This is a genomic window from Candidatus Eisenbacteria bacterium, from assembly GCA_026388185.1.
Classification (GTDB): domain Bacteria; phylum Eisenbacteria; class RBG-16-71-46; order JAFGJU01; family JAFGJU01; genus JAPLKG01.
On record JAPLKG010000010.1, the window covers coordinates 1 to 55,735 of the forward strand.

At 56.4% G+C, this 55,735-nt stretch carries 66 protein-coding genes, 1 pseudogene and 1 riboswitch (1 of these 68 cut by a window edge); of the genes and pseudogenes, 55 read left to right on the plus strand and 12 right to left on the minus strand.

The window, feature by feature from the left end:
• From tuf to NTX17_05280, 38 genes are all read left to right on the plus strand, one after another.
• On the plus strand, positions 1–141 hold a 141-nt coding region (gene tuf, locus NTX17_05095; protein ID MCX5800746.1), incomplete at its 5' end, for an elongation factor Tu.
• Between the two features lie 62 nt (positions 142–203).
• The gene (rpsJ, locus tag NTX17_05100; GenBank protein MCX5800747.1) at positions 204–512 is read left to right on the plus strand and encodes a 30S ribosomal protein S10; all 309 of its coding nucleotides are present in this window, start codon (positions 204–206) and stop codon (positions 510–512) included.
• A gap of 19 nt (positions 513–531) precedes the next feature.
• The gene (gene rplC, locus NTX17_05105; protein ID MCX5800748.1) at positions 532–1,152 is read left to right on the plus strand and encodes a 50S ribosomal protein L3; all 621 of its coding nucleotides are present in this window, start codon (positions 532–534) and stop codon (positions 1,150–1,152) included.
• A gap of 10 nt (positions 1,153–1,162) precedes the next feature.
• Complete coding sequence (rplD, locus tag NTX17_05110) at positions 1,163–1,792, plus strand: 50S ribosomal protein L4 (protein ID MCX5800749.1); 630 nt, start codon at positions 1,163–1,165, stop codon at positions 1,790–1,792.
• Positions 1,789–2,079: a 50S ribosomal protein L23 gene (rplW, locus tag NTX17_05115; GenBank protein ID MCX5800750.1), complete on the plus strand. Its 291-nt coding sequence runs from the start codon at positions 1,789–1,791 to the stop codon at positions 2,077–2,079. Before rplD ends, rplW begins: the two co-directional genes overlap by 4 nt.
• A gap of 92 nt (positions 2,080–2,171) precedes the next feature.
• On the plus strand, positions 2,172–2,993 hold the full coding sequence (gene rplB / locus NTX17_05120) for a 50S ribosomal protein L2 (protein ID MCX5800751.1): 822 nt from the start codon (positions 2,172–2,174) through the stop codon (positions 2,991–2,993).
• A gap of 15 nt (positions 2,994–3,008) precedes the next feature.
• Complete coding sequence (gene rpsS, locus NTX17_05125; GenBank protein ID MCX5800752.1) at positions 3,009–3,296, plus strand: 30S ribosomal protein S19; 288 nt, start codon at positions 3,009–3,011, stop codon at positions 3,294–3,296.
• Positions 3,297–3,334: 38 nt separating this feature from the next.
• A complete protein-coding gene (rplV, locus tag NTX17_05130) occupies positions 3,335–3,691 on the plus strand; it encodes a 50S ribosomal protein L22 (protein MCX5800753.1) in 357 nt (118 codons plus the stop codon).
• 28 nt (positions 3,692–3,719) lie between these two features.
• Positions 3,720–4,379, plus strand: coding sequence for a 30S ribosomal protein S3 (gene rpsC / locus NTX17_05135; GenBank protein MCX5800754.1), 660 nt, complete (start codon positions 3,720–3,722; stop codon positions 4,377–4,379).
• Positions 4,380–4,389: 10 nt separating this feature from the next.
• The gene (gene rplP / locus NTX17_05140; protein MCX5800755.1) at positions 4,390–4,803 is read left to right on the plus strand and encodes a 50S ribosomal protein L16; all 414 of its coding nucleotides are present in this window, start codon (positions 4,390–4,392) and stop codon (positions 4,801–4,803) included.
• Positions 4,804–4,823: 20 nt separating this feature from the next.
• Positions 4,824–5,051, plus strand: coding sequence for a 50S ribosomal protein L29 (gene rpmC, locus NTX17_05145; GenBank protein MCX5800756.1), 228 nt, complete (start codon positions 4,824–4,826; stop codon positions 5,049–5,051).
• An 88-nt stretch (positions 5,052–5,139) separates the two neighbouring features.
• Complete coding sequence (rpsQ, locus tag NTX17_05150) at positions 5,140–5,397, plus strand: 30S ribosomal protein S17 (GenBank protein MCX5800757.1); 258 nt, start codon at positions 5,140–5,142, stop codon at positions 5,395–5,397.
• A gap of 50 nt (positions 5,398–5,447) precedes the next feature.
• On the plus strand, positions 5,448–5,816 hold the full coding sequence (gene rplN, locus NTX17_05155; protein MCX5800758.1) for a 50S ribosomal protein L14: 369 nt from the start codon (positions 5,448–5,450) through the stop codon (positions 5,814–5,816).
• Between the two features lie 13 nt (positions 5,817–5,829).
• The gene (gene rplX / locus NTX17_05160) at positions 5,830–6,156 is read left to right on the plus strand and encodes a 50S ribosomal protein L24 (protein ID MCX5800759.1); all 327 of its coding nucleotides are present in this window, start codon (positions 5,830–5,832) and stop codon (positions 6,154–6,156) included.
• Between the two features lie 20 nt (positions 6,157–6,176).
• Positions 6,177–6,722, plus strand: coding sequence for a 50S ribosomal protein L5 (gene rplE / locus NTX17_05165; protein ID MCX5800760.1), 546 nt, complete (start codon positions 6,177–6,179; stop codon positions 6,720–6,722).
• Between the two features lie 29 nt (positions 6,723–6,751).
• Entirely contained in the window at positions 6,752–6,937 is a 186-nt protein-coding gene (locus tag NTX17_05170; protein MCX5800761.1) for a type Z 30S ribosomal protein S14, read from the plus strand.
• 31 nt (positions 6,938–6,968) lie between these two features.
• On the plus strand, positions 6,969–7,367 hold the full coding sequence (gene rpsH / locus NTX17_05175) for a 30S ribosomal protein S8 (GenBank protein ID MCX5800762.1): 399 nt from the start codon (positions 6,969–6,971) through the stop codon (positions 7,365–7,367).
• Positions 7,368–7,466: 99 nt separating this feature from the next.
• Complete coding sequence (gene rplF, locus NTX17_05180) at positions 7,467–8,024, plus strand: 50S ribosomal protein L6 (GenBank protein ID MCX5800763.1); 558 nt, start codon at positions 7,467–7,469, stop codon at positions 8,022–8,024.
• Between the two features lie 47 nt (positions 8,025–8,071).
• Positions 8,072–8,440 (plus strand): 50S ribosomal protein L18, encoded by a 369-nt coding sequence (gene rplR / locus NTX17_05185; protein MCX5800764.1) that lies wholly within the window; start codon positions 8,072–8,074, stop codon positions 8,438–8,440.
• A gap of 39 nt (positions 8,441–8,479) precedes the next feature.
• Positions 8,480–9,028 carry a 30S ribosomal protein S5 gene (gene rpsE, locus NTX17_05190; protein MCX5800765.1) on the plus strand — a complete coding sequence of 183 codons (549 nt, stop codon included), beginning with the start codon at positions 8,480–8,482 and terminating at the stop codon, positions 9,026–9,028.
• A 73-nt stretch (positions 9,029–9,101) separates the two neighbouring features.
• Positions 9,102–9,290, plus strand: a complete 189-nt coding sequence (gene rpmD, locus NTX17_05195) for a 50S ribosomal protein L30 (GenBank protein MCX5800766.1) — start codon at positions 9,102–9,104, stop codon at positions 9,288–9,290.
• The gene (rplO, locus tag NTX17_05200) at positions 9,287–9,733 is read left to right on the plus strand and encodes a 50S ribosomal protein L15 (GenBank protein MCX5800767.1); all 447 of its coding nucleotides are present in this window, start codon (positions 9,287–9,289) and stop codon (positions 9,731–9,733) included. Before rpmD ends, rplO begins: the two co-directional genes overlap by 4 nt.
• Positions 9,733–11,046 (plus strand): preprotein translocase subunit SecY, encoded by a 1,314-nt coding sequence (gene secY, locus NTX17_05205; GenBank protein ID MCX5800768.1) that lies wholly within the window; start codon positions 9,733–9,735, stop codon positions 11,044–11,046. Before rplO ends, secY begins: the two co-directional genes overlap by 1 nt.
• Positions 11,047–11,050: 4 nt before the next feature.
• A complete protein-coding gene (locus NTX17_05210; protein MCX5800769.1) occupies positions 11,051–11,794 on the plus strand; it encodes an adenylate kinase in 744 nt (247 codons plus the stop codon).
• Positions 11,721–12,491 carry a type I methionyl aminopeptidase gene (gene map, locus NTX17_05215; protein MCX5800770.1) on the plus strand — a complete coding sequence of 257 codons (771 nt, stop codon included), beginning with the start codon at positions 11,721–11,723 and terminating at the stop codon, positions 12,489–12,491. Before NTX17_05210 ends, map begins: the two co-directional genes overlap by 74 nt.
• Positions 12,492–12,497: 6 nt before the next feature.
• A complete protein-coding gene (infA, locus tag NTX17_05220; GenBank protein ID MCX5800771.1) occupies positions 12,498–12,716 on the plus strand; it encodes a translation initiation factor IF-1 in 219 nt (72 codons plus the stop codon).
• Between the two features lie 88 nt (positions 12,717–12,804).
• A complete protein-coding gene (gene rpmJ, locus NTX17_05225; protein MCX5800772.1) occupies positions 12,805–12,918 on the plus strand; it encodes a 50S ribosomal protein L36 in 114 nt (37 codons plus the stop codon).
• 29 nt (positions 12,919–12,947) lie between these two features.
• Complete coding sequence (gene rpsM / locus NTX17_05230; GenBank protein ID MCX5800773.1) at positions 12,948–13,367, plus strand: 30S ribosomal protein S13; 420 nt, start codon at positions 12,948–12,950, stop codon at positions 13,365–13,367.
• 3 nt (positions 13,368–13,370) lie between these two features.
• Complete coding sequence (gene rpsK / locus NTX17_05235) at positions 13,371–13,760, plus strand: 30S ribosomal protein S11 (GenBank protein ID MCX5800774.1); 390 nt, start codon at positions 13,371–13,373, stop codon at positions 13,758–13,760.
• Positions 13,761–13,879: 119 nt separating this feature from the next.
• Positions 13,880–14,509, plus strand: coding sequence for a 30S ribosomal protein S4 (gene rpsD, locus NTX17_05240; GenBank protein ID MCX5800775.1), 630 nt, complete (start codon positions 13,880–13,882; stop codon positions 14,507–14,509).
• Positions 14,510–14,538: 29 nt separating this feature from the next.
• Positions 14,539–15,537, plus strand: a complete 999-nt coding sequence (locus tag NTX17_05245; GenBank protein MCX5800776.1) for a DNA-directed RNA polymerase subunit alpha — start codon at positions 14,539–14,541, stop codon at positions 15,535–15,537.
• A 13-nt stretch (positions 15,538–15,550) separates the two neighbouring features.
• A complete protein-coding gene (gene rplQ / locus NTX17_05250; GenBank protein ID MCX5800777.1) occupies positions 15,551–16,102 on the plus strand; it encodes a 50S ribosomal protein L17 in 552 nt (183 codons plus the stop codon).
• Entirely contained in the window at positions 16,083–17,405 is a 1,323-nt protein-coding gene (locus NTX17_05255) for a family 10 glycosylhydrolase (GenBank protein ID MCX5800778.1), read from the plus strand. The genes rplQ and NTX17_05255 overlap by 20 nt, the downstream gene beginning before the upstream one ends.
• Before the next feature lie 125 nt (positions 17,406–17,530).
• Positions 17,531–18,913, plus strand: a complete 1,383-nt coding sequence (locus NTX17_05260) for an FAD-binding protein (protein MCX5800779.1) — start codon at positions 17,531–17,533, stop codon at positions 18,911–18,913.
• A 29-nt stretch (positions 18,914–18,942) separates the two neighbouring features.
• Positions 18,943–20,358 carry a (Fe-S)-binding protein gene (locus NTX17_05265; GenBank protein ID MCX5800780.1) on the plus strand — a complete coding sequence of 472 codons (1,416 nt, stop codon included), beginning with the start codon at positions 18,943–18,945 and terminating at the stop codon, positions 20,356–20,358.
• Positions 20,352–21,857 (plus strand): FtsX-like permease family protein, encoded by a 1,506-nt coding sequence (locus NTX17_05270; GenBank protein MCX5800781.1) that lies wholly within the window; start codon positions 20,352–20,354, stop codon positions 21,855–21,857. The genes NTX17_05265 and NTX17_05270 overlap by 7 nt, the downstream gene beginning before the upstream one ends.
• 199 nt (positions 21,858–22,056) lie before the next feature.
• On the plus strand, positions 22,057–23,817 hold the full coding sequence (locus tag NTX17_05275; GenBank protein ID MCX5800782.1) for a metallophosphoesterase: 1,761 nt from the start codon (positions 22,057–22,059) through the stop codon (positions 23,815–23,817).
• 270 nt (positions 23,818–24,087) lie between these two features.
• A complete protein-coding gene (locus NTX17_05280) occupies positions 24,088–25,287 on the plus strand; it encodes an isocitrate/isopropylmalate family dehydrogenase (GenBank protein ID MCX5800783.1) in 1,200 nt (399 codons plus the stop codon).
• A 196-nt stretch (positions 25,288–25,483) separates the two neighbouring features.
• Here NTX17_05280 and NTX17_05285 read toward each other — a convergent pair whose 3' ends face one another.
• From NTX17_05285 to NTX17_05300, 4 genes are all read right to left on the minus strand, one after another.
• Positions 25,484–25,675, minus strand: coding sequence for a hypothetical protein (locus NTX17_05285; protein MCX5800784.1), 192 nt, complete (start codon positions 25,673–25,675; stop codon positions 25,484–25,486).
• 16 nt (positions 25,676–25,691) lie between these two features.
• Complete coding sequence (locus tag NTX17_05290; GenBank protein ID MCX5800785.1) at positions 25,692–26,258, minus strand: hypothetical protein; 567 nt, start codon at positions 26,256–26,258, stop codon at positions 25,692–25,694.
• 13 nt (positions 26,259–26,271) lie between these two features.
• Positions 26,272–26,865, minus strand: coding sequence for a hypothetical protein (locus NTX17_05295; GenBank protein MCX5800786.1), 594 nt, complete (start codon positions 26,863–26,865; stop codon positions 26,272–26,274).
• Between the two features lie 372 nt (positions 26,866–27,237).
• Complete coding sequence (locus tag NTX17_05300) at positions 27,238–27,561, minus strand: hypothetical protein (GenBank protein MCX5800787.1); 324 nt, start codon at positions 27,559–27,561, stop codon at positions 27,238–27,240.
• Positions 27,562–28,272: 711 nt separating this feature from the next.
• Between NTX17_05300 and NTX17_05305 the strand changes: the two genes are divergently transcribed.
• The 9 genes from NTX17_05305 (at position 28,273) to NTX17_05345 (ending at position 36,505) form a co-directional block, all read left to right on the plus strand.
• A complete protein-coding gene (locus NTX17_05305) occupies positions 28,273–28,932 on the plus strand; it encodes a helix-turn-helix transcriptional regulator (protein ID MCX5800788.1) in 660 nt (219 codons plus the stop codon).
• 156 nt (positions 28,933–29,088) lie between these two features.
• Positions 29,089–30,459 carry an efflux RND transporter periplasmic adaptor subunit gene (locus tag NTX17_05310; protein ID MCX5800789.1) on the plus strand — a complete coding sequence of 457 codons (1,371 nt, stop codon included), beginning with the start codon at positions 29,089–29,091 and terminating at the stop codon, positions 30,457–30,459.
• Between the two features lie 28 nt (positions 30,460–30,487).
• Positions 30,488–31,708, plus strand: a complete 1,221-nt coding sequence (locus NTX17_05315; GenBank protein MCX5800790.1) for an ABC transporter permease — start codon at positions 30,488–30,490, stop codon at positions 31,706–31,708.
• Between the two features lie 59 nt (positions 31,709–31,767).
• Entirely contained in the window at positions 31,768–31,923 is a 156-nt protein-coding gene (locus NTX17_05320; protein MCX5800791.1) for a hypothetical protein, read from the plus strand.
• A 48-nt stretch (positions 31,924–31,971) separates the two neighbouring features.
• Entirely contained in the window at positions 31,972–32,355 is a 384-nt protein-coding gene (locus NTX17_05325) for a hypothetical protein (GenBank protein MCX5800792.1), read from the plus strand.
• A 127-nt stretch (positions 32,356–32,482) separates the two neighbouring features.
• Positions 32,483–33,196: an SIMPL domain-containing protein gene (locus NTX17_05330; protein MCX5800793.1), complete on the plus strand. Its 714-nt coding sequence runs from the start codon at positions 32,483–32,485 to the stop codon at positions 33,194–33,196.
• A gap of 110 nt (positions 33,197–33,306) precedes the next feature.
• Positions 33,307–34,449, plus strand: coding sequence for an amidohydrolase family protein (locus NTX17_05335; GenBank protein ID MCX5800794.1), 1,143 nt, complete (start codon positions 33,307–33,309; stop codon positions 34,447–34,449).
• Positions 34,446–35,531 carry a bifunctional methionine sulfoxide reductase B/A protein gene (locus NTX17_05340; protein MCX5800795.1) on the plus strand — a complete coding sequence of 362 codons (1,086 nt, stop codon included), beginning with the start codon at positions 34,446–34,448 and terminating at the stop codon, positions 35,529–35,531. Before NTX17_05335 ends, NTX17_05340 begins: the two co-directional genes overlap by 4 nt.
• Before the next feature lie 203 nt (positions 35,532–35,734).
• Complete coding sequence (locus tag NTX17_05345; protein ID MCX5800796.1) at positions 35,735–36,505, plus strand: AMP nucleosidase; 771 nt, start codon at positions 35,735–35,737, stop codon at positions 36,503–36,505.
• A 224-nt stretch (positions 36,506–36,729) separates the two neighbouring features.
• A riboswitch (cyclic di-GMP riboswitch) is annotated at positions 36,730–36,804 on the minus strand.
• A 351-nt stretch (positions 36,805–37,155) separates the two neighbouring features.
• Here NTX17_05345 and NTX17_05350 read toward each other — a convergent pair.
• The 6 genes and pseudogenes from NTX17_05350 to NTX17_05375 form a co-directional block, all read right to left on the minus strand.
• Positions 37,156–37,317: a rubredoxin gene (locus tag NTX17_05350; GenBank protein MCX5800797.1), complete on the minus strand. Its 162-nt coding sequence runs from the start codon at positions 37,315–37,317 to the stop codon at positions 37,156–37,158.
• 108 nt (positions 37,318–37,425) lie between these two features.
• Positions 37,426–37,821: pseudogene (locus NTX17_05355) on the minus strand (flavin reductase family protein).
• Between the two features lie 114 nt (positions 37,822–37,935).
• The gene (locus NTX17_05360; protein MCX5800798.1) at positions 37,936–38,394 is read right to left on the minus strand and encodes a cupin domain-containing protein; all 459 of its coding nucleotides are present in this window, start codon (positions 38,392–38,394) and stop codon (positions 37,936–37,938) included.
• Between the two features lie 35 nt (positions 38,395–38,429).
• The gene (locus NTX17_05365; protein MCX5800799.1) at positions 38,430–38,804 is read right to left on the minus strand and encodes a desulfoferrodoxin; all 375 of its coding nucleotides are present in this window, start codon (positions 38,802–38,804) and stop codon (positions 38,430–38,432) included.
• 269 nt (positions 38,805–39,073) lie between these two features.
• Entirely contained in the window at positions 39,074–39,646 is a 573-nt protein-coding gene (locus NTX17_05370) for a rubrerythrin family protein (GenBank protein MCX5800800.1), read from the minus strand.
• 85 nt (positions 39,647–39,731) lie between these two features.
• On the minus strand, positions 39,732–40,208 hold the full coding sequence (locus NTX17_05375; GenBank protein MCX5800801.1) for a transcriptional repressor: 477 nt from the start codon (positions 40,206–40,208) through the stop codon (positions 39,732–39,734).
• Positions 40,209–40,498: 290 nt separating this feature from the next.
• On the opposite strand from NTX17_05375, the gene NTX17_05380 reads away from it, so the two are divergent.
• The 4 genes from NTX17_05380 to NTX17_05395 all read left to right on the plus strand — a co-directional run bounded on the left by NTX17_05380 (position 40,499) and on the right by NTX17_05395 (position 48,102).
• Positions 40,499–42,172, plus strand: coding sequence for a 2-oxoacid:acceptor oxidoreductase subunit alpha (locus NTX17_05380; GenBank protein ID MCX5800802.1), 1,674 nt, complete (start codon positions 40,499–40,501; stop codon positions 42,170–42,172).
• Complete coding sequence (locus tag NTX17_05385) at positions 42,159–43,019, plus strand: thiamine pyrophosphate-dependent enzyme (GenBank protein MCX5800803.1); 861 nt, start codon at positions 42,159–42,161, stop codon at positions 43,017–43,019. The genes NTX17_05380 and NTX17_05385 overlap by 14 nt, the downstream gene beginning before the upstream one ends.
• Before the next feature lie 149 nt (positions 43,020–43,168).
• Positions 43,169–44,299 carry an aspartate--ammonia ligase gene (gene asnA / locus NTX17_05390; protein ID MCX5800804.1) on the plus strand — a complete coding sequence of 377 codons (1,131 nt, stop codon included), beginning with the start codon at positions 43,169–43,171 and terminating at the stop codon, positions 44,297–44,299.
• 368 nt (positions 44,300–44,667) lie between these two features.
• Positions 44,668–48,102 (plus strand): PDZ domain-containing protein, encoded by a 3,435-nt coding sequence (locus NTX17_05395; protein MCX5800805.1) that lies wholly within the window; start codon positions 44,668–44,670, stop codon positions 48,100–48,102.
• Between the two features lie 153 nt (positions 48,103–48,255).
• Here the strand turns inward: NTX17_05395 and NTX17_05400 are convergent, their stop codons facing one another.
• Complete coding sequence (locus NTX17_05400) at positions 48,256–48,603, minus strand: cupin domain-containing protein (protein ID MCX5800806.1); 348 nt, start codon at positions 48,601–48,603, stop codon at positions 48,256–48,258.
• Positions 48,604–48,835: 232 nt separating this feature from the next.
• Between NTX17_05400 and NTX17_05405 the strand changes: the two genes are divergently transcribed.
• From NTX17_05405 to NTX17_05420, 4 genes are all read left to right on the plus strand, one after another.
• Positions 48,836–50,584 carry an amidohydrolase gene (locus NTX17_05405; protein ID MCX5800807.1) on the plus strand — a complete coding sequence of 583 codons (1,749 nt, stop codon included), beginning with the start codon at positions 48,836–48,838 and terminating at the stop codon, positions 50,582–50,584.
• A gap of 65 nt (positions 50,585–50,649) precedes the next feature.
• On the plus strand, positions 50,650–51,471 hold the full coding sequence (locus tag NTX17_05410) for a kinase/pyrophosphorylase (GenBank protein MCX5800808.1): 822 nt from the start codon (positions 50,650–50,652) through the stop codon (positions 51,469–51,471).
• Positions 51,472–51,596: 125 nt separating this feature from the next.
• The gene (locus NTX17_05415; GenBank protein ID MCX5800809.1) at positions 51,597–52,715 is read left to right on the plus strand and encodes a hypothetical protein; all 1,119 of its coding nucleotides are present in this window, start codon (positions 51,597–51,599) and stop codon (positions 52,713–52,715) included.
• 56 nt (positions 52,716–52,771) lie between these two features.
• Positions 52,772–53,647, plus strand: a complete 876-nt coding sequence (locus tag NTX17_05420) for a DMT family transporter (GenBank protein MCX5800810.1) — start codon at positions 52,772–52,774, stop codon at positions 53,645–53,647.
• Between the two features lie 73 nt (positions 53,648–53,720).
• On the opposite strand, the gene NTX17_05425 is transcribed toward NTX17_05420, so the two are convergent.
• On the minus strand, positions 53,721–55,735 hold the 3' portion of the coding sequence (locus NTX17_05425) for a hypothetical protein (protein MCX5800811.1). Its footprint extends 1,213 nt past the window's final position; 2,015 of the gene's 3,228 nt are visible here — the last part of the coding sequence; its start codon lies beyond the right edge, outside the window — the gene reads right to left on this strand; it ends in the stop codon at positions 53,721–53,723.

The window sequence follows — 55,735 nt, forward strand, 5'->3', positions numbered from 1 at the left end:
GAGATGGTGATGCCTGGTGACAACGTGACGGTGGAGATAGAGTTGTTAACGCCGATCGCGTTGGAGAAGGAGTTGCGGTTTGCGATAAGGGAGGGCGGGCGCACTGTAGGAGCGGGCGTCGTCGCAGAAATACTAGACTGATGTCCATCACGACGCTTGCCAAGTGACGCCTCAAGAAATCGCGACATAGTTGAGGAGGAGAAGTGGCGACTCAAAGAATTCGGATAAAGCTGCGTTCCTACGATCATGCGATGCTGGATCAGTCCGCCGGCCAGATAGTGCAGACCGCGAAGAGAACTGGCGCGACGATCTCCGGCCCGGTGCCGCTTCCTACAAGGAGGACGGTCTACACGGTCCTGAGGTCTCCGCATGTGGACAAGAAATCCAGAGAGCAGTTTGAGATCAGGGTCCACAAGAGGCTGATCGACATAGTTCGCTCGACACCTCAGACCATCGATGCCTTGATGAAGCTGGACTTGCCGGTCGGCGTGGACATTGAGATAAAGCTGTAGGAAAAGCGGAGGAGTGACAATGCCAGGACTTATCGGAAAGAAACTGGGGATGACGCAGGTCTTTGATGAGACCGGTAAGGTTATGCCGGTGAGCGTCATTCAGGCTGGCCCATGTCCCGTGATTCAGAGGAAGACCTCCGGCAGGGAAGGATATGACGCGGTCCAGTTAGGCTTCATCGATGCGCGGGAGAAGCGCACTACAAAACCGCTGCAGGGCCATTTCAAGAAGATCGGTGTTTCTCCAAAGAAGATCTTGAGGGAGTTCAGGGTTCCCGACGAGAAGGGCCACGAAGCAGGAAGCACGATCAACGTAGAGATGTTTGAGGCCGGCACGAAGGTGAGCATAACTGGAACTTCAAAAGGTAAGGGTTTTCAAGGCGTGATAAAGCGCTGCGGATATTCCGGAGGCGACGCCACTCACGGCTGCACCACTCACAGGATGCCTGGTTCGATCGGAGCCAGCGCGTGGCCGTCGCGAGTGAGAAAGAACGTCGGTCTTCCTGGAAGAATGGGCGGCGAAAGGGTCACAGTCAAGAACCTGATCGTCGTCGGAGTCGACAAGGAACGCAATCTCCTCTGGGTCAAGGGTTGTGTGCCCGGAGGTCCGAACGGCTACGTGGAAATAAGGAAGAGTTCTTAGGAGAAGGTAGATGATTTCGGCAAAGGTGTTTTCGACTGAGGGTGAAGAAAGAGGCGCGGCCGAGCTTCCCGAGTATCTCTTTGGCGCGGCGGTGAACGAGCACGTGCTCTACGAAGCCGTCAGGAGCTATCTTGCGTGCCAGAGACAGGGCACGGCGTCGACTAAGTCCAAGGGCGAAGTCAGCGGAAGCGGGCGCAAACCGTGGCGACAGAAGGGTACCGGTCGGGCAAGGGCGGGTGACAACACTTCCCCGCTCTGGGTCAGAGGCGGCTGTGTGTTTGGCCCCAAGCCGCGCGACTACGGCTACGAGTTGCCGAAGAAACTCAAGAGACTGGCTTTGAAGTCCGCCCTCACGATGAAGGCCAAAGAGGAAGCCGTCATGGTCGTCGAGCCGCCCTCGACGGGCGAACCCAAGACGCGGGAAATGGCAAAGTATTTCGCGAAGCTTGGCGTGGCCGGCAAGAAATGCCTTCTCGTTACAGCCTCGCCTGACGAGAATTTGCTGAGGTCCACACGAAACATTCCGTACGTGAGTACGATTCTCTCCAGTCAACTCAACGCGTACGCTCTTCTGCATTGTGATAGGCTACTTCTCACGCCTGACGCTCTCCAGAAAATGAAGGAGGTTTTCTCGAAATGATTGAGCCCAGACAGATTGTCAGGAGAGCGCTCGTCACCGAGAAGGGCACACAGATTCGTGAGGCGGCAAATCAGTACCTGTTTGAGGTGGATCCGAGGGCCAACAAACTTCAGATAAAGAAGGCGATAGAGACGATCTTCTCGGTGAAGGTTGAGAACGTAAGAACCGTGAGAATGAAGGGAAAGACAAAACGACTTGGCGCGCACGTTGGGAGACGGCCGCATTGGAAGAAGGCCATCGTTACGCTGAAGAAAGGTCAGACCATAGAGCTCTTCGAACAAGTATAGGTACAAGCACGGGTTGACCGAGCTCGCGGGCTCGGTCCTGAGGAGCTGGGCATTATCACTGGCGCATCGGTAGAAGAGATAGGTGAAAGGTAATGGGAATCAGGAAATTTAGGCCTATTACGCCGGCGTCGAGATACAAGACGCTTCCCGACTTCAAGGAAATCACGAAAACAGAGCCAGAGAAGAGTCTTGTGGAGTCTCTGCGCAGCAGAGGCGGACGAGACAACAAGGGTCATATCTCTTGCCGGCACCAGGGCGGCGGCCACAGAAGACGCTACCGAATCATCGATTTCAAGAGAAACAAGGACGACGTTCCGGCCAAGGTAGCCGCGATCGAATACGATCCAAATCGCTCGGCGAGGATTGCGCTCCTTCATTACGCTGACGGCGAGAAGCGTTACATCGTGGCGCCCTGCAGCTTGGCCGTCGGAGACACCATTGTTTCCGGTCGAAGCGCGGATATCAAGGCGGGTAATGCTCTTCCGTTGCGGAACGTTCCTCTCGGAACTCAAGTTCACAACGTCGAGCTTATTCCCGGCAGGGGCGCGCAGCTTGCGCGCGGTGCAGGTAGCTTCTGCCAGGTCCTGGCGAAGGAAGGCGACTACGTACAGTTGAGGCTTCCCTCCGGAGAAGTTCGCATGGTTCATCTCAACGCGCGCTGCACAATCGGCCAGGTGGGCAACATCGAGCACGAGAATATTGTCGTGGGCAAGGCCGGTAAGAGTCGCTGGCTTGGTATCAGACCTTCCGTGCGCGGCGTTGCAATGAATCCCGTCGACCATCCGATGGGTGGAGGAGAAGGAAAGAGTTCGGGCGGCAGGCATCCGTGTTCGCCTTGGGGTAAGCCCACCAAGGGATTTAAGACGAGAAAGAAGAAGCTTTCGGACAAACTCATCTTGAAGAGAAAGAAATAGGTTGGAGGAACCGCGATGGCACGCTCGATAAAGAAGGGTCCATACATAGACGAGAAACTTCTCAAGAAGATTCAGCTACTGAACGCCGCTGATGAAAGAAGGGTCATACGAACATGGGCCAGGCGTTCGACAATAGTGCCTGAATTCGTGGGGCATACTCTGGCCGTTCACAACGGCAACAAGTTCATTCCAATCTACATCTCGGAGAACATGGTTGGGCACAAGCTGGGGGAATTCGCCCCCTCAAGGATCTTCAGGGGCCACGGTGTTCACGTGGAGAAACCCGTACCTCCTTTGAAATAGGGGGAGCAGCGAGAAAAAGGTAGCGACGGAGGTTTGCTTTGGACGCAAAAGCAACGGCACGGTTTGTGAGAGTCACGCCGCGGAAAGTAAACCAAGTGTGCCACCTCATCAGGGGAAGACACGTTGATGAGGCCCTGCACGTACTGCAATTCACCCACAAGATTGGTGCGCGGGTTGTAGAGAAGGTGCTCAAGTCCGCGGTCTCTAATGCGGTCAACATCGAGGGAAAGATTGACGTCGATACGTTGATGATAAAGGAGATACGTGTTGGTCCAGGCCCCACCATGAAGCGCTTCATACCTAGAGCGCAGGGCAGGGCCACCCCGATACTGAAAAGAACGAGCCACGTGACGGTGATTGTCACAACAGGCGAATCAAAGCCTGGAGCAAAGTAGTCGCGGCTCTTGACAAAGGAGAGACGAATTGGGACAGAAGACTAACCCTATCGGGTTGAGACTCGGGATAATAAAAACGTGGGATTCGCGTTGGTTCGCTCAAAAAGGTTTTGCCGAGCTTCTTCAGGAAGACATCATGCTCCGGCGATACCTGAAGACACGTCTCTATCAAGCTGGTATCTCCAAGATCATTATTCAAAGAGCTGCCGGGAAGGCAACCGTTACAATCCGGACTGCGAGACCCGGTCTCGTTATTGGAAGAAGGGGCGCACAGGTTGATCTTGTCAAGGATGAACTGCAGCATCTCACGAAGAAAGAGGTTCTGCTGAACATAGAAGAGGTGAAGAAGCCTGACGTGGACGCACAGCTCGTGGCGGAACACATCGCCAGGCAGCTCGAGCAGCGGGTTTCCTTCCGGCGGGCCATGAAGAGAGCCATAACGTCGGCCATGCGGCAGGGAGCCGAGGGTGTAAAGATACTCTGTTCGGGAAGACTGGGCGGGGCTGAAATGGCGCGCCACGAGGGTTACAAAGAGGGAAGAGTGCCGCTGCATACTCTGCGAGCCGACATAGACTACGCAACGGCCACGGCTCATACAACGTACGGTTGTGTCGGCGTCAAAGTCTGGATTTTCCACGGCGAGGTTCTGGACAAGGCGGCCGCCAAGCGCGAGCAAGCAAGCGAATGAGGTTCGTGTTATGTTAATGCCCAAGAGAGTCAAGTATCGCAAGCAGCAGAGAGGAAGAATGAGGGGTAAGGCATACAGCGGGGCAGACGTGCACTTTGGTGAGTTCGGTCTGAAGGCGCTTGAACCCGCGTGGGTTTCCAACAAGCAAATCGAGGCCGCCAGGGTGGCCATAACCAGGAAGATAAAGAGAGGCGGGAAGATATGGATTCGCATTTTCCCGGACAAGCCCGTGACCGTAAAGCCGGCCGAGACCAGAATGGGTAAGGGCAAGGGCAATCCGGAATTCTGGGTCGCCGTCATCAAGCCCGGGAGAGTACTCTTTGAGCTGCAGGGCATCCCCGAACAGTTGGCGAGAGATGCGTTCAAGCTTGGAGCCTCGAAGCTTCCCGTGCGGACAAGATTCGTTCTGAGAAAGGAGTTCTGACATAGACGATGGCGAAGCAACTGAAGCCGCGGCAAATACGTGAAATGACCCTGTCGGAGATCAATGCCAAGCTCGTCGAGCTGGAAGAGGAACTTTTCAGTCTCCGCTTCCGGAACGCAATGAAGCAACTCGACGATCCCCTCAGGATTCGCATAATCAAGCGCGAGGTCGCCAGGCTCAAGACTGTTCTGAGGGAACAGAAGCTCGGTATCAGAAAAATAGGTTCCGAGTCGAGCCAGGCGGGGTAGAAGACTCCGCGTGTGGGAGCGCAGACCAGCGCCGTCGATACGAGAGCGACCGGTATTGTTTTACGCAGCAGTTAGCAAAAGGTGAGAAATGGAAGAGAGAGCCAAAAGAAAAGCTAGGATGGGGAGAGTAGTAAGTCGCAGCGGCGACAAGTCGATCGTCATCGAGATGCAGCGACTCATGAAACATCCGGTCTACGGAAAGTACATTCGTAGAAGGAAGAAGCTTCATGTTCACGACGAGAAGAACGAATGCCAGGTGGGAGATACAGTGCGCGTCGCGGAGACTCGCCCCTTGAGCAAGCTGAAGAGATGGAGATTCATAGAGATCGTTGAGAAGGCCCGGTAGCGAAGGATGACACAGAAACTGCATAAGGACTGCGTAAGGAATTCTGAAAAATGATTCAGCCACGATCAATACTCACAATTTCTGACAACACCGGCGCTAGAATCGCACGGTGTATCAAAATCCTCGGCGGCACGAGGAGAAGATACGGACGTATAGGCGACGTGATCGTAGTGTCGATCAGAGATGCCATGCCGGGCGGTACGGTCAAGAAGGGTGATGTAGCAAGGGCCGTCATCATTCGTACGGTCAAGGAAGTGAGGAGAAAGGACGGCTCCTACATCAGGTTTGACCAGAATGCGGCAGTACTGATAGATGACCAGAAGGAGCCAAGGGGGACAAGGATCTTCGGGCCCGTTGCAAGAGAATTGAGAGACAAAGAGTTCATGAAGATAGTGTCTCTCGCACCCGAGGTCATCTAGCACGGAGTGAAACATGAAGATTGCCAAGAATGACGTTGTCGTAGTGATTGCGGGTGACGACAAGGGTAAGACTGGAAAGGTGTTGAAGGTTTTCCCGAGCAAATCCCGCATCATAGTCGAGAAAGTGAATTTCGTGAAGAGACACACTCGGCCTACACGTTCGCGAGTCCAGGGCGGGATTCTTGAGAAAGAAGCTCCCATGAACGTCTCGGACGTGATGCTTCTGTGTCCCAAGTGCGACGTGGGCGTGAGAGTCGGTCACAAGGAGTTGAGTGACGGTTCCAGGGTCCGTGTATGTAGAAAATGCGGTGAGATGATTCCGCGACCTGAAGCGCGTTGAAAGGTTCAATGGAGTAAGAGATGGTTCCCAGGCTAAAAACGAAATATGAGAAAGAGGTCGTTCCTCTTCTCATGAAGAAATTCGGCTACAAGAACAAGATGCAGGTCCCGAAGCTTGTGAAGATAGTCATCAACATGGGGGTCGGCGACAGCCTTGTCAACATTAAGCTCTTGGACGCTGCAGTCGCAGATCTGACGACCATCACGGGGCAGAAGCCGACCGTCAGACGCGCCAAGAAGTCAATCGCAAACTTCAAGTTGCGCGCCGGAGTTCCGATCGGATGCGCCGTGACCCTGAGGGGCGCACGGATGTACGAGCTCTATGACAGGTTCGTGAACGTTGCCGTGCCTCGAATCCGCGATTTTCGGGGTCTTTCGCCCAAGTCTTTCGACGGCAGGGGGAACTACACGATCGGATTGACGGAGCAGATCATTTTTCCCGAGATAAATTATGACAAGGTTGAGAAGATAAGAGGTATGGATGTGACAATAGTCACTTCCGCCCGGACGAACGAAGAAGCGTTCGAACTTCTCAAGTTAATGAATATGCCTTTCAGGCAGAAGTAGGCCATGGTTGGGCTCGTCAAGGAGGTTCAGTGGCTAAGAAGTCTCTAGTGGAGAAATGGAAAAGGGAACCCAAGTTCAAGGTCAGAAAATATAATCGTTGCCATCGTTGTGGAAGACCGCGCGCGTACTTGCGGCAGTTCGGTCTCTGCCGCATATGCTTCCGGGAGCTTGCCCTTCAGGGACAGATCCCCGGTGTAGTCAAATCGAGCTGGTAACAGTAGTTGGTGTTGAGCGGAGGCAAATTACATGTCTGTGTCCGATCCCATTGCCGACATGCTAACGTGTATCAGGAACGCATGCAAGGCCAAGCACAAGAAAGTGGATGTGCCTTCTTCGAGCTTGAAGATTGAATTGGCGAAGGTGCTTCTCAGGGAGAAGTTCGTAAACAACTTCAAGACGATTGACGACAGAAGGCAGGGCGTACTGCGCATATACCTCAAGTATGACCCGCAGAACAGAAGCGTCATCACCGGTATAAGGCGAGTGAGTACGTCGGGTCGCAGGATTTACGTTGACAAGGAGCACGTACCACGCGTGCTTGGAGGGATGGGAACCGCAGTGCTCTCGACCTCCAGTGGAATTCTCACAGACAAGGAGGCTCGCGCTCGGGGCGTGGGGGGAGAAGTTCTCTGCCACCTATGGTAGAGAACGCCCTCGTTGTGAAGTCCAGCGCACTTGGCGCACGCGCGGCTGCGGGACTTGATATAGTTGTTCGGGAGCTTTGCTCCGGGAGGTTCTGAGTATATGTCAAGAATCGGCAAAATGCGCATACCGATTCCAGCCGGTGTGAGTGTCGGACTATCCGGTGATGAAGTGAGGGTCGCGGGTCCCAAGGGAGAGCTCGCGAGCAAGATTCCTGCGGGTATCTCGGTGGCCATGGAGGGTGACTGCGTTAGGGTAGTGCCCGACACGGATACGACGGATCCTCACGTCAGAGCCCTTCACGGCATGGTTAGAGCGGTGGTTTCGAATCTGGTGACGGGTGTCAGCACTGGTTTCCGCAAGGTTCTGGAAATTGTCGGTACCGGCTACAGGGCCCAGATGGAAGGCAAGAAGCTCATTCTGCATCTTGGATTTTCAAAACCTGTCGAGTACGTCGCTCCGGATGGAATACAGATCTCGGTGGAGTCTCCGACTCGCATAGTCGTGGGAGGCATCGACAAGGTTCTCGTTGGGCAGGTGGCGGCCGACATCAGGGCTTTCAGGGGCCCCGAGCCTTACAAGGGCAAGGGAATACGCTACGAAGGTGAGTACGTGCGCAAGAAGGCTGGCAAGGCTGCAGTTGGGGCGGCCGGTGGTTAGAACTCGAGAGCGAGGTAAATACCTGGTTTTGTTTCAGGGAACATGCGATGAGAACAAGAACATCCAAGAGAGTATTAAGCAGAAATAAGAGACATTCTAGGGTCAGAAAGAGTGTGTTGGGCACGGCCGAGAGACCGAGACTTTCCGTTTTCCGGGGTCTGAGACACATTTTTGCCCAGCTCGTTGATGATTCCTCGGGTCGAACTCTGGTCTCGGCCTCTAGTATCTCAAAGGAAACGCGCGCTACGGTCCGTGGGAAGAAGAAGGACGTCAGCAAGGCCGTCGGCCTCCTGCTGGCGCAGAAGGCCAAGGCCGCGGGCATTGAGACAGTGACATTTGACAGAGGAGGCTACCTCTATCACGGTAGAGTGAAGGCTCTCGCCGAGGGGGCGAGAGAAGGTGGCCTGAAGTTCTGATTCTGCAAGAAGTGACGGCTGGAATAAAAGGAGGAATTCTTGGCTAACGCAGAGGCTGAAAGAACTGAACTCGTTGAGAAAGTCATCCACGTCAACCGCGTGGCTAAGGTGGTAAAAGGAGGTCGCCGATTCGGGTTCAACGCACTGGTGGCAGTTGGTGATCAGAAGGGAAACGTGGGCATAGGGTTGGGGAAGGCAAACGAGGTAGCAGACGCGATCAAGAAAGGCAGCGAAGCGGCAAAGAAGGCCTTTTTCTTGGTTCCCACCGTGAAGGGAACCATTCCGCACGAAGTGATCGGCCACTTCGGCTCCTGCCGTGTGCTCTTGAAGCCGGCTTCACCTGGGACTGGGATAGTCGCCGGAGGCGTGGTCAGAGCGATTCTTGATTCCGCCGGTGTCCGGGACATTCTCTCCAAGTGCTTGAGTTCGAGCAATCCGCACAACGTGGCCAAGGCCACCATGCACGCTCTCCAACACTTGAGGACAGCGAGGGAGATCGCCGCCGCCAGGGGCAAGACAGTGGCTGAGCTTTTTGGCATGACAGAGGCCAGGAGCGAGTCCGTAGAATCGGACACGATCCTTAAGTAGGAAACGCGAGCAGGTGACGCGAGCGTTTCCGGATATCCGCATAGCAGAGGTTGGAAGGTAGAGGCTAGAAGCGATGGCAAAGAAGCTCAAGATTACGCAGATACGTAGCGGCATCGGAATGAAGGACGTCCAGTGCGTGACGGTGCGTACCCTGGGTATCAGAAGACTCCATCAAACGGTTGTTCACAATGACACACCTCAGATTCGAGGGATGATTGCGAAGGTATGCCATCTCGTCCGTGTCGAGGAGATAGAGGAATGAACAAGCTTACCCAACTGCGCCCCCAAGCCGGCGCACGCAAGAAGAGAAAGAGACTGGGTTACGGCGATGCCTCCGGACATGGTGGCACCTCCACGAAGGGTCACAAGGGGCAGAAGGCGCGTTCGGGCGGAAAGATCCCCGCCTGGTTTGAGGGTGGACAGATGCCTCTGCAGAGAAGATTACCCAAGAGGGGTTTCACAAACATCTTCAAGATCGAGTACCAGGTCGTTAATCTCGCCGGGCTGTCGAAGCTGGAAACAGGAGTCGAAGTGACGCCGGAGACCCTGTATGAGAGGCGCCTCGTTCGCAATCGCACGAGGCCGATCAAGATACTTGGTACTGGAGAGATTTCTATTCCGCTCAAGGTCAAGGTACACGCAGTCAGCAAGACAGCCAGAGAAAAACTTGAACGGGCAGGCGGCTCGGTGGAGCTTATTGACTAATGTTTGACAAATTCCAGAGCATATTCAGGATTCCCGAACTGAAGCGGAGGATCCTTTTTACGATAATGATTCTCATTGTCTACCGTTTGGGGGGACACGTTCCGACGCCCGGAGTCAACGGATCGGCGCTGGCCGCGTTTTTCCAGGGCAAGGAAAGGACGCTCTTTGGTCTGTACGACATGTTTGTCGGAGGCTCTCTAAAGAATTGCACGATCTTTGCAATGGGTATAATGCCCTACATCAACGCTTCCATCATCCTGCAACTACTCGGCGCGGTCATTCCCTATTTCCAGAAGCTTCAGAAGGAAGGCGAAGAGGGAAGGAAGAAGATCACGCAGTACACGAGATACGGGACGGTCTTTCTGGGGATGATACAGGCCTACGGAATAAGCATTTTCGTGGAGTCTTTGAGAAGCGAACTGGGCGCCGTTGTCCCGTACCCGGGCTTGAGCTTCAGACTCCTCACGATGATAACGCTCACGTGCGGAACGGTGTTCGTGATGTGGTTGGGAGAACAGATCACGGATCGCGGAATCGGAAACGGTATTTCGCTGATCATTTTCATCGGCATCGTGGCTCGTTTCCCGAATGACGTGCTAAATACCGTGCGTGCGGTGAGTGGCGGTGCGCTGGAACTGTTCAGCATAGTTTGGCTGATGGTCCTCATCATCGGCGTCATCGCGGCCGTGATAGTTATGACGCAGGGCATGCGGAAGATCCCGGTCCAATACGCGAAGAGGGTCGTCGGGCGGAAAATGTATGGCGGGCAGAATACTCACATTCCGCTGCGCGTCAACAGCGCCGGCGTCATTCCCATCATTTTCGCTCAGTCCCTGATAATGTTTCCCGGAACGCTTGCCACCTTCGTGAGAGACAACGCGACCATGGACAGACTGACCACGTTTTTCGCGCCGGGATCGTGGTCTTACTCTATGATCTACGGACTGGTCATCGTTTTCTTCACCTATTTCTATACGGCGATCATTCTGAATCCTACCGATCTCGCAGACAACATCCAGAAGTACGGCGGTTTCGTGCCGGGAATCCGAGCGGGGAGGAAGACTGCCGAATACATCGACAGAGTGCTGATGAGGATAACGCTCCCGGGCGCCATCTTCCTTGCGCTCGTCGCAATTCTGCCGGACGTGTTGATTCACGAATTTCACGTGCCTTTCTATTTTGGCGGCACTTCGATATTGATCGTGGTTGGGGTTGCCCTGGACACGCTTCAACAGATTGAATCACACCTTCTGATGAGGCATTACGAAGGATTCATGAAGAGGGGAAAGATCAAGGGAAGAAGGTTCTACTGATCCCATGCGAATAGTGCTTCTGGGTCCGCCGGGATCTGGAAAGGGAACCCAGGCCAGGTTGCTCAAGGACCATTACGGGATTCTCCAGATCTCAACGGGGGACATCTTTCGAAGGGCAATCGCCGAGAGAACGCCTCTGGGTGTCGAGGCCGAGAAATATGTCTCCACGGGTGCGCTCGTTCCTGATGATTTGACAATAGAGCTTGTAAGGAACAGGTTGCAGCAGAAGGACACTGCAAGAGGTTTTGTCCTCGATGGCTTTCCCAGGACGATTCCTCAGGCCAAGGGGATCGATGAGATATTCGAGGAGTTCGGTTGGGAGCTTGACGCCGTAGTTTACATAGACGTGCCTGACGACGTTCTTCTGGAACGCCTCGTTCACAGGCAAACCTGCCCGTCTTGCGGGATGATGTACCACCGGGACAGCAGGCCTCCTGTTGATGAGGGAACGTGCGACGAGTGCCGTACACCGCTGGAGGTGCGCGAAGACGACAACGAGGAGACTTTCAAGAAGCGGTTGGCCGTGTACTTCTCTCTGACGTCGCCGCTTGTCGACCACTACAGGCACGAGTCACGGCTCCTCGACATAGACGGTTCGGGCGGGGTAGAGGAAGTCTTTGAAAACATAAGCGCTGCGCTCGACGACAGACACAGGAGTTCGAGAAAGCGGACACATGATAAGTCTAAAGACGCCGGATCAGGTCGCCAAGATAAGGGAGAGTTGCATAATAGTCGCCGAGACCCTTGAGGCCATAGGACGAATCATTGAGCCCGGCATCACAACCAGCGAATTGGATCGTTGGGTGGTGGATTTCATAAAGTCCAGAGGGGCCGTGCCGGCTTTCAAGGGTTACAGGGGCTTCCCTGCGAATGCGTGCGTTTCTGTCAACGAGGAGGTCGTGCACGGGATTCCAGGCGACAGAACGTTGCTTGAGGGGGACATTGTGAGCGTTGACGTTGGAGCGAAAAAGAACGGTTACTTTGGAGACGGGGCGGCGACTTTTCCTGTGGGCGAGATTTCTGACGAAGCGCAACGTCTCATGGAAGTCACCGAGCTTGCCCTGATGAAGGGCATTGAGCGAGCAGTCGTGGGGAACCATCTCGGAGATGTGTCCCACGCGATTCAGAACTGCGTTGAAGGCGCAGGTTTTTCAGTCGTGAGGGATCTGGTCGGACACGGCATCGGAATTCAGATGCACGAAGACCCACAGGTCCCGAATTATGGGAGTGTAGGTTTCGGCCCGCTGCTAGTCGAAGGGATGGTTCTTGCAATAGAGCCAATGGTCACTGCCGGAGGTTGGGAGGTACAGACCCTCGCTGACAATTGGACAGTGGTCACGAAGGATGGGTCTCTTGCGGCTCACTTCGAGCACACCGTGGCTATATGCGATGAAGGGGTCGAGATCTTGACTCAACCGGGCTCGAGAGCCCTGAGGAGGTCGTAGACTTAGGTGGCAAAGGAAGAGGGCATACAGGTGGAAGGCACCGTAGTTGAACCGCTTCCTAACGCTATGTTTAGGGTCGAGCTGGAAAACGGGCACTTGGTTCTGGCCCACATCTCGGGCAAAATGCGAATGCATTTCATAAGAATTCTGCCCGGCGACAAGGTAACGGTGGAATTGTCTCCTTACGACCTGAGCAGGGGGAGAATAATCTACAGATACAAGTGAGGGGTTGGGGCCAGCCGGCGGCGTGACAGGATTCGGGAACGTGGACAGCAATTGCGCGTGGTCGTGCTCCACCCGGGGAGTGGTGAACATGAAGGTCAGAGCATCGGTCAAGAGAATCTGCGAGCACTGCAAGATCGTGCGCCGGAAAGGCGTCGTGCGCGTGCTCTGCAAGGATCCGAGGCACAAACAAAGGCAAAAATAGCGCCAAAGCAAGAGAGAAGGTGATACAAGTTGGCACGAATTGCAGGAGTTGATTTACCTGCTGAAAAGAGAATCGAAGTTGCTCTCACATACATTTACGGTATTGGTGTTTCCTCGGCCAGGAAGATTATCAAGGCTACCGGTGTGAATCCCGACATTCGCGTCAAGAATCTGTCGGAAGAAGATACGGGCAGGCTCAGAACCGAGATAGAGACTAGGTACAAGATCGAAGGAGCCCTCCGCAGCGAAGTCGGCATGAACATAAAGAGGCTAATGGACATCGGGACCTACAGAGGTTTGCGGCACAGGAAGGGTTTGCCTGTCAGGGGGCAGAGAACCAAAACGAACGCCAGAACGCGGAAAGGTCCCAAGAAGACTGCGGGCGCCCGCAGGTCAAGGGCCGTGACAACGACGAAACCGGCTCCGAGACCTGTGGCAAAGGAGGCATGAGAGGTGGCAGTAGAAGAGAAGAAACCGAAGAAGAAGGAGCAGCGTGTTGCGCCCAATGGAGTCGCGCACATTCAGGCCAGCTTCAACAATACTATCGTGACCATCACGGACACAGATGGACGCGTGATTTGCTGGTCAAGTGCGGGGAAAGTCGGTTTCAAGGGGTCTAGGAAGAGTACACCCTTTGCGGCACAGGTGGCTGCGGAGGCTTCCGCGAGAGAGGCCTTGAGCCACGGCATGAGAAGAGTAGAGGTGTGGGTCAAAGGGCCCGGTTCAGGCCGAGAAGCTGCCATTCGCTCGATACAAGCTGCCGGTCTAGAAGTGACAGCAATAAGAGACGTAACACCGATCCCTCACGACGGTTGTCGTCCGCCGAAGAGACGGAGAGTTTAGATTTCGGAAGCCTTCTGTCCTCTCTCGGCGGGCGACTCCGACGAGACAGAGGGCCGTTGTAATCACACGGAGGTTTTCTTCCGCGAGGCGTTGTGTTTAGAGAACAGGTGGTGCGATAGATGGCAAGAAACAGAGACGCGAAATGCAAGCAGTGTAGACGTGAGGGAACCAAGCTTTTCTTGAAGGGCGATCGCTGCGTGACCGACAAGTGCGCCTATGAACGCAGGGGTTACGCTCCCGGTGAACATGGCAGGGAGCGGAGGCTGCGTTTGACAGACTATGGGGTGCAGCTCAGGGAGAAGCAGAAGGCCAGGCGCATATACGGAATAATGGAGAAGCAATTCAGGAACTATTTTCTTTCCGCTGAGAGGAAGAAAGGAATCACCGGAGCAACCTTGCTGCAAATGCTTGAATGCAGGCTCGACAACCTGGTATTTAGGCTCGGTTTCGCACCATCGAGACAGTCTGCCAGGCAGCTCGTCAAGCACGGTCATTTCGTAGTGAACCGGAGAAAGGTGAACGTGCCTTCGTTTCAGGTGACACCCGGAAGTGAAATCTCCGTCAGAGAGAAAAGCCGCGAGCTTTTGGTCATAAAGAGCTCCGTCGAGATGAGCCAGGGCAGGGAGATGCCTTCCTGGCTTCAGATAGATCGTGAGAGCTTCTCAGGCAGGCTCCTTGAGATTCCATCAAGAGAGTTGATACCTGTTCCGGTTCAGGAGCAGCTCATAGTTGGGCTTTACTCCAAGTAAGCGTACTGAAATGTCAGGGGGTCTATGATATGAAGTGGAAAAGCCTCCAGATGCCGAAGAAGATCGAGCTCGATGAAAAGACAGCCAGCGACACGTACGGCAAGTTCACAATCGAGCCTCTGGAGCGTGGGTTCGGCCTCACAATTGGCAATGCGCTTCGACGCGTGCTGCTTTCCTCGCTGCCGGGCGCTGCCATCACAGCCGTGAAAATCGATGGCGCGCTCCATGAGTTCTCAACGCTTCGCGGGGTGCTCGAGGACACGGCGGAGATTATTCTCAATCTGAAACAAGTCCGCTTTACGTTGGCGTCAGACAGCATCAAGCGAGGCCTGTTTGAGGCGAAGGGGACATGCGAGATAGTTGCGGGCGATCTCAAGGTCGATGGCGACGTGAAGATCCTCAATCCCGACCTTCACATCGCAACGCTCAATAAGGACGGGGAACTGAAAGTAGAAGTCGAAATCAGCGGCGGAAGAGGTTACGTGCCTGCCGAGAATCAGCCGGGCGGTGACAGGGCAATCGGCATAATCCCCATCGACGCTCTCTTCAGCCCGGTAACCAACGTGACCTACCGTGTCGAGAGCGCGAGAGTGGGACAGCGAATAGACTTTGATCGGCTCATCCTCGAGGCCTGGACCGACGGCAGCGTCGTCCCGTGTGATGCGCTCTCTGTTGCCGGAAGGATCCTCAAAGACCATTTCGGCCTGTTCGTCCACTTTGAGGAAGAAGTAATCGTAGAGGAAGAAGAAACAGACAAGGAGACGGAGAGAGTAAAGCACCTGCTGCAGAAGAGTGTTGATGAGCTTGAGCTTTCGGTTCGCTCCGGCAACTGCCTCAGAGCGGCTCAGATAAGAACTCTCGGAGAGCTCGTGCAGAAGAGTGAGCCGGAAATGCTGAAGTATCGGAACTTCGGGCGCAAGTCCCTCAAGGAGATCCTGGATATTCTTGAATCAATGGGTTTGCGCTTCGGCATGGACGTGAGCAAGTTCAAGCTGGCTGAGGCAGAGCAGCACGAAAAATTGGAGTGAGGGAGACAATCTCATGCGACATAACAGGGACAAAAGGAAACTCAGTCGGACGCACGAACATAGGAGAGCCTTGCTGCGTAACATGACCACGGCTCTCTTTGAGCATGAGAGGATTGAGACGACCATAGCCAAGGCCAAGGAAACCAGGAGAGTCGCGGAGCACATGATAACTTTCGCGAAAAAAGGTGACCTCAATTCGCGGAGAATTGTTGCGAGCTATCTGATGAGCGCACAGATCGTCAAGAAACTCTTCGGGACGATCGCGCCCTGGTACACGAACCGCAATGGGGGCTACACCAGAATCATCAGGTTGAGAAGGAGGCTGGGAGACGGCGGCGAGATCGGCATTCTGGAGCTCGTTAAGTCCAAGGAGCTCGCGGAAGAGGACAAGAAGAAGAGACTCGAAAAGAGAGAGGCAAAGGTAAAGGCAAAAGAGGACCGACGCAAGCGCGAGGAGGAAAAAGCGCCCCCCGAAGAGAAAGTAGACGCCGAGGAAGCTCAGGCCAGGAAGAAGGCTGGAGCTGAAGAAGCTTCTGAGGAAAAGCGTGAGAAGAAGGGGAAATAGCAGCGGAGAAGGTTCCGGAAGCGCCGAGTGCGCAACCAGAGTCGCCAGGGACAAAGACAAAATCGCCGCGAGAATGAAAGGCCAGGCCATGTTGCTTGGCCTTGTTCTGTTTGTTGCGCAGATTTCGACCCTGTTCCTCGCGCCGGCGTTCGCAACTCTCGAGCCTCGCGACGCGTCAACGGTCGGGGCCGCACGCCCGACTCTCGAAGTCAGGGCGCTGTGGGTTCTCCGAAACACGCTCGTCTCCAGGGTCGAAATCGACCGCATGCTGCGACAGGCGAAGGACGCCGGATTCAACCTGCTTTTCGTCCAGGTTCGTGGAAGAGGGGACGCGTTCTACAACTCGTCGATCGAACCGAGGGCGGAACTTCTCGCCGATCGGCAATTCGATCCGCTAGCGTACCTGCTTACTCAAGCTCACAGAAGCGACTTCGCGGTTCACCTGTGGCTCAACGCGTTTCTTGTGTGGTCTGCTCCCTGGAAACCCACGAACACAGAACACGTGATGCTATCTCATCCTGACTGGGTGGCCGTTCGTTCTGACGGAAGACCACTCTCTGAGCTGTCGAGGGAAGAGGTCGAATCCATGGGAATTGAAGGTGTTTTTCTCGCGCCGGGCAACCCGGGCGTTCGCGAACACATCAGAGCCGTCGTCAGAGAGCTCGTGCAAAACTACGACGTGGACGGCGTGCATCTTGATTACGTCAGATATCCTGACATGGCGGTGGGTTACGACAGGGGAACTAGGACTGAATTCATGCGTTGCTACGGGGTGGATCCCGATCGAATCGCAAACAACAGAGAAGCCATGGCTGAGCTGTTTGGGAAACGGGGGCTACAGGATCTGGAAGGACTCTGGAAGAAATGGCGGGTTTCCAGTGTAGATGCTCTGGTGGATTCCGTGCGTTGTGACTTGAAGTCTGTGGCCCCGAGAGTGAAACTCTCGGCGGCCGTAGTAGCAGACCCGCGATCCGCGCTCGGACGATACGCCCAGGACTGGCCGGCGTGGTTGGAGCGCGGCACGCTGGATTTTGCCGTTCCCATGTGCTATTCGGCTTCCACGGGGTTCGTCCGAAACCAAGTGCGCACGATAAAGGACCTGGTCGGAGAAAGCAGGTTCTATCCCGGCATCGCGATGTACAACCAGTCTCCCGGAAGAGTCGTAGAGAAAGTGAGAGTCCTGAGACAAATGGGAATCAAGGGGTTCTCCATGTTTTGTTATGATCCCGAGCGCTCCAGAAGCTCGGTGCTGAGAGAGCTTTCGAGAACCGTCTTCGCAGATGCGGCCGTGCCGTGGCCGTGAGACGGATTTCGGTCCGGCGAGAAGAGCCCGCGAGTGGGGCCAACACAGGCATGTTTGCACAGAAGTATGGTGGCCGGTCCCAAGAGTTGTGGGTGAAGGCGTGACGGCTGACGCCGAGGTGGGGAATGGAGGAAAGAGTAACAAACAGACTCCGCGAAATCGTGGGGCCCGAGTGTGTGCTCACGTCGGCAGAAGAGCTTCGCTGTCATTCTTGTGATGCCACAGGGAAGAGCGCACTGCCCGAAGTGGTGGTGCGTCCGGAGAGAGTGGAGCAGGTGTCAGCCATTGCGCGGTTCTGCACGGAAGAGGGCATCCCGCTCACGCCGAGAGGGGCAGGCACCGGTCTTTCCGGAGGAGCCGTCCCCGCAGGTGGAGGGGTGAGTCTCTCGCTCACTCGAATGAACAAGATCAGAGAGATTGTTCCCGAGGACCTCTATGTTGTCGTCGAGGCCGGAGCCGTCACGGAGGAGCTCCAGAGAGCGGTCGAGGCGGCATCGCTTTTCTATCCTCCCGATCCTGCCAGTCGCAGAAGTTCAACAATCGGCGGTAACATAGGCACGGCGGCCCGCGGCCTTAGATGTCTCAAGTATGGCGTCACAAAGAACTACCTGATGGGCCTCGAAATCGTGTTGCCGACCGGAGACGTCATGAAGACCGGAGCGAGGACGTTCAAGAGCGTGGCCGGCTATGACCTGACAAGACTGATGTGTGGCTCCGGGGGGACACTGGCCATTGTCACTTCGGCGACGCTCAAGCTTATCCCGCTGCCCGAGCACAGAGTGACGGTCCTCGCCGCGTTTGCGACGTTGGAGAAGGCGGCGGAGGCTTCTCGCAATGTGATTTCATGCGGGCTCACCCCTTCCGTCCTGGAAATCATGGATTCTCTCGCGGTCGAAGCCATGTCGAGAGACACCGCTCTTTCTCGCGGGGCACGGGGTTGTTCGCTGATTTTGGCCGAAACAGACGGTTTCAGGGAGGCCGCGGAGACGGAGGCGGATCGAGTAGCAAAGGCGTGCGCCGACTCCGGCGCGACGTTTGTAGAGAAGAGCGCCGAGCAATGGGAGAGAGAAGGGCTGTGGGAGGCGAGAAGGAGTGTTCTGACAGCGCTTGCGAAGCTTAACCCTGTGACCATTCTCGAGAACGTCACGGTGCCCAGGACCCTTATCGTCGAGATGATACGTTCGATCGCAGAGATAAGCCGAAAGCACGAACTTGTCATTGCCACGTTCGGGCATGCGGGCGACGGAAACCTTCATCCTACGATCCTCGTGGACGCCCCGATTTCCGAAATGGCTTCGAAGATCGAACGGGCAGTGGTGGAGATTTCTGAGAAGGCACTTTCGCTCGGCGGGGGGCTTTCTAGCGAACACGTGATCGGAATAGAAGAGGGCAGGTGTTTTGGGTGCGAGATCGAAGCTCCCGCCTCCGAGATCGTGAAACGACTCAAGGATGCGTTCGATCCCAGGGGAATTCTAAATCCCGGAAAGCTACTTTGCGTTGGACGATGAGTGTGCGTTTCGGCGTTAGGGTCTGAACAATGGTGCTTGAACCGAGACTTGTGTATCGGAAACCCTTGACCGACAAGTATCCTCAGATAGCACATGCTGCGGAGGAAATCGCGCGCTGCACCAAGTGTGGTCTGTGCAGGGCGGTCTGCCCCACGTTGATAGAGACGGTGAGTGAGTCGCAAGGCGCCAGGGGCAGAGTGAGCCTCGTCGAAGCCGTGCTTGACGGAAGGCTTGCGCTTTCCGACGTTTTTGCCGACAGACTCTCCACCTGCATCAATTGCAAGGCGTGCATTGAAGCCTGTCCCAGTGGCGTCAGGGTTGACGACGTCGTTCTTGCCGCCAGGGCGGAATTGGTGTCGCGGGGCAAGTTCCCTGTCTTGAAGAGACTCATCCTGAGGAGCCTTCTCAAGCGCGGCAGATTGCTGCCGCCGGTCGGGAAAACGGCTTCCTTGCTCCAACGCGCGCTCCTCAAGCTGTCTCCCAAGGGGAGCGCTCTCAGGCTTCTTCTCCCCTTGGTCAGAATCGACAAGGAGAGAAGTCTCCCTGTCTTTGCTTCGAGGAGTTTTAGAGAGCAGGTTCCGGGGAGATTGACCCCGGAAATGCCGCGTGGCTCGACGCCGGTTCCAAGCTCCCTGGAAACACTCGTACCGAAGCCGCGGGAGGGGAAGGAGAATCGGCTCAAAGTGGCGTACTTTGTTGGATGCGCGAGCAATCTCATTTACACGAACGTTGCCTTCTCAGTTGTGGACGTGCTCACGAAGCTCGGTGTGGAGGTGGTCATTCCTCCCCTCCAGGGCTGCTGCGGAACGCCGATCTTCAACGCGGGTGACCTGGTCACCGCGCGGGAGATGGCCAGGAAGAACATACATGCCCTCGCCGCGTCAGACGTCGACGCCATTGTAGTTTCGTGCGCCAGTTGCGGCTTGGCACTGAAGAGAGAATACTCGAAGATCCTTGGGCTTGAAACCTCGGGCCTCTCGGAGAAGGTGATGGACGTCTCGGAATTCATCGTGAAGAAGGTTGGTCTCGACGCCTTGAGGGCGGTCCTTTCGGCGCGCTCGCCGGCGTCTCGGGTGCCGACGGGAGATGGGGCACTACACAGGGAACTCACCGTCACGTATCATGATCCCTGTCACCTGAAGAGGGGGCAGGGTGTGAGGGATGAGCCCAGGGAGATCATTCGCTCCATTCCGGGCGTGAAGTTTGTGGAGATGCAAGAATCAGACAGATGCTGTGGCGGCGGCGGATTGTATAGTTTCACCCATTACGAGATGTCGAGGGCCGTGGTTGCGCGTAAAGTCAAGGCCATAGAAGAGAGTGGAGCCGAGATTGTCTTGACCTCGTGTCCGAGTTGCATGCTCCAGCTCACGGACGCGCTTACGCAGGCCGGATTACCCGTCAGAGTCATGCACGTCATGGAGTTTCTCGCTCAAAACGCATGCTGACCGAATCGATCAAACTGGCTCTAGGAAACATCGGAAGGACAAGACTCAGGCATTTCCTGACCATGTGCGGAATCATGATCGGGACGGGTGCAATCGTCTCCATGGTTTCATTCGCTGTGGGGATGCGCAGCGAGATGTCACGCACCATCGCTTCCTCCGGCCTCCTCACCACCGTCTACGTGCTGCCGAGCGGCAGTGCACTCGGGCAGCTTGCGCCGGGGACGGACGAGCACGATCCCGATGATTCCGGGGCCTACTCCGATGGCACCTCCGCAAACGGTACGGGAACCGATTACCCGACAGACTCCAAACCCGGTTCCAGGACGGCCTCTGCGCGGGGTTCCGTGCCCAGGGATTCGACGCGGGGGATTGCCATTACCGACGAGGCGATAGGGAAGATCGCCTCAATAGAGGGCGTGACTCACGCCTTTCCTCTGGTCGCATTTCCAGCCATGCTAAGCCGCGGCTCGAAGCAGGTTTTTGCCACGGTAACCGGCGTACCTGCCTCGATGGACGAAGCCACGAAAAAACGACTCGAGAAGGGAGAGGTTTTCTCGAGTGAGAACGACAGCACGCTTCTCGTCTCGTCTTCGTTTGCGAAAAAACTGGGTGTAAGCGCGGACTCTGTCGACTCGAAATCCCTTCACGCAGGGATACCGGTGACACTCACCATAATCACGCTTGGGCACGGGCCGTTCGGCTCCGGCGCGATGCTGGAGGGTCCACTCACCGGAGGCTCATTTTCTCCACTCAGTGCGTTGGGTTTGCTGATGCCCTTTGAGCGACAGAGCTTCCGGTTTTACGTCAAGGGTCTGCTCAAGGAGAGTTTCTTCGGACCCGTCGGACGGGCGGACTGCTACGTTCCGCTCAAGATGGCAAAGCGCATGTCCGCGATGACGATTCAGGACCCCGGCGACGTTCTGAGGAATCCCTCTCTAGGCCGAGGCGGCTACCTGGGTGCGGAGGTGCATGTTGCAGCCCTGAACGACGTTGAAAGTGTGACCAAGGAACTGAGAGGCATGAGCTTCACGGTGTTCTCGATTTCGGACCAGTTCAAGGGAATGAGAACCGCCTTCGTCCTGGTGTCGGCTTTCCTCGGTGCGATAGGAGGGGTCGCGCTTTTCGTGGGGTGTCTTGGCATAGTGAACGTGATGCTCATATCCGTCCTCGAGAGAACGAGAGAAATAGGCATAATGAAAAGCGTCGGAGCCAGACGAAGAGACATAATGCACCTCTTCGTGATGGAGGCGGCGCTCATCGGTTTGGTCGGGGGTCTGCTGGGGGTGATGCTGGGTTGGCTCGTGGCGGAGGTCACAAATCACCTGATGTTTGCTTTCATCATCAAGGACCAGGCACCGTTTCACCGGCTCTACGAGATTCCGTTCTGGCTTTCCTCGGGCGCCGTGGGCCTGGCCATCGTGGTAAGCATTATCGCCGGCCTTTATCCCGCGAGAAGAGCCGCCGGGCTTGAACCTACTGCCGCGCTACGGTACGAATAGTGCTCGCACGGGACAATATCCCGCGCGGGCAGTTTGCCGGCACGCCGTAACCTCAAGTAGGTGTGCGCGTTAAGGTAACTCGAGACCGAATTTCAATGCAAGATACCGGCACTATGTGATATAATGTAGGTTGCTCCCCCAAGTTGCTCCCCGCGAAGGAGTCAGCGCCAGAAGTCTTGCAACAGCGGAGGATTTCGACATGTTTCATAGGCCCACTCCATCCATAACGTGCTTCCTTGCAGCCTTGCTGCTCTTGTTTGGCCTTCCTGGGCTGATCGCCTCATCGGCGTCCGCCCTCCCTTACACGCCGCCAGGGGATACCCTGACGGTGATCATGAGACCCATTCAAACCGTCCCGACGATTCTTGTTCGTGGCGACACCCTGGACATAGACTGCGCGGCCTCCAGTTCGACAACCGATTGGACTGCATCTCTCGGTTTTAGACAGCTCAGTTTCCCCCTGGAGATTCTGAGCGCCCAGTATGTGACTTCGCTCTCGCGCTGGGCAATCAAGGCTCTTGTTTCCAGCGATATCCCGTTCGAGCTATACGATCTCACGGTCACGGCTTCTGGCGGAATTCTGGACACGACGCGGAAGGCCGTCAACGTGATCGATGCATTTGACAGCAGTTTCTATTTCATTCAGGTGACGGACACCCATCTGCCCACACACCTTTACTATTACGAATCCGGGGGGGAGACCGACACCTCCGAAGTTGTAGATTTGCGGGAAGTCATAAAGGACGTGAACTTGATAAATCCGGTGTTTCTGGTGCACACCGGCGACATAATAAACGAAGGCGAGCTTGAAGATTATCAGTACTACCGCTATTTCACGCGCACGCAGCGCCTCTTAACGGAGCTGGAAGTGCCCGTCTACGTCTTGGCCGGCAACCACGACGTAGGAGGTTGGGACTCCACGCCGCCGCCTGCCGGCGAAGCGAGAAGAACCTGGTGGAGATTCTTCGGATGGCCTTATCTCAACAGTCCTCCAACGGGTGTGTCGCACACGCAGGATTACTCCTTCGACTACGGCACGTGCCACTTCGTCGGCCTGGAAGGCTACATCAACTATGATAACTGGAGACCCACAATCTACGGCAGCCAGAGTTTCACGAGCGAGCAGCTCAGTTGGCTTTCCTCCGACCTCGCCAAAGCCTCCGGCAGCCAGCTTCAGATGCTTTTCTACCACATGGATTTTTCGAGCCAGCTCAACCTTTCCTCCCTCGGCGTGGACCTTGCCCTTTACGGGCACACTCACGCTGACAGAGGTTCGCTGACGGGCTGGCCGCTCAACATCGGAACAAAATCCGCTTGTGACGGGAATCGAGCCTATAGATTCGTGAGAGTAAACGGCAGCACCATTACCCCCAAGGCCACGTTCGCTGCGGGGTCGACCGGGGCCACTCTGAGAATCTCATTTTCACCCGCAAACGACGGTACGAACGATCACGTCAGCGCCACCATCGTGAACGGATTTAACGAGGAATTTGAGCGTGCGATGGTCAGGTTCTACATGAAATACGACGGTTCCTCCTATTCGGTCACGAACGGCAGTCTCATCCAGACCGTCAGGTCAGATTCTGTCGTGATCTGCTACGTGGGGGTAGATGTCCCTGCCGCTTCCTCTGTGACGGTCTCGGTGGATGCCTACACCATCGCGGTCGAGGGGGAAGTGCCTTCAGCCTTGGGCGCCACTTCGTGCTTCCCCAATCCGTTCCAGGCTGCGACGTACATCAAGTTTTCTCTAATGAAGACGGCGACGGCAGAGATTGCTATCTTTGACGTGAACGGGCATCTTGTGAAACGCCTCATGAGAAGAGAATTCTCGGCCGGTACGTACACGTATCCCTGGGACGCGACGGACACGAAGATGCGTCGTGTTCCTGCCGGTGTATATCTCTGCAGGGTTGAGGTCGACGGCAAACGGGCCACGTCCAAGCTACTGGTGATGCGGTAGCATCGCGCCTTCCAGAAGTCTGATTGACAGGCACGGCCAGACACAGTAGACTTGTTTGGTTTTGGTCTTCGTCTGTCTACTCGGGCGTATCTACTGATGCAACGTGCGACGTCGCGGAAAACGCGGGGTGGCTTGCTGCGCCCCAGCGATGCCGCGAAAAACGAGAGATAGCGCCAGCCGACGGGGAGGGCGGACCGGGACCCGGCGTTTCGTCCGCGTGCAGCACCCGTGAAGGGTAATCATCACTCACCTTGCTTGAGGAGGAGAACTATGGCCAACGAGGCAATCGAAAGAGCTAAAGAGCACTTCGCCAAACTACTCGAGCGTCAACTTGCCAGAGTGGAGAGGATAAAAAAGGGGGATGACTGGACCGATTATACCAAGCTCAAGCCGATCATAGTTGGGATTATCGGCGGAGATGGCATCGGGCCTTACATCGCCAAGGAATCCGAGCGCGTTCTGGAGTTCTTGCTCAAGGACGAGCTGAAATCCGGCAAGGTCGAGTTTAGAACAATCGAGGGTCTCACAATCGAGAACAGGGCGGAGCACATGAAGGCCATTCCGGATGACGTGCTCGCGGAGATAAAGAAGTGCCACGTGACCTTGAAGGGCCCGACCACGACTCCGAGAAAAGGTGACCCCTGGCCTAACGTTGAAAGCGCAAACGTTGCCGTGCGTAAGGAACTGGATCTTTTCGCTAACGTGAGGCCGGTGCGCGTGCCGAGCGAAGGTATTGACTGGATTTTCTTCCGCGAGAACACGGAAGGCGCCTACGCGCTGGGGAGCGAGGGAGTAGAGATCACTCCCGATCTGGCGATTGACTTCACCGTGACTACGACGCAGGGAACCGAGAGACTGATTCGCACAGCTTTTGAGCACGCGAAGAAAAACGGAATCGACAGGGTCACGATTGTCACTAAGGCCAACGTAATCAAGACTACCGACGGCAAGTTCCTGAAGATCGGCCAGGAAATCGCGAAAGAGTATCCGGGAATTCAGTGCGACGACTGGTACATCGACATCATGACTGCGAAGCTAGTCGATAAGAAGCGCAGAACCGAGTTCAAGGTTCTGGCGCTTCCGAATCTCTACGGCGATATCCTCACCGACGAGGCTGCCGAGTTTCAGGGCGGCGTCGGCACCGCCGGCAGTGCCAACATTGGAAAGCGGTACGCGATGTTTGAGGCCATTCACGGCTCTGCGCCTCGCATGGTGCAAGAGGGCAGGGCACAATACGCAGACCCGTGCAGCATGATAAGGGCCGCGGCGTTCCTTCTTTCTCACATCGGTTTCCCCGAGAAGGCCAAACGCCTGGAGATGGCTCTCGATATCTGCGGGCAGTGCGAGAAGAGATTGGTGATGACCGGCCGCTCGAATGGTGCGACCGGCACTCAGTTCACCGACTACATAATGGAGAAACTGACTGACTCGAACCTTGAGAAGCAGTGGAAGTCCTATCAGAAGGTGTAGGTTCGGACGTATTCGCGAAAAGGGAAGGGGCACATCTGCCGAGATGCCCCTTCCCTTCGGTCTTTGTAGGCTGGAGCTGCACGTAACCCTCTGGACCGGAGAGCATGCCTGTCAACGTAACCATAGACTAGGGCATCTCAAGCGAGCTGCTCTCTCTCGGTCCGGTCCAGAGACTTGCTTGCGCAAGACTGCCGGCCTAGAGATGCACAACGATACCCGGACTGCTCTCGTCGGCATCACCCATCAAGATCGCGAACACCGCGCATGCGATCCAGTCCGACAACTTCATCGTCTCCATCGCCACATCACAGAAAGGCACGTCACACAACCCCTTAACCGGCGCAGCCACGAACAACACCAGAAGAAGAACCACTACAAACATCTTCAACGCAACTCACCTCCTCTCACTTCTTCACTCGCTCAAGTGTATCCACCACCGCCCCGACCACCTCAAAGCCAGCTATGTTCCTGACATCGATGCTACCAGCACCAAACTTAACCCACCCACACGGGCTCCCATCCTTCGGGTGACACCACACAGAACACTTCGTCACAACCACAACCATCTTCCTCGCGTCGTACAGGCTCGTCTGCATTAAGTCAGGGTAGAAAAAGATCCCCTCACTCTCGATCCGCTTCCCCTCCTTATCAGTCAACACCAACTTTGTGCTCCTGGTGAACACCACCTTCTCAACTCTCTTGAGACCCACTCGAAACCCCAGGTACAGACCGGGCTCTTTCACCACCATCTCATACATCTTCAGCCCATCAAGCTCCGGAGGCTTCTTCTCCATCATCCTCTCAGCAAACCCAGGCTTCAGCTGCCCGAACCCAGCCACCGCCCACGAGCTGTCAGGAGCCCACCAAACATGCAGCGCATTCCCTTGCTTCCTGGCTTCGCACTTGCCTTGCGACACGAAACCGCAGAGAAACACACTGCACATCAAGATGGCTGCCAACCTGCGGATCATCGTTCACCTCCCCTCACTTGGTCTCTCCCTGCCCCTCCACAATCGCCCCCACCACCTCGAACTCAACTATGTCCTCCATCCGGAAATCACCCTCAGCGAACTTGGCCACACCAGACGGGTGCCCCTTCCCATCACCACACCAAACCGACCTACGCGTCACCACTACCGCCATCTTCCTCGTGTCATACACCTCAGTCTGTGCCCTGTCAGGCGTGAACAGACACGTCTCGCTTTCGTACCGCTTCCCATCCCTGTCGATCAGCACGATCTTCGTGCTCTTCGTGAACACAACTTTATCCACCGAGACCAACTTCATTGCGAAGCCCATCCACTCACCAGGCTCGGCGACCAACACTCTATACATTTTTGCAACCTCTGCGTCAGCCGGCAGCCTCGACAGCACATCAGCAAGTGTACCCACTCGCCACGCCTTGAACTTAGTACCAACCACCCATCCCCCATCAGGAGCCGTCCAAATCCCATCGCCGTACTCATTGACACGGAAATCAGCACAAGCACACGCCACAATCGACATCACCACTAACGGTGACACCACGAACACCAGCCCCATCTTCCTCATCTCTCTCCTTTCTCTAACCCCGCACATCACAACATGCGCCCTCCTAGAAATGCAGGCCGGCCCGCAGGGCCAACATTCGACCCCGGGTGAATCACGCCATAGCCAAACCGCTCAGCGCAGTCGCACGCACCGACAACGCAACATGCGCCGCGTCGGCGTCCCGAAACAGCACCGGGCACACAGTCTCGGGCAGCAGCGAGTCGGCGAGAGACTCGTGGCGTGATCAAGCGCCACCTTGTGCCCGAACCCCGTGTGCCCCGGCCTGTACGCTACTGATGTTCGTCAGACTCCATCAGCGAAGACCTCTATCGACGCACCGGACATTCATCGAAGGGGACCCAGTAGCCCGCATCCACGATGAATCCTTCCCTGGTAAAATCGCGATACACTTGGACCTCCTCAGAAAGCGACACCCTGAGCAATGAGCTTCAGGAATGCGACCACAGGATCCCAGTTGAAAGCTCTCGCGCCGCGGATCACTGGGATCTTGGAGGCGAAGCCGATATCGTCGATGCGAGGTCTCGCAAACCCGATATCGTCTATCCTGCCCTCATTCTGGCTAGATGCCACGGGCACCCTGGAGCTGAAGCCGATATCGTCAATGCGAGATATCGCAAATCCGATATCGTCTATTCTGCCCTCTTCATAGCCACGCGCCGCTGCCGCACCCAGAGACCACGTAGCCACAAACAGGGCCACACACAGCAACACAGCATTTCTCATTCTGATTCACCTCCTCTCAAGTGGACTCGCGGCGCCCCGCACAGACACCGGGCAACCCATTCAGCCCGGCTCCTCAACCTCGAAGGCCGACGAGGGGCCGCCACGGCCCGCTTGCAGTCAACCCCCAGCAGGGCACACCGCTACAACGACGCTTGACGTTCCTGTGCGCGTCAGTGTCCGGAGGCAGCTCCGGGGACACAGCCTCGGGCAGCAGCGAGTCGACGAGAAACTCGTGGCGCAAGACGCATGTCGAGCGCCACCGTTTGCCCGAGAGCTGTGTGCCCCGATCTCAGTGCCACCGACTCGAGGCATCAAACTGACGCAACTGATTCTGCTGCCGCGCACAAAATTGTCTGATGCCAAGAGTTCGGTGGCTTTCCGACCTCTCCCCTGAGCTTCGCCACAAGTCAGAATGTGATTTTCTGGTACGACCTCGTTTTAGATTGATCTACTTCAGGCCTCCTGCTGCCTGCAGAAAGGGCGATAGCGGAGGCGTGAATGCAAACGGCCCTTGGCAGATGCCCCCTGCAAAGAACCGGTTGCTAAGTTGACCTGCTGGCCGAGAGACGGAATGTCCTCTCTGCCGGTTGCACAACAAGTATTGCACAAGTGCAAAGATTTGTCAATGCGAAAAGTGAAGACGTCAGGATAAATCTTGCCTTCGCGCAACGTTATGCTAGACTTACTCGACTGCAGCGAGGAGACGAGAAAATGAATATATCTGCTAGGCTGCGCAGTCTGATGCAGCAGAGAGGGATGAACCTTACCAAGTTGGCGGGACGTTCCGGACTTGCGGTTTCGAGCATTAGTCGGTACCTTTCTGGCAGACACGTGCCCGGTGCGGAAGCCCTCGCGAGACTCGCCGCGGCACTTGATGTGTCTACGGCCGAGCTTACGGGTTCATTTGGCGCACCTGCGCTTTCGTCCAAAGAGCAATTCCTTGTGCAACTGGAACAGCTCAAGGATGCACTCCTCAAGGACGACATCGGTGAAATTCGTGACGCCAGCGCGGGTGTCTCCGTGCCGCTCTACTCTTGCGTTCCAGGCACGAGAGGATTTTCGGAGCTCAAGCGCTTTCTTACTCCGGCTGACGTGACGGACCCCAAGGCCTATGCGGTTAGAATAGGGGATGACTCCAACTCGCCGAGGCTTGAGCGTGGAGACGTCGCCGTATTCGCGCCATCGGCGCCCTGGAAGAGCGGCGATGTTTGCGCCGTAGTGCTGGCCGACGGTGGCGGGCGCATAGGGAGGGTAGGGCGAAAGGGTAAGGGACTTGTCCTTTCAGGAATCAAGCCAGGAAGCCCGTCCAGAACGATTTCCTCAGACGAAGCGAAGACTATCCATAGGCTGGTCTGGATCAAGGTCCCGTAGCAGTTGGGCCTAATAGGCTCGCTACGGGGCATTGGAACCCGCCGGCTTATGTTGGTGTCTTATGGTTGAGAGATCCACACCGCGAGAGAGCCACGCCCGGCACGTGCTTCCCTCCCAACACTTGCAGCTATTTGTTACCTCAAAAAGGGGGCTTTCTTGAGTAAGCGCACGAGATCGATTGTCATGGTTATTGTGATAGTCGTGGCCGCCGTTTCTGTCTACTTCGTCCTTCACCGCCGGTCCGCCAAGAGCAACGGGGACGTAAAGACGGCCGCGGTCGGACGAGGAAACATAACAGTCGTCGTCACGGCAACGGGCACCTTGAATCCTCTCAACAGCGTCCAGGTGGGTTCGCAGATTTCCGGAACTGTCGCCGAGCTTCACGCCGATTTCAATTCTCGGGTCCGAAGGGGCCAGCTAATAGCGCTCATAGACACGACTTTTCTCGTCGCTTCGGTGAGAGATGCCGAGGCCTCGGTCCAGCGCGCACGCGCTCAGGCCAGGCAGGCCGAGATCGACCTGGAACGGGCGACGACACTGGCTCAAAAGGACCTTGTTTCCAAGCTGGAACTCGAAACGGCGGGCGTGAATCATGAGAGCGTCGTGGCAAGCCTTGAGTCTGCTGAGGCGCAGCTTGACAGGGCGCGAATCAATCTGAAATACGCGAGCATAAGGGCGCCCGTTGACGGAGTCGTGGTGGCGAGGAACGTTGACGTGGGGCAGACAGTTGCGGCGAGTCTCTCCGCTCCGACTCTCTTTGTGATAGCCAACGACCTCAAGCAAATGCAGCTCGAAGCCAACATCGATGAAGCCGACATTGGGATGATCAAGACGGAGCAGCGCGTTACGTTCACGGTGAACGCCTACCCGGAGGAGGTTTTCGAGGGAGTGGTCTCCCAGGTCAGGCTTGAGCCCGTGACAGTCCAGGACGTTGTGAACTACGTGATAATCGTCGCGGTCTCTAATCCTGACGAAAAGCTGATGCCCGGTATGACGGCGACCCTCTCCGTACGAGTGGATGAGAGAGATAACGTTCTCAGAGTCCCCAACCTTGCCTTCAGATTCAAGCCTCCCGAGAAACTGGCGGGCAAGGCCTTGGCCGGGACTCCCGGGACGGGGCAAACGGGCGAGAGGGGCGAACGGGTGGCTCAGGTCGGGTCAGGTGGAGCGTCAAGAAGCGCGGCGAGCGGCGGGCTGGGTGGTGCACCGGGGAGCGCCCCAGCGGGTTCAGGGGGCGGGCTACAGCAGGGGCAGCAACAGGGGCTCACGCCTGAAGTGCAGGGCAAGGGATCCCGGCAGGGCCCAGTCACGAACAACACAAAAGTCATCTGGAAGGTCACCGGGGAAGGAAAACTGATACCTGTGACGGTCACGATTGGCGTTACAGACGGCTCCTTCACCGAAGTCAGCTCTCCGGGACTTGCCGAAGGCGACGCCGTGGCCATCGGGTATTCCAACCCGAAACTGAACCAGAGAACACAGACCGGAGGACCCGGTGGCGGCCGTATGTTCATGGGCGGACATTAGGGAACTCTGATTCATCTGGACGAGAGACATGGACGCTGCTGATACACTGAGAATAGCCTACAGCGCGCTCGGCGCCAACAAGCTCCGTTCGCTCCTCACGATGCTCGGGGTGATAATCGGCGTGGGCGCAGTGATTGCAATGCTCGCAGTCGGCAACGGAGCCAAGGCGGTGGTCGAGTCGCAGATTGCAGGCATGGGCACCAACGTTATCTTGATATTCCCGGGCGCGACGTCCCAGCGTGGCGTGAGTTCCGGAGCAGGTACCTCGGTCAGGCTCACCGTGGAAGACGCCGCGGCAATCCTCGACGAATGTCCATCTGTGATGTATGTCACGCCGGTTTCGCACTCCGGCGGGCAGGCCGTGGCGGGAAACGTGAATTGGGCCACCGACGCACAGGGAGTCGGACCAGATTTCTTTTTGATTAGAGAGTGGCCGGTTGAGAGCGGAGACTACTTTACCGAATCGGACGAGCGCAATGCCACCAAGGTCTGCTTGATAGGGGCGACGGTCTCGCGAGAGCTTTTCGGTGAGAACGAAGATCCCGTGGGCAACACAATTCGCTTCAGAAAACTCCCGCTCAAGGTCGTGGGCCTCCTTCAAGCGAAGGGACCAAATGCAATGGGACGCGATCAGGACGACCAGATTTTCCTGCCGTATTCTACATTGCAGCAACGACTTAGCGGAGCCAGGTGGACGGGTTACGTTATGGCTTCGGCCGTGTCGACCGACGCCATACCCCTCGCCATAGATGAGATCGCAGGACTCTTGAGGGCCAGACACAGACTGAGAGAGTCGGAGGACGACGACTTCACGATTCGCAGCCAGACTGAGATTGCAGACATGGCCACCCAGACTTCGAAGACACTCGGCATATTGCTCGCAGCCATCGCGTCCATCTCTCTCGTCGTCGGTGGCATCGGCATCATGAACATCATGCTCGTGAGTGTTACTGAAAGGACGCGGGAAATCGGTGTGAGGCTGGCCGTGGGTGCGAGAACCCAAGACGTGCTTTTTCAGTTTCTGATAGAAGCCGTCGTGCTCAGTTGCCTTGGGGGCGCGATTGGGATTGCAATGGGGGTAGTGGGGTCGCGCGCGATCTCTGTCGGAGCAGGATGGCCCGTCGTCATTTCCCCGGTATCGGTTATCCTTGCCGTCGCATTTGCAGTGCTTGTAGGGATCGGCTTCGGTTTCTATCCCGCCTGGAAGGCTTCTCATCTCGACCCGATCGAGGCGCTGAGGTATGAGTAGGGCGAACTCAGTGATGGCTCCTCGCCGGGCGACTCAAGCTTTTGTTGGGAGATCTTTCTATGAATGAACCAAAACAGTGGCAAGACGACATGCGACACTTCTGCAGACCCAACGCTTTTGATGCGGCCGTCATGATGTTCACATCCTTTGGCTTCTTCAAGAATCCGGACGAGAATCGCCAGGTGGACGCGCTAGCGCAAGATTGGTGGCCGTGACACGCAACGAGCGGTATCGGACGGTATCGACAGGTGAGAGGAGGCCGCTTGACTGGGAAAGAGATTGATCGTTCCAAGAGGAAATCGAGACTGGCGCTAGAGCATCGCCACGAGCCACTTCTACCACAAGCAGCATTCGTTGTCCGCATGGTCCTGCACGCCGCCGTCGCTATCGGGATCGTATCGGCCGCTCTAGTCATCGGTGTTTTCGGCTATCACTTTATTGCGCAACTGCCTTGGATTGACGCCCTCGTCAACGCTTCCATGATTTTGGGCGGCATGGGACCGGTCGACGCGTTGCACACAGCCGGAGCGAAACTCTTTGCTTCCTTCTATGCGCTTTTTGCCGGTATAGTATTCCTCCTCAGCGTCGGTATTCTATTCGCTCCGATTGTCCACAGATTTCTTCATCGATTCCATATAAAGCTCTAACGATGGAGGAAGAGAATATTGATAAGTTCCGTCACTCTTGTCGCGTCTCACCCGCCGTGCCGGTGTGGGCTGAGTAGCGACAGCGACACGTAGTATCATTCAGGCGGTCTTGCCTGGGAGGTTTCGCATGAAGAACGGTTCCATGTTGCCTTCTCTGATCTTGGCATTGGGATTGGCGCTTGCTGGATGGTTCGTCGGTCACGGATTTCTTGGGGCACGCACAGTCGAACGATTCGTGACAGTGAAGGGCGTGTCTGAGCGCGACGTCCAGGCTGACGAGGCGTTCTGGCAAATCCAATTCGTATCGGCCGACGATGACCTGGGCCGGGCGCAGGATAAGATCGAGAAGAGCAAGAGTGAAATCATCGCATTTCTGAAGCGTCACGGCGTAGACTCGTCACAGACGGAGCTGCAACGGCTGGCCGTGACGGATGTCCTTGCGGACCCATATCGAAGCGAGCGCGCCGGCAGCCGATTCATCATCAGGCAGACACTCATGGTCCGCTCCGACAATCCCAAGCTCATTCAGGCCGCGAGCCAGAAGGTCGGCGAATTGGTGGACGCCGGCGTTGTTGCGGAATTCGGGGAAGGACCCACTTTTCTTTTCACTCGCCTGAACGACATCAAGCCGCAAATGATCGCCGAGGCCACGGCCAATGCGCGTAAAGGGGCGGAACAGTTTGCTCTGGATTCTCACAGTAGGCTGAGCGGGATTCGCAGGGCCAATCAGGGCGTGTTCGAGATTCTTCCAAGAGATAGGGTGCCGGGAGTCTTTGAAGGAAATCAGCTCGCGAAGACCGTGAGAGTCGTGGCGACGGTGGATTACTATTTGAAGAACTAGAACGCGTCGGTAAGCACTAGCCGGAACTGGCGATAATCAACAATAAATAGTAGCAATGGCAAGAACCCGCTGCGACTAGCAGACACCGGAACAAGCTTGAGGAGAGCATCATGAACTGTATCCACGCGAAGACTATCTACACTGGTACCTCGATTGTGCGCGATGCACATCTTCTGTTCGAAGGCTCGCGCCTAGCGGGCATCTCCAAGACAAAGACGGGCAAGCTGCTGGGAAGGTTTGACGTGCTAACGCCCGCGTTCATAGACCCTCACAGTCACATCGGCATGCACAGGTCCGGCGAGCCGGAATCGGAAGGAGAAACGAACGAGCACATGCAGCCTATCCTGGCCGTACCTGACGCGCTCGATTCCGTCCAGATGGACGACACGTCCTTTCGCGACGCGATTGAAGCGGGCGTGCTCTATTCTTGCGTCGTGCCGGGCAGCGGCAACATAATTGGAGGCCTTTCTGCAATCATTCGGCACTATTCCAAGAACAGCTCGGACGCGCTGATCGGTAGGGCCGGGGTCAAGGCCGCCTTCGGCTACAACCCGATGTCAACCGTGTCCTGGAAGGGCGAGCGTCCTTCCACGCGCATGGGAGCTCTCGCCATCCTTCGCGCGAAACTGGACGATGTGCGCCAGAAGATGGAGAAACACAAGAGCGCAACCGGCGAGAAGAAGAAGGAAATCACTTTCTCCGCCGCGGAGATCGTGCTGAGAGACATCTTGGCAGGCAAACACGTACTGCGCGCTCACGTGCACAAGATCGACGATATCGCAACTCTGTTGCGTGTTGCAGACGAGTTCAAACTCAGAGTCACGGTCGAGCACGCCGGGGACGTGCACCAGCCGGAGATCTTCAGGGAACTCAAGAAGCGCGGGATCCCGGTCATGTATGGGCCCATCGATGGCTTCGCCTACAAGGTGGAGCTCAAGCACGACAGTTGGCGAAACGTCCTCCATCTGGTCAAGTCCGGGGTTGAGTACGGCCTGATGACGGACCACCCGTTCTGCCTGGCAAGACAACTCTTTCCTCAGACTCGCTGGTTCACGCGGGCGGGACTTTCCAAGCAGCAGGCGATCGAGCTGGTGTCGAGGAAGAACGCCGAGCTCATCGGCATCGACAAGATGCTCGGCACTCTTGACAAAGGGAAGTGGGCGTCCTTCGTATGCTGGAGTGGGGATCCATTTGACATGGTGAGCTATCCTCAAGTTGTCTACGGGGAAGGGGAGTTGCTTTTCTCAGAATGAAGGCAAGCCGCTTGTTCATAGGTCTCATTGTCGTTTCGCTGTTTGCGCTTGCGCTACTGCCGGGAGGGAAGATGAAGGACTCGCCGCGGAAAACTGAGAGAATACCCATTTTCAACGCCCGTTCAGGCAAGGTGGAGCAAGTCGAGAAGGTACGTAAGACGAACGACGAGTGGGGAAAAATACTCACTCCCGAGCAATATCGGATCACACGTCTTCGTGGCACCGAGCCGCCGGCGGGCGCAAAGTGCGAGATTCCCGTGGAAAATGGAATATATCAGTGCGTCTGCTGCTCCACGGACCTTTTCGGCGTAAAGACGAAATTTGAATCGGGCACGGGCTGGCCCAGTTTCTGGGAACCGGTCTCCGAACTCAACATAAAGCCAAAGGTCGATCACGGTGCTGGGATGACTAGAACAGAAGTGCTCTGCGCCCGATGCGACGCGCACCTCGGCCACGTTTTCGATGACGGTCCGCCGCCGAGTGGAAAGCGATACTGCATAAACTCCGTCGCCTTGAAATTTGTGAGAAGCCACAGTGTTTCCGTGCAGGAAACGGTAGGCAAGCCCGGCGACAAGTTGAAAAACACGATGCCGGCGAACCCGGACCGGCTTCAGAAGGCGACGTTCGCCGCGGGTTGTTTCTGGGGTGTGGAGGAGGCGTTTCGGACGCTCCCCGGAGTCGTATCAACCAGAGTGGGTTATACGGGAGGGAGACTCCAGGATCCGAGTTACGAGGACGTCTGCTCTGACAGTACCGGTCATGCCGAGGCGGTCGAGATAGAATTCAGTCCGGCGAAGATCTCCTACGAGAAACTCCTGGAAGTGTTCTGGAAGATGCACGACCCGACGACTATGAATCAGCAGGGGCCGGACTTCGGCTCGCAATACAGGTCGGCGATATTCTTCCACGACAAGAATCAGGAAGCCGCTGCCGTCGCGTCAAAGGAGAAGCTCGAAGAATCCGGAGCCCTTAGGGGCAAAATTGTGACTCAAATTGTGCCTGCCACGGAGTTCTACCCGGCGGAAGAATATCACCAGCAGTACTTGAAGAAGCGGGGACAAGCCAGTTGTGAGATGAAATAGGGAAGAGTTCGCATTCCTGAGAGATCATGTTAAGCTCGACTGCGAGACGCCGCAGCTGAGATTCTGGCGGATGGAGTTGAACAGCGAGGCCGCGTGAGCAGCCTCGAGCTACCGAATGCGGTCGGCGCCGGTGTCACTCAGGCGGTGGAGGCCAATGTCATATTAGTCACGCCAATCTGTAATACCACGAACGGAGAAAAGGCATGAAGACGAAGGAAGAAATCGTCACAAACTGGCTGCCGCGCTATACGGGAGTTCCGTTGGAGGACTTTGCGAAGTACATTCTGCTGGTCAATTTCGGCAACTACGTGAAGATGTTTGCCGCGAAGCACAAGGTGCCCGTTTGCGGCAAAGACAGACCCATGCCCAACGCGACGGCGAAGGGCATCACCATCATCAACTTTGGTATGGGGAGCGCCAACGCTGCCACCGTGATGGACTTGTTGAGCGGCATCAAGCCGAAGGCCTGCCTATTCCTGGGTAAGTGCGGTGGGTTGAAACCGAAAAACAAGCTGGGTGACCTGATTCTTCCCATCGCCGCGATCCGCGGCGAGGGCACGTCAAACGACTATTTCCCGCCGGAAGTGCCTGCTCTTCCTTCATTCAACTTGCAGAAAGCCATCTCTACGACCATTCGTAACCACAAGCGGGACTACTGGACGGGGACTATTTACTCGACCAGCCGGCGCGTGTGGGAGCACGACGACGCTTTCAAACGATACCTGCAGCAAATTCGTTGCATGGGAATCGATATGGAAACCGCTACGATCTTTATCACGGGCTTCTACAACCAGATTCCTACCGGAGCTCTCCTGCTTGTGTCAGATCAGCCCATGGTTCCGGAAGGCGTGAAAACTGCGGAAAGCGACAAGAAAGTGACGAGTCAGTTCGTTGAGATGCACCTGCGCATCGGGATCGATTCGCTCACGGAATTGATCAACCACGGACTTACAGTCAGACACCTGCGATTCTAGGCCGCCCCGAAGCGACAAGACCGAGGGGTGCCATCAGAGAGACGCTGACGAGGAGACTTGGGGGTGTTTGTGAGGTAGGTCCTTGTGGATAGTGAGGTGGCGGTTCTCGTTGTGGCTCTCTCTACCACTGTGTCGCTGCGCTTCACTAGACTCTCCTCTTCGACGTCTCCTCTCTGACGAAAAACCCGTTCGCAAAAGTGGGGACGGGTTCCAATGGCACCCACTTCGGCAGTCCCGCTGCCATTTCCAGGCCGGTGACTTTGCGCCCTACGTTTTCGAGTAGTTTGCTCTTGTCGGTGGGCAGTATTCTGCGACCGGGATTGCCGGCCTATGTCAGTCACTGGTCACTATATTGCATAACGTGTGCCACGCCGCCGGCGGAACGGGGCGGGGCGCGGCAAGTGTTTCACTCAAGGCCGGTTGCGCAGCTAGGTCACGCGGTGAGAAGCGGAGGAGAGCCCGTGGAAAGCCGCCGGGTAGTTGCGCATCCGGTGCGTGGAGTCAAAGAGAAAAAGCAGAATGCAACGAGACTGCCTGCCCCAGCACGCGAAGCCGCCAGAGTGCCAATGCGTCTGCTGGATTCGGGAACACTGGCAGACCTGCCTGCTCCGGCAAGCGGAGCCCTCCAGAATCGCACACTGGTTCTCAGACTAATCTTGCGGTGAGAAATCCTCCTTGCCGGCACCACAAACCGGACAGACCCAGTCGTCGTGGAGCTTCTCGAACGTGGTTCCCGGCTCAACTCCGTTGTCCGGATCGCCGAGAGCGGGATCGTAGACATACCCACAAACGTTGCATACGTATTTCTTCATCTTCTTTGGTGCCTCCTCTTGCGCGGTCGTTTCTTGGGTCCCGGCGTACGTTGGAGCCGACTTTGGAGCCTTGCCCTTCTTCTCTTCGTGGTAGTAAGCGTAGGTGAGAGGAGTTCCTTCTCGGAGGACCTCCCCGGCTGCCAGGTCCACAACGAATATCGAATGTGTGCCGGCGTCGGCAGTTCCGGTGACTTTTCCCTCCATCACAGCCAGGGCGTTCTCCGTAACTAGGGGACACCCCGTGACGCCGTTCTTGTACCTGACCTGGGCCAGCTTGTCAACGTCTCTACCCGATTTGAAGCCGAAAAGTCCGATGAAAGTCATGGGAGTGGGCTCGTCAAGCACCGAGACGGCAAGCACGCCGCTCTTAGAAATGTACTCGTGTGTGAGATTGTTCTTATTGATACTGACGGCTATGCGCGGGGGCTCGGAGCAGACTTGGAACACTGTGTTGGCTATCTGGCCGTTGAGCTTGCCCCCCAGGTGAGAGGTCACGACGTACATACCGTAACTCAGGACGTACAGTGCCTTGCGGTCCAGCGTCTCACTCATGATTGATTTTCTCCTCTCAGGTTGTCCTTCTCGCCTCGGGCAGTTCTTCTCACAGTGTGAATCCGACTACTCCAGTTTTACCAGGTCGACGGGTTTTGGGCCCTTCACTGAGAGAAACGCCGCAGGTTCGTCGCCGATATTCTTGAAGGTATGCGGTATGTCCATTCTGCCCTGAACCAGGTCGCCTTCCACTGCCACCAATTGCCTGTCACCCACCCTGAACTCCACTTTGCCCTTCAGAATGAAGAAGAGCTCGTCAGTTGTCGGATGCTTGTGCAAGCCGACCCTCTTACCCACGGGCAAGTTGTACACGTAGGGGGACAAGCTTGCGTAGTTTCCGAAAAATGGATTCACCTCCACGTCTTGACCGTAGGAAAGTTTCTGACCATATTGCATGTGAATCAGGTCAAAGTCTTCCGCCACTTCCCCGAACTTCTCCTTAGGGGAAGCACAATTGGGGCACGTGTCGGGTGGTTTGTCTCCTGTGTGGATATATCCACAGACACTACAGCGCCATCTTTTCATCGATACACCTCCGTCGCGACCTCGTGGTTCTACAGCTACACCTTCCAAAGCCCGTGCACGTTGCAGTATTCGCGGGCCGCTATCTTGTCCGCCTTGATGTCGAACGTGGCCTCGGGGGCGTTCCCCGGACTCAGGAATTGACGAAAAGATTTCCCGTCCGCCATTATCTGGATCCACTCTATGTAGTGTTTTTCCTCCATGGGATGCGGAACGCTGCCTATCTTGACCTTGACTCCGTTCGGCGTCTTCTCTATCACGGGTACGTGCTTTTCCCTGGAGGCGTCGGTCGTGTTCTCCACGAGCAGTTTCATCGGCTGGCCGCAGCACACAAGCTCGCCTTGGCCTTCGTGAAGAACTTCTACGATGTTTCCGCAAATCTCACACTTGTAGACTTGCAATTTGGCGGTCATTTGTATACCCTCCTCTCGTCCGAAAAGTCGCGGACGCCTTTCCAAAAGGAAGAGGCGTCTCCGACGTACACGCTTCAATTACGTTATGGCAAAAATCTGGCGCACTGCTGCTGGCGGTAGGTGCGAGATCGGCGTCACACCGTGGCGTACCTTGACGACGATCTCGCCCTCCGTCCACGCTTCCAGTATCCACCGTATGTTGTCTCCAGCAAGCAGTGCGCACTACCTCTCCATTCATCGCAGAATAGCGCGATCGCAGATCTTCGCGGCTACCAGTTCTCACACAAAAGCTCAAAGTGCTCTCTCTTATGGGCGCAGGCTGGGCATTCCTCCGGCGCCTCGGTCCCCTGGTGCAGGTAACCACAGTTGCGACATCTCCACGCGACTGGTTGTTTCTTCTTGAATACGGTGCCTGCCTTGATGTTCGCGAGTAGGCCGAGATAGCGCTTCTCGTGTTGTTTCTCCGCCACTGCGATAGATCCGAATATCTTTGCGATGTCGTAGAATTCTTCCAAGTGGGCGATCTTGGCGAATCCGGGGTACATCTCTTCCCACTCGTAGTGTTCGCCGCCCGCGGCTTCCTTGAGGTTCTCTGCGGTGGTTCCTATGACGCCGGCAGGGAACGAGGCCTGCACCTCGACCATGCCGCCCTCGAGCAACTTGAAGAGACGCTTCGCATGTTCTTTTTCCTGGTTGGAAGTCTCTTCAAAAATGTCGGCGATCTGGATAAATCCATCCGTCCTGGCCTGGCTGGAGAAATAGGTGTAGCGATTCCTGGCCTGTGATTCTCCGGCAAAGGCGGTCAGAACGTTCTTCTCGGTCTTTGAGCCCTTTAGTTTCATCTCGTTTCTCCCTTCCGGCCGTGCCCGGCCTTTTCTGGTTTCCTCCGGCTGTTTCCGATCCCCTCGATTCCGCCTGATTCGTCGCCTATTGATGTATCTTGTCCCGTTTCCGGGAGTACCTCTTGTCCTCCCCGGCCGGCGCCTCAGACTTTGTCCGAAAAGCGATCTTCTTTCTCTTGCACTGCGGACATAGGCCGATGAACTCGATTCGATGGCCCATTATCTCGAAATCGGTTACCCCCTTGGTAACGTCTTCTACTCCGATCAGTCTCTTAACGTGCAAGTCCGCGACCCTGCCGCACCTCAGGCAGCGCATGTGATAGTGGTTGTTGGCATTGCCGTCGAAGCGCCTCTGCGTGCCTGAAATCTCAAGCTTCTGTATGAGGCCGTCCCTGGCCAGACGCTCGAGGTTTCTGTATACGGTGCCCATGCTGATTCGGGGGAGTCTTCGCCGAACCATATTATAAAGCTCATCGGCGCTCGGATGGCAAGTCACTTTTCGGAGCTCCTCCAGAACGATGCGGCGTTGTTTCGTGTTCCTTGTCCTCGAGGGTGACCTCATGATGTGTAGCACACATCCTTTCTGGTATTAGTAACTATTATCAATAATATGATATGACCGCTTTCTTGTCAAGCGCTATCTTTGCGCGACCCGTCAGCGGTAGGAGCGGATGCCGTTGCCGGCGATCGGAGCCCGCCTATGTTCGCGAATCACGGCCAGGCATCGATGATACAGCGAAGTGATACGCGTACTGCAGAACGCCGGCCCACCTGGTGCACTGCGAGGGTGCGTCTTTTGCGGTTGCGGCGAGAACCGAGAATGGCTAACATACCCGTAGAGGAGTCCGGAAAATGAGCGACCTTTCTGTGTTGATTGCGGGAAAAGCGGGAGACGGCATAAATCAGGCGGGCCTTCTCCTCTCCAGGCTGTTGAGCGAACTTGGCCACCGCATCTACATGTCCCTTGACTATCAGTCGTTGATAAGGGGCGGGCACAATTTCTCGGTGATCAGAGCGTCACGCAACCCGATCTCTGCGTGCAGAGACAAGATCGATTTTCTCCTCGCGCTCAATCAGGACGGCATTGATCTACATACACGGAAGCTCACGGATTCGTCTCGCGTAATCTACGATTCTGACTCTGTGAAACCGGGCGCGATGAAGAACGGCCGGCTTGGGCTTCCCCTCGCGAAGATAATGAAAGAGCAGGGCGCCGCTCCCATCATGCGGAATTCTTGTCTGATAGGCGCATTTTGCGGAAGAGTGGGAATCGAGTGGCAAGTTCTAGAGAAGGTGTTCAGGAAACATATTCCGAGGGAAATAGATCTTAATCTCGCGCTCGCTCGCGCGGGATTCGACAGCGCCGAGCCGATCATGCAATTGGAACCGCTCGACCAGACGCCGCTTCCCGTCTTCACGGGCAACGAAGCAATCGGTCTGGGCTTTATCAAGGCGGGGCTCAAGACATACGTCGCCTATCCCATGACGCCCTCCTCCAATCTCTTGCATTTTCTCGCGGACGTGGCAGAGGACTTCTCTTTGAAGGTGATCCATCCCGAAAGCGAAATCGCCGTGATACTGATGGCTCTGGGTTTCTCCTACGTGGGCGAGAAGGCGGCCGTCGGCACGTCGGGCGGTGGCTTCTGCCTCATGAATGAGGGCCTGAGCCTCTCCGGAATGGCCGAGCTGCCCGTAGTGATCGTCTTGGGGCAGAGGCCGGGGCCGAGCACGGGGCTCCCCACCTATACCTCGCAGACCGAGCTACACTTTGCGTTGAACGCCGGGCAGGGCGAGTTTGTGCGTTTCGTGGTCGCTCCCGGCGACGCCGAACAAGCCTTCTACTGGTCACAGGTGGCGCTCAACGTGTCCTGGAAATACCAGGTGCCCTCCATCATTCTCTCGGACAAGGAAATGGCCGAAGGTGCGTTCAGCTTTGACGTGGATTCTGTGAGGAACGTGGAAGAGCAGGGGCCGGTCCTCTGGGACAGGAAAGACGCCTACAAGAGGTACCTGGATACTGAGACCGGAATCTCTCCCCTGGCTTTCGTGCCGGACAAAGACGCGGTGATAAAGGTCAACAGCTACGAGCACGACGAATACGGAATCACAACCGAGGAGGCTCTGGCCACGAAGAAGATTCAGGAGAAGCGGCTTCGCAAAGAAACAGTCTTGTCTCAGGAGCTCGATGGCTACGAAACCGTGAGCATATACGGGAAGAGAGACTCCGCTACCGCGCTCCTGTGCTGGGGTTCCAACAAAGGAGTCTGCACCGAGGTTGGAGAAGATCTCGGCCTCAGGGTCGTACAGGTCCACGTATTCTCACCGTTTCCGGAAAGGAAACTGGGCGAGGCTCTCGAGGGCGTTACGAAAGTCATTTCCGTTGAGAATAACGCCACCGGTCAGCTTGCACGACTCGTCGGGAGTCACGGTTTTAGCGTGGACGAAAGAATCTCCAAGTATGATGGAAGATCTTTCTCCGTGGACGAGCTGAAGCGAGAGGTGGGAGATCTAAATGGCCCAGCTTGAACTGGCGACAAAAGCAAAGAACACGTGGTGTCCAGGGTGCGGCAACTTTGCGATCCTGACTTCCATAAAAGCCGTGCTCAAGGCCCTGGTCGATGAAGGCACTCCGTTAGAGAAAGTCGTGCTGGTCTCCGGAATCGGCTGCCACGCCAAGATCGTTGATTATGTAAACGTAAACAGTTTCTATTCCATTCACGGAAGAGTAGTCCCCGTTGCGGAAGCCATAAAGATCGCGAATCCGGACTTGACGGTCATCGGCTTCGCGGGCGACGGCGACGCGTACGGTGAAGGGCTGGAGCATCTCGTCTTTGCCGCCAAGAGAAACGTCGACATCACAATGGTAATCCACAACAACCGCGTCTACGGGCTTACCACCGGGCAATACACTCCCACGTCGCCTCAGGGTTTCAAGGGACGTTCCACGCCTAGAGGCGCCCTCGAAGTTCCGCTGAATCCTCTCGAACTCATGCTGGCGAGCGGCGCCACTTTTCTTGCGCGCGGCTACTCGCATGGCCTTGACTTGCTCAAGAGAGTCTTCAGGGAGGCGATCTCTCACAAGGGATTTGCGCTGGTAGACGTACTCCAGGTGTGCGTCACGTTCTTCAATATGTATGAGAACTACAACCAGAGGGTGTACGAACTGAAAGAGCACGACCCGACCGACTACGGTCAGGTGTCGGCTAAGATCAGGGAATGGGACTACAATTCTGATGCGCCCATTGCCGCGGGAGTCCTGTACAGGAAACTCGCCCCCACTTTTGAAGAGAAATTCCGGAAACCTGCTATGGACCCAGCGGATCGAAACAAGAAGCTGGACGAATTGCTCAGACCCGAGCGCACCACGGCTTGACGCGGGAAGCTGCGACCTGCCGTCCCCCCAGAATCCGGTTGCCATTTCGGCGGCCACGTGGTACCCTAATTTGTTTTGTGAAAGCTCTCGGTGCGCACCAATTCACCGTAGCGCAGCAAGAATCCACCCAAGAATCAGGAGCGACGACGATGTCAGATAAGAAAGCAGACCTCGCTGGACCCGGTATCAGCACGTACGAGGAAGTCGAGAAAATCCTGCCGAGCGGCTACAAGTCTATCCTCGATCCCAAGGAGACGCAGATCGCCCTCCACGCGCTGAAGCGATACATCGAGGACAACATGAACAAGGGGCTGAACCTGTTTCACGTAGAGGTGCCGCTCATTGTGGACTTCGATAGCGGGATCAACGACTATCTTGACCGCGACGGTTCTCGAACCCCCGTGGAATTTCCTTGCGGGCTTGGGCTCGACAAGCCAATCAGGGCCCAGGTTGTGCAGGCTGCGACCAAGTGGAAGCGGTTGGCACTCCGGGAGTTCGGCTGCAAGGTGGGCGAGGGGATCAACACCGACATGCGCGCGGTGCGCAAGGACTATTTCCTCGACCACGATCACAGCTCGTACGTCGACCAGTGGGACTGGGAAAAAGTGATCACGGCGGAGCAGCGCAATCTGAACTTTCTAAAAGAGACAGTCCGGACGCTATGGAAAGTTCTGGTCGGGGCCGAGAAGATGGTCCAAGGCATGTTCCCGAAGCTGAAGGACCCGCGCTATCCGAACCTGCCCGAGGAGCTCAAATTCCTCCACGCAGAGGACATTCTCGCCATGTATCCCGACCTGCCGCGCAAGCAGCGCGAGACAAAGCTCATCTCGGAGCACTATCCGGCAGTATTCATCATCGGTATCGGCTGGGTTCTCGCGGATGGCTACCCGCACGAGATGCGGGCGGCAGACTACGACGACTGGGTGACGCCGACGGTATCTGAAGACGGTAAGCCGATGCACGGGCTCAACGGCGACATCCTCGTTTGGAACCCGGTGACCAAGCGCCGCCACGAGCTCACGTCCATGGGAATCCGCGTTACGAAAGAAACCCTGAAACAGCAGCTCAAACTCAGCGGGCAGCTCGATTTCTTGAAACTTCCGTATCACCAGGCGATCCTGAACGACCAGATTCCGCTCAGCATCGGCGGCGGGATAGGCCAGTCGCGGACGACCATGCTACTGCTGAGGAAGGCGCATCTCGGCGAAGTCAGCGTCACCGTGTGGCCCAAGACACTCAAGGAGATTTGTAGAAAGAAGAACATCGTGGTTCTTGAGTGAGAGTGGAGAGTTTCGTCGAGAGCGGAGGCTGGTGAGGCTACAGTCATCGGTGGCGCGGCGCCTCTGCAATCCCTGACGTGACAGTTAGTTACATGATTTGTCAGCCGCCGCGACCCTTGTCGCGCCGTGGCTGCAGGATCCGGGAATAGTTCTATGTCCGCCCGCCGGGCAGCCCGCAGTCAACCGGCCCCCGGGAAACCGCTACTACCCTTGTTGATCAAGCGATTCCCATTTGGTAAGCGAGTTCCATTTAGAGCGAACCTTATCTTTTTTCTCACGTATTATACTGAGAAGACCGCAAGGGATGTGTCGCTCGTCGCGAGTTGTCTTTCAAGTTGTCTTGACTGTTTGTCCCAGGAGGTAGAAGCATGCTGCGAAGGCCACTCTGTGTTTTTGCATCCTTGTTCGTCGCCGCACTTTCCATGACGGCTTCGTTGGCGACCGAATCCTTCGCCGTGGAGCCGCACGCAGGAATGCTGCGGTTCCCCGCCGTGAGTGCCACACATATCGCGTTTGCCTATGCCAACGACCTGTGGCTCGTGCCCAAGGACGGCGGAGTGGCCACGCCACTGGCAAGCCCTCCTGGGCAGGAAACCTTTCCCAGGTTCAGTCCCGACGGCAAGACGATAGCGTTTGTCGGCAACTACGACGGCAACTACGACGTCTATACGATCCCCGTTTCGGGCGGCGTGCCCTTCCGGGTCACACATCATCCTTCCCGTGAGATTCTGACGGGATGGGCCTCCGGCGACCGTCTGATCTACTACGCAGGTGCAGTGAAGGACTACCCGCGTGAATACGAGCTTTTCACGGTTTCGGCAAAGGGCGGTCTTCCGGAGAAACTCCCCGTCCCTTACGGTTCCAACGGAAGCATAAGCACCGACGGCAAGTGGTTGGCCTACACGCCCTTCACGGCAGACAATCGAACCTGGAAGCGGTACCGCGGCGGCATGGCCTCGGACGTCTGGCTCTTCAATCTGACCGGCCACACTTCCAAGAAGATCACGGATTGGGAAGGCACTGATTCACAGCCTATGTGGCAGGGGGATCGCGTCTACTACATGTCTGATGAGGGAGAGAGTCACCGTCTCAACATTTGGGTCTACGACACCAAGACCGGCCAACGCAGGCAGGTCACATATTACAAAGACTTTGACGTGAAGTGGCCTTCGATCGGACCGGGCTCCGACGGTCAAGGAGAAATCGTTTTTCAGCTTGGCCCCGACCTCTGCCTCCTGGACGTCGGCACCGAAAAAGCACAGGTCGTGAAAGTCACGATTCCTGGAGACAGACCCAAGCTTCGTCCGCAGTTGTTTGATGCAAAGGACGTCATCGCCGACGGCGACATATCCTCCACCGGAAAGAGGGTCGTCCTCGAAGCCAGGGGCGACGTGTGGACGCTTCCCGCGAAAAACGGCTCGACGCTCAACCTCACCAGGACGAGCGGCTCTGCCGAGCGATTCCCCACGTGGAGTCCGGACGGGCAATGGGTCGCCTACTTTTCCGACGCCACCGGCGAATACGAGCTCTATGTCACGCAGTCGGACGGCGCGGGCAAACCGCGCCAGCTCACGAAATTCGACAAAGGCTTTTACTTCGCACCGGTTTGGTCACCGGATTCAAAGTGGATCTCCTTCTGGGATCAAGTCGGAAACCTGTACCTCCAGAACGTGGACACCGGGGAGACCAGGTCGGTTGACCACTATCCCGGCATGGGCTCGGAGTATTCGCGCGTCAGCTGGTCGAGCGACTCGAAGTGGATTGCATATTCCATCAGCAAGTCCCTTGGAATGCCGGACCGCATCTGGCTCTACGACATTGCCAAGAAAGAAAGGCACCAGGTTACCAGTGGCATGTTCAATGACTCGTGGCCGACCTTCGACCGCGAGGGCAAGTACCTTTTCTTCAGGAGCAACCGCGACTTCTCCTCGCCCACTTACGAGGACTACGGCACCACGTGGGTGTATTCAGAGACGGGCCGTCTCTACGTCGTCCCGCTGACAAGCGTCACGGCTTCTCCCTTCGCGCCTAAGAGCGACGACGAGAAGTGGGGCAAGGATAAGGACAAGAAGGACGCCGGCGCTTCGAAAGAAAAGGACAAGACCAAGGATGGCGAGGGCAAAGACGTCACGAAAGACAAGGACAAGGGTAAGGAAAAGGGTGAGGGAGATTCCGGTGACAAAGAGAAAGCGCCGGAGCCCGTGAAGATTGACCTCGAGGGCTTTGAGCACAGGGCAATAGCGCTTCCCGTCGAACCAGGGAATTTCTCGACGCTCTGCGTGAACAACGAAGGGAAGCTCGTGTACGCTCGGAATTTTCCACAAGCCAGCGACGAAGAAGAGCCTTCCCGCAGACCAGCGAACTCTGTGATTCACGTATTCGACCTGAATGAGGAGAAGGAGGAGGACAGAGAGAAGACGGTCCTGTCAGGAGTGCAGGGCTTCACGATGTCCAGCGACGGCAAGAAACTCTTGGTCTTCGGCAAGGGCGACGTCATGGCCATAGTGGATGCAAAGCCTGACCAGAAGATGGAATCCACGATCTCTACGGACGGGATGTCGGTTGAAATAGACCCGCGTGCAGAATGGCGGCAGGTATTTATGGACTCCTGGCGTATCGAGCGGGATTTCTTCTACGATCCAAACATGCAAGGCATAGATTGGACGGCCGTACGCGACCAGTACGTCAAGATGCTCGATGATTGCTCCTCGCGGGAGGACGTGAGCTACGTCATCGGAGAGATGATCGCTGAGCTCAACGTGGGGCACGCCTACTATTTCGGAGCAAACACAGATAAGGCGCCCAGCGTGGCGGTGGGCATGCTCGGATGCGATTTCGAACTCGACGCCGGCGCCTATCGCATTTCTAGAATTCTGGAAGGTGCTCCGTGGGACGAAGACTCCAGGGGTCCCCTGAGTCAACCCGGAGTCGAGGTGAAGGTCGGGGATTACCTACTCGCAGTGAACGGTGTTCCCATTGACGCCGCCAAAGATCCATGGGCGGCCTTCCAGGGGATGGTTGGACGTACTGTTCGTCTGACGGTGAGCGCGGAGCCCAAGATCACCGAAAAGGCACGTCAGGTTCTCGTCAAACTGATGGACAGCGAGCGAGAGCTTCGCTACAGAGCTTGGATTGAGAAGAACCGCGCCTACGTTGACAAGAGTACGGACGGCAAGGTGGGCTACATCTACGTCCCCGACACGGGCGTTCTCGGTCAGAACGAGTTGGTTCGCCAGTTCGTCGGTCAGCTTGACAAACAGGCGCTCATCATTGACGAGCGTTGGAACGGGGGAGGGCAGATCCCCACGCGTTTCGTTGAACTCCTGAATCGACCCATCGCAAATTACTGGGCGGCTAGAACCAAGGGAGAAAACATGGTGTGGCCCCCGGACGCTCACCACGGGCCAAAATGCATGTTGATAAACGGCGAGGCCGGATCCGGCGGTGATTACTTCCCGTATTGGTTCCGCAAGGCCGGAGTGGGCAAGCTAATAGGCAGGCGCACGTGGGGCGGTCTCATCGGAATGAGCGGCAACCCCGCCCTCATTGACGGGCAGTCGGTGACCGTTCCCAGATTTGCGTTCTATGAGAACGATGGGACATGGGGTGTCGAAGGCAATGGTGTCGAGCCGGACATCGAGGTCATTGACGATCCGGCTTTGATGGTCGGCGGGAAGGATCCGCAACTCGATGCCGGGATTGACCTGATGCTGAAAGAGATAGCGGAGCATCCGTATCGTCCCGTCCCGAGGCCGTCCTATCCGGATCGAAGCGGCATGGGAATCAGCGAAGAGAACAAGTAGATTGTGCGCGGAGCGCACAGGAGGCGGGGCGAAATTCAGGGCCGCGCATAAGCAAGCGGCCGTGCGGAATTCGGAGCCGTGCGTAGGCAAGCGGCGGCGATGGATGCAGCAAGCAGTCACAATGGAGAGAGGGGCAATTGCCCCTCTCTCTGTCTATGACCTGATCATCGTCAGGATCATCTTGAATTTCTCTATCGCCTTGAGCGAATGCGGCTCGTTGGCCGGCATGATTGTCACTTCTCCTGCCTTCACGCGCAGGGGCTTGCCGGAGATGACGACCTCCGCTTCACCGTCGATGACCTGTACCAGCGCGTCGAACGGCGCCGTGTGTTCGCTCAGCCCCTGTCCCGCATCGAACGCAAACAGAGTCACGGTCCCCGTCTTCCTGTTGACGACCGTTTTGCTGACGACGGCCCCGTTCTGGTATTGGACCAGGCCGGAGACCTCAGCCGCCTGCGCCATGAGTTCTTTGGCGCTCGTTTCCTTTGCCTCGTGCTCCATGTATGTACCTCCACGTTGGTCAGAGAGACTTGTACTTTATACTAACCCTCGCGTCATTGCCTGGCAACAGGTGAAAACTCGTGTTGAGATCCTGGAAATCAGCTTTCCTCATCCGAATATTTGGCTGGATTGCACGGCGCCACTCTGATAAGGATTACTTCCGAAGAGCGTGATGCTTTCCAGAGGCACGTTTCCATGGTGCTTGGCGCTGCACACGAAAGCGGCAGCATTTATGATTAGATTGCCAGTGATTGGGTGTGGGCTTCCTTTGGTCGTGGGTTCGATGCTTATGATTTTGTCACATACGGCGATTTGCGGGCAGGTGACGCCGGCGAGCCTCGTCTTGGTCAACGGAAAGATTGTGACAGTCGATGACAGTCTGCCCGAGGCTCAGGCCGTGGCCATTCAAGGCGACACTGTCGTGGCAGTGGGGAGCAACCACGCAATCAGGCCCTACTGCGGCCCCAGAACGAGAATGATCGATCTCCAAGGCGACCTGGCAGTGCCCGGCTTCATAGAGGGGCACGGGCATTTTCTCGATCTCGGCCTTTCGAAGATCGAACTGGACCTGACTAAGACAAGAAACTGGGGCGCCATTGTGCGCAGGGTGGAAGAAGCGGCCAAGAAGGCGAAACCAGGTGAGTGGATAGTCGGTCGAGGATGGCACCAAGAGAAGTGGGACACGATTCCGGAGCCCAACGTCGAGGGCTATCCGACTCACGACTTGCTGAGCAAGGCGGCCCCCGGGAATCCGGTGCTGTTGAGGCACGCCAACGGGCACGTCGTCTTGGTCAACGTCAGGGCCATGGAACACGTCGGAATCACAAAGTCAACGCCAGATCCTCCTGGCGGGAGGATTCTCAGATTTCCGGCCGGCAGCCCCACGGGCATCTTCCTCGAGACGGCCGGGGACGTATTCCGGAAGGCCTCGGATGAGGATAAGGCCAAACGCGGCTCGAGGACGATCGAAGAAGACAGACGAGCGGCGATCGCCTTGGCAACGCGAGAATGTCTGTCCAAGGGAATCACAAGTTTTCAGGACGCCGGCGCCACGTTCGACCTACTCGAGCTGTATAAGAAGCTCGCGGGGGAAGGAAAGCTCGGGGTCCGGCTCTGGGTGATGATCGACGAAGACAACGGTCGCCTCGAGGAATGTCTTCCCGGGTACAGGATCATCGGCCTAGAAGGTGGGATGCTCACCGTGCGCGCCATCAAACGGTTGATGGACGGCGCCCTGGGTTCTCACAGCGCCTGGCTTCTGGAGCCATATTCAGACCTCCCAGGCTGCACCGGTCTAAACACGATCTCTATAGAATCTCTCAGGGAAACTGCCCGACTGGCGCTCGAAAACGGTTTCCAGCTTTGTACTCATGCAATTGGAGACCGCGCCAACAGAGAAGTCCTCGATGTCTACGAGCACGTGTTCAAAGAGCATCCGGAAAGCGACGACTTGCGGTGGCGAATCGAACACGCGCAGCACGTCGCTCCCTCGGATGTCCCCAGATTCGGCAAGCTGGGCGTCATTGCGGCAATGCAATCTGTCCACTGCACGTCTGACGGATCGTGGGTGATGGAGAGAATAGGGGAGAAGAGAACGCGGGAGGGTGCGTACGTCTGGCAGAAGCTGATAAGGTCCGGAGCGATAGTCGCCAACGGTACTGACGCGCCGGTCGAAGACGTAGATCCCATCGCGAATTTCTATGCTGCCGTTACGCGTAGATTGCCGGACGGCACGCTTTTCTATCCCGACGAGCGAATGACCCGCGAGCAGGCGTTGAGATCCTCCACGATGAATTGCGCCTACGCCGCCTTTGAAGAGGGCACGAAGGGCTCGATCACGCCGGGAAAGTTGGCCGACATTGTCGTGTTGTCCAAAGACATCATGACCGTCCCTGAAGAGGAGATCCTCGACACAAAGGTGGTCTGCACGATACTCGGCGGAAGAGTCGTCTATCAGTCAGGAGCTTCGTACGAGCGGTAGGTTCTCGGGGCGGATTCGCCAGTGTCCGTTGCTGAGGCCGCGCGAGCAGGATTGGAGGCACCGGCATGTATCGTGTCTTTGTTGTGTCGGACGGTACCGGAGGGACGGCAGAACGCGCGCTGAATGCGGCCCTCACGCAGTTCCAGGGTGTGAACATAGAGATTGAGGTGCGCTCGGCCGTCAGGATGGAGCAGCAGGTACGTGATGCGGTGGAAGAAGCGGCGCGAGTCGGAGGTTTCATCGTACACACGCTGGTTTCGAACGATCTTCGAAGGGTGATGCTGCGCGCGGGGCGTCTGCACAACGTAGAAACAATCGACCTGATGGGTCCGTTGTTGTCGCGGCTGTCTCATCAACTCGCCGTCTCGCCGGTAGAGAAGCCGGGACTCTTTCAACAGTTGAACGAGGACTACTTCCGTCGCATCGAGACAATGGAGTTTGCGTTTCGGCATGACGACGGGCAACACATCGAGGACGTGCCGCACGCCGAGATAGTCATTGTGGGAGTGTCGCGGACTTTCAAGACTCCGCTCAGTGTCTATCTGGCGTTCAAGCGCTGGCTCGTCGCCAACGTACCAATCGTGCTTGATATAGAGCCGCCGCCCATCCTTTCCGAGTTGCCTCCCGGACACGTAGTGGGTCTCACTTCGAACGTGGATTCGCTTGCCGTATTGCGCCGCGTCCGACTCAGATACCTGGGTGGAGTCCCCACGGAATACGCCGACCAGGAATACGTACGTCGTGAAGTCGTATACGCGTTGAGAATTTTCGAGAAGCACAATTGGCCGGTCATTGACGTGACTGGAAAACCCATCGAGGAAATCGCCTCCGAGATTGTGTCTCTCGTGAGGCATACGCACGCAGGCGATCCTGCGGGGGGCAGCTAGGCGGGTGCAGCGAAAATGCCACGATGACGGCGGACGAGAATTGGTTTATCATCACGGCGGGAAAGACACTAAGAGACGGTGGAGAGGATACTGACGGGAAGGAATCCTAACAGGAGGGAGAAGTCATGCCCAACGCGTTCAAAAGCCAATCCAGACTGTGTCTGGTAATTCTCACTACGGCAGTCGTCCTGGCGCTGGTGACTTACGGTGCGGTGCGCGCAGACGTCACCGTACAGAGACTGGCGAAGTCAAACGGTTTCGGCGGATTCGGAGCCTCTGAGACTGTCGAGAAGTTGATGATCTCGGGAGACAAGGAATGCACGAAAGGGATCACCAAGTACTCGGGCAAGCTCTCCAGCCTGATGAATCGGGGCGCCAAGGAGGCGACTTCCATCACTCGATTGGACAAAGAACTCATCTGGACCATAGACCATGAGAAGAAGACGTACACGGAGCTCACCTTTGCGCAGATGCGACAGATGATGCAGTCGTCGGCAGAGCGACTGAGCCGAATGAATGCAGATTCGTTGCGCAGAGCCGTGCAGCAGTTCGACTCCACGGTTGACGTGAAGAGGACCGGCGAGAAAAGGACCGTCGCCGGACTGGAATGTGAACGAGTGATTGTCACCATGCGGGGCGTAAGTGTGGACGGCGCCGGCAACGTAGCCGACACCACCTGGGTCAAGAACGACGCCTGGATGGCCCCGATCAACAAGGTGCCCGCGGAACTGCGCGGTTTCGACGCAAAGATGGCGGAGAAGATGGGACTTACTGAGGGCGGAGCGATGGCCGGTTTGTTGAGCCAATATGCGGATGCCTTCAAGAAGGTGAAGGAGAAACTCGAAGATCTCAACGGATATCCCGTCGCCTCGACTCTCTCTATTACGACAACCACGCACGCTCAAGAGAAGGCAAGTGCGCAAGAGGGAGTTTCTGCACAGGCGGAGATGACGGAATCAGGTGAAGAGGCGGAGGCAGGAAAGGTAAAGTCGATAACTGAGGCGCGGGACGTGAAGTCGGCGCTCGGCAGTCTGTTCAAGAAGAAAGCCAAGGATGAAGTGAAGAAGAAGCAAGAAGAAAAAGAAAAGCAGAAATTGGAAATGGCACAGGCTCAGACTGGTCCGAAGACTGTCCTGGAGGTGATCACCGAGACGCAGAGTATCGAGACCTCGGGCATCGATCCTTCCGTTTTTGAGATTCCGGCAGGATACAAGAAAGTGGAAATGCCCGGCATGGAGAAATGAGATCGGCGGGCGTTCTCGGGGTGTGAACTGGACCTGATGTTTCATGGGTGAACCACGTGGGTGAATTCTACGCACTTATGACCGCGGTGGTGTGGGCCGCCGCGGTCATCTACTTAAAGTGGTCGGGAGAGACCATCCCGCCATTCGCGCTCAACGTATTCAGAGTGGTGGTCTCGACGGCGGCTCTTCTCCTGACGCTCGCGGTGTCGGGGCAGGAGGTGCTGCGCGAGGCACCTCTCAAGGACTATCTCATCCTCTTTGCGAGCGGGGTGATCGCAATCGCGATCTCCGACACGCTCTTTCTCATGGCTTTGAATCGGGTTGGGGCGGGGATCATGGCCATCGTAGATTGCCTGTACGCGCCCTTTGTAGTCCTGTTTGCCTTCTTTCTTCTCGGTGAAGAGCTCGGGGCGTGGCAGTTTGCGGGGATGGCGCTGGTCATCACCGGTGCGCTTGTCGCGGCCCGCCACGAGCCACCTGCAGGCACACCGGCTAAACAGATTGTGATTGGAAGTCTCTACGGATTTCTTTCGATGGCCACAGTTGCGCTCGGAATCGTCATCGCCAAACCGGTGCTGAACGACTCACCGGTTCTCTGGGCGACGACAATGCGACAAGTCGGCGCGCTCGTCGTGCTGGTTCCCGTCGCATTGCTGGTGCCGGGTCGCGCCAAGATATTTTCGTTGTTCCGGCCGGCGCGGAATTGGAAGTACTCGGTGCCGGGAACGTTCCTCGGCTCGTACTTCGCGCTCATATTTTGGGTCGCCGGGATGAAATACACGTCGGCGGGTCCTGCGGCGATCCTCAACCAGACCAGCTCCATCTACGTCCTCATTCTTGCCTCTGTTTTTCTTAAGGAACCCTTCACCTCGCGAAAAGTGATCGCCTCCGTGCTCGCAATAGCGGGAATCGTCATGGTAACGTTGGGGTAGGGGGATGCGATGATGAATTTGCTCCGGCGAGACGCGTGCTACTAACCGAGACAGACACTGCAATTCTGGATTCTCAAAACAGCGACCGATAGTATGGGGGCTTGCCTGTAGCTTCGGACATCAATCTCAGCTTTTCGTGTTCGATTGCCACGTAGGACACGGTGCCCCAGATTCGCAGAGTGTGTTCGCTCTCGCGCTCGCTGCCGCACGTAATCAGTCGCGGTCCCATCGTCACGCAATCCCTTGTCTCGAGGCTGTGGCCCTCCAGAGCGTTACAGCAGCGAGAGTCGGGGCGAGGATCCAGGACAATGACCCTGCCTGGCGCAGGTTCTTCTCCGGCTGCGCTACGTCGTATCCGCTCCGCCGCGCCGCCTGTGCGAGCCTCACCATCGGCGCACATGTCGCCAGCCGGTCGCCCGATCCCTACGAAGAGCCGCCCATCGAAATAGACGTTTATCGCGGCCGCAACCCCGGAGTCACAAAGAGGCATGACACTGCACTGGCCGTTGGCGGCATCTACCATCCTGATCTTGGCGCCCGGAGTGGGTTCACCTTTCTCAAACACGTCTCCCGCCTGCGTGCCCGTGACTATTCTTCCGTCGGGATAGATGTTTATCGCTGTGATGGGGGTCCCGTGCCCTAGGAACACCCGGACCGTTCCCGCCTCCACGTCCCAAAGACGTAACTGCAAGTCCTGGCCGCCGGAGTAAACTCTTCCTTGACGATCAATAGCGAGGGAGAGCACGGGGCCGGCGTGTGCCTTAAGCAAGGTCACTGTCTTTGCCTGCATGTTCCACAATCTTACAATTCCATCCGCGTGCCCGGTGGCGATGAGGCCGTCGCGATGAGACGCCAGCGAGAGGGCGGGGGAGTCGCTTCGACCGACAGTGGCTGTCGTGTTCTTGTAGAAAGACGTCACCTTCAACTCGCCGCGCTTGTCCAGCGAGTAGATGTCTCCACCAATCACGGCGAGGTCCACCACTTCCGTATCGTGAACCTTCGCGTAGAGAGCTCTGTCGTTCAACCCCGTAAGGATGGCGACGTTCCCGTCGTACCCGCAGCAGGCGAGCTGGCCGTGCGTGTAGAAGGCAGCGCGATTGACCGAGAGAGAGTCGAGCCTTACTGACTGAAGCAGATTGGGGTGAAGATCGATATTTTCATTCAAGATGCGTGAGAAGGTTGCTTCACCGGGGGAAAAGGAAACAGGTCCTTCCAGGGGCATCTGCTGAATCTCGGGGGCGACGCTTTCGACGTGAGACTGCAGGACTTCGTCGTCGATTCGCAGCGGCCTGACACCCTTCGTGAATCTGCCGATCCTGATCTGGTCGGCCCAGGTGTCGACTTTCTTCCGCTCAAAAACCTGCAACATTTCCTCTCTGTTGAGCCTCGACGGGATAGAATTGTCCAAGTTGTATATGAGAACGGCGCCTTCCTTGTAGAACGGCGTCTCCTCGATCGCCGGATCCTCTACGAGAGGCAGATGAAGTTTGACCTTTTCCAGCACGCCCTCGCGTTCCTCCAGGTTGATTCTCCTGGTAGAAAAAGTCGTCTGGAATTTCACGAGCACGTCAAGGTAGCCCTTCTCGTAGAACGTTCTCACGACTTGGTGGAAATATGCGTGATCTCTCCACCCGTCCAGGATTATCAACTTCTTGTCAGCGTGCCGGCGCATGAAATCGTCGAAGAACTCCTCAGGATTGTCCTCGTCTTCCGCGAGGGGATAACCCTCGCAGAATTGTGCGGCGTTGTGCTTCCTGAGCCATCTTATACCGAGTATTCTATCGAGCGTCCTGTCTCCGACTCTGTCCCTCATCAGATAGAGAATCTCGTGCGCCCTTATGCGGCTGAAGCCGTTCGCGATTGTCTGGCAGAAGTAGGTCTTGCCGGTTCCCGAGTCTCCGGTCACGGCCATGACGACCGTCTTCTTAATCGAGGCGAGGTGCAACAACGTCTCGGAAAGTTCGTAGAGTCCCGTGCTGCTGGGCTTGAGCGAGAGTATGGGTACTGTTGCGAGGTCGCGGAGGTATAGCTTGTGAGGGACGTCGGGTAGCCCCAATTCCCTCAAGGCGAACGCGACCTCTTCGAACA

Excerpts from the sequence above, each read along its gene's own strand:
- rplR (MCX5800764.1), top strand. The coding sequence starts at position 8,072 with ATGAGAACAAGAACATCCAAGAGAGTATTAAGCAGAAATAAGAGACAT.
- NTX17_05260 (MCX5800779.1), top strand. The coding sequence starts at position 17,531 with ATGGAGGAAAGAGTAACAAACAGACTCCGCGAAATCGTGGGGCCCGAG.
- rplW (MCX5800750.1), top strand. The coding sequence starts at position 1,789 with ATGATTGAGCCCAGACAGATTGTCAGGAGAGCGCTCGTCACCGAGAAG.
- NTX17_05395 (MCX5800805.1), top strand. The coding sequence starts at position 44,668 with ATGCTGCGAAGGCCACTCTGTGTTTTTGCATCCTTGTTCGTCGCCGCA.
- rplF (MCX5800763.1), top strand. The coding sequence starts at position 7,467 with ATGTCAAGAATCGGCAAAATGCGCATACCGATTCCAGCCGGTGTGAGT.
- rplD (MCX5800749.1), top strand. The coding sequence starts at position 1,163 with ATGATTTCGGCAAAGGTGTTTTCGACTGAGGGTGAAGAAAGAGGCGCG.
- NTX17_05330 (MCX5800793.1), top strand. The coding sequence starts at position 32,483 with ATGAAGAACGGTTCCATGTTGCCTTCTCTGATCTTGGCATTGGGATTG.
- rplC (MCX5800748.1), top strand. The coding sequence starts at position 532 with ATGCCAGGACTTATCGGAAAGAAACTGGGGATGACGCAGGTCTTTGAT.
- rpsS (MCX5800752.1), top strand. The coding sequence starts at position 3,009 with ATGGCACGCTCGATAAAGAAGGGTCCATACATAGACGAGAAACTTCTC.
- rplE (MCX5800760.1), top strand. The coding sequence starts at position 6,177 with ATGGTTCCCAGGCTAAAAACGAAATATGAGAAAGAGGTCGTTCCTCTT.
- NTX17_05300 (MCX5800787.1), bottom strand. The coding sequence starts at position 27,561 with ATGAGAAATGCTGTGTTGCTGTGTGTGGCCCTGTTTGTGGCTACGTGG.
- NTX17_05370 (MCX5800800.1), bottom strand. The coding sequence starts at position 39,646 with ATGAAACTAAAGGGCTCAAAGACCGAGAAGAACGTTCTGACCGCCTTT.
- rplQ (MCX5800777.1), top strand. The coding sequence starts at position 15,551 with ATGCGACATAACAGGGACAAAAGGAAACTCAGTCGGACGCACGAACAT.
- NTX17_05365 (MCX5800799.1), bottom strand. The coding sequence starts at position 38,804 with ATGACCGCCAAATTGCAAGTCTACAAGTGTGAGATTTGCGGAAACATC.
- NTX17_05410 (MCX5800808.1), top strand. The coding sequence starts at position 50,650 with ATGTATCGTGTCTTTGTTGTGTCGGACGGTACCGGAGGGACGGCAGAA.
- NTX17_05320 (MCX5800791.1), top strand. The coding sequence starts at position 31,768 with ATGAATGAACCAAAACAGTGGCAAGACGACATGCGACACTTCTGCAGA.
- NTX17_05305 (MCX5800788.1), top strand. The coding sequence starts at position 28,273 with ATGAATATATCTGCTAGGCTGCGCAGTCTGATGCAGCAGAGAGGGATG.
- NTX17_05280 (MCX5800783.1), top strand. The coding sequence starts at position 24,088 with ATGGCCAACGAGGCAATCGAAAGAGCTAAAGAGCACTTCGCCAAACTA.
- NTX17_05375 (MCX5800801.1), bottom strand. The coding sequence starts at position 40,208 with ATGAGGTCACCCTCGAGGACAAGGAACACGAAACAACGCCGCATCGTT.
- NTX17_05385 (MCX5800803.1), top strand. The coding sequence starts at position 42,159 with ATGGCCCAGCTTGAACTGGCGACAAAAGCAAAGAACACGTGGTGTCCA.
- NTX17_05210 (MCX5800769.1), top strand. The coding sequence starts at position 11,051 with ATGCGAATAGTGCTTCTGGGTCCGCCGGGATCTGGAAAGGGAACCCAG.
- NTX17_05295 (MCX5800786.1), bottom strand. The coding sequence starts at position 26,865 with ATGTGCGGGGTTAGAGAAAGGAGAGAGATGAGGAAGATGGGGCTGGTG.
- secY (MCX5800768.1), top strand. The coding sequence starts at position 9,733 with ATGTTTGACAAATTCCAGAGCATATTCAGGATTCCCGAACTGAAGCGG.
- rpmD (MCX5800766.1), top strand. The coding sequence starts at position 9,102 with ATGGCAAAGAAGCTCAAGATTACGCAGATACGTAGCGGCATCGGAATG.
- NTX17_05340 (MCX5800795.1), top strand. The coding sequence starts at position 34,446 with ATGAAGGCAAGCCGCTTGTTCATAGGTCTCATTGTCGTTTCGCTGTTT.
- NTX17_05405 (MCX5800807.1), top strand. The coding sequence starts at position 48,836 with ATGATTAGATTGCCAGTGATTGGGTGTGGGCTTCCTTTGGTCGTGGGT.
- NTX17_05265 (MCX5800780.1), top strand. The coding sequence starts at position 18,943 with ATGGTGCTTGAACCGAGACTTGTGTATCGGAAACCCTTGACCGACAAG.
- NTX17_05380 (MCX5800802.1), top strand. The coding sequence starts at position 40,499 with ATGAGCGACCTTTCTGTGTTGATTGCGGGAAAAGCGGGAGACGGCATA.
- NTX17_05270 (MCX5800781.1), top strand. The coding sequence starts at position 20,352 with ATGCTGACCGAATCGATCAAACTGGCTCTAGGAAACATCGGAAGGACA.
- rplO (MCX5800767.1), top strand. The coding sequence starts at position 9,287 with ATGAACAAGCTTACCCAACTGCGCCCCCAAGCCGGCGCACGCAAGAAG.
- rpsD (MCX5800775.1), top strand. The coding sequence starts at position 13,880 with ATGGCAAGAAACAGAGACGCGAAATGCAAGCAGTGTAGACGTGAGGGA.
- NTX17_05290 (MCX5800785.1), bottom strand. The coding sequence starts at position 26,258 with ATGATCCGCAGGTTGGCAGCCATCTTGATGTGCAGTGTGTTTCTCTGC.
- rplB (MCX5800751.1), top strand. The coding sequence starts at position 2,172 with ATGGGAATCAGGAAATTTAGGCCTATTACGCCGGCGTCGAGATACAAG.
- asnA (MCX5800804.1), top strand. The coding sequence starts at position 43,169 with ATGTCAGATAAGAAAGCAGACCTCGCTGGACCCGGTATCAGCACGTAC.
- map (MCX5800770.1), top strand. The coding sequence starts at position 11,721 with ATGATAAGTCTAAAGACGCCGGATCAGGTCGCCAAGATAAGGGAGAGT.
- NTX17_05275 (MCX5800782.1), top strand. The coding sequence starts at position 22,057 with ATGTTTCATAGGCCCACTCCATCCATAACGTGCTTCCTTGCAGCCTTG.
- NTX17_05345 (MCX5800796.1), top strand. The coding sequence starts at position 35,735 with ATGAAGACGAAGGAAGAAATCGTCACAAACTGGCTGCCGCGCTATACG.
- NTX17_05415 (MCX5800809.1), top strand. The coding sequence starts at position 51,597 with ATGCCCAACGCGTTCAAAAGCCAATCCAGACTGTGTCTGGTAATTCTC.
- rpsQ (MCX5800757.1), top strand. The coding sequence starts at position 5,140 with ATGGAAGAGAGAGCCAAAAGAAAAGCTAGGATGGGGAGAGTAGTAAGT.
- NTX17_05335 (MCX5800794.1), top strand. The coding sequence starts at position 33,307 with ATGAACTGTATCCACGCGAAGACTATCTACACTGGTACCTCGATTGTG.
- NTX17_05400 (MCX5800806.1), bottom strand. The coding sequence starts at position 48,603 with ATGGAGCACGAGGCAAAGGAAACGAGCGCCAAAGAACTCATGGCGCAG.
- NTX17_05245 (MCX5800776.1), top strand. The coding sequence starts at position 14,539 with ATGAAGTGGAAAAGCCTCCAGATGCCGAAGAAGATCGAGCTCGATGAA.
- rplN (MCX5800758.1), top strand. The coding sequence starts at position 5,448 with ATGATTCAGCCACGATCAATACTCACAATTTCTGACAACACCGGCGCT.
- rpmJ (MCX5800772.1), top strand. The coding sequence starts at position 12,805 with ATGAAGGTCAGAGCATCGGTCAAGAGAATCTGCGAGCACTGCAAGATC.
- rpsH (MCX5800762.1), top strand. The coding sequence starts at position 6,969 with ATGTCTGTGTCCGATCCCATTGCCGACATGCTAACGTGTATCAGGAAC.
- rplX (MCX5800759.1), top strand. The coding sequence starts at position 5,830 with ATGAAGATTGCCAAGAATGACGTTGTCGTAGTGATTGCGGGTGACGAC.
- NTX17_05360 (MCX5800798.1), bottom strand. The coding sequence starts at position 38,394 with ATGAAAAGATGGCGCTGTAGTGTCTGTGGATATATCCACACAGGAGAC.
- NTX17_05350 (MCX5800797.1), bottom strand. The coding sequence starts at position 37,317 with ATGAAGAAATACGTATGCAACGTTTGTGGGTATGTCTACGATCCCGCT.
- NTX17_05315 (MCX5800790.1), top strand. The coding sequence starts at position 30,488 with ATGGACGCTGCTGATACACTGAGAATAGCCTACAGCGCGCTCGGCGCC.
- rplP (MCX5800755.1), top strand. The coding sequence starts at position 4,390 with ATGTTAATGCCCAAGAGAGTCAAGTATCGCAAGCAGCAGAGAGGAAGA.